The sequence below is a fragment of the Hathewaya massiliensis genome (assembly GCF_902143515.1).
GTDB classification, from domain to species: Bacteria; Bacillota; Clostridia; order Clostridiales; family Clostridiaceae; genus Hathewaya; species Hathewaya massiliensis.
The window spans coordinates 173,015-215,988 of sequence record NZ_CABFVD010000006.1; the positions used below are offsets into that span (position 1 = coordinate 173,015).

At 29.4% G+C, this 42,974-nt stretch carries 34 protein-coding genes; 2 read left to right on the forward strand and 32 right to left on the reverse strand.

The genetic code is table 11. The features are described 5' to 3' along the window. Positions 1-13: 13 nt before the first annotated feature. From FNZ64_RS11905 to FNZ64_RS12050, 30 genes are all read right to left on the reverse strand, one after another. Positions 14-1,417 carry a peptidoglycan D,D-transpeptidase FtsI family protein gene (locus FNZ64_RS11905; protein ID WP_142415158.1) on the reverse strand — a complete coding sequence of 468 codons (1,404 nt, stop codon included), beginning with the start codon at positions 1,415-1,417 and terminating at the stop codon, positions 14-16. A 2-nt stretch (positions 1,418-1,419) separates the two neighbouring features. Then, positions 1,420-2,691 (reverse strand): FtsW/RodA/SpoVE family cell cycle protein, encoded by a 1,272-nt coding sequence (locus FNZ64_RS11910; protein ID WP_142415159.1) that lies wholly within the window; start codon positions 2,689-2,691, stop codon positions 1,420-1,422. Positions 2,692-2,709: 18 nt separating this feature from the next. Next, on the reverse strand, positions 2,710-3,156 hold the full coding sequence (locus FNZ64_RS11915; RefSeq protein ID WP_142415161.1) for an FHA domain-containing protein: 447 nt from the start codon (positions 3,154-3,156) through the stop codon (positions 2,710-2,712). A gap of 187 nt (positions 3,157-3,343) precedes the next feature. Beyond that, positions 3,344-6,166, reverse strand: a complete 2,823-nt coding sequence (uvrA, locus tag FNZ64_RS11920) for an excinuclease ABC subunit UvrA (protein ID WP_142415162.1) — start codon at positions 6,164-6,166, stop codon at positions 3,344-3,346. Between the two features lie 22 nt (positions 6,167-6,188). After that, a complete protein-coding gene (gene uvrB / locus FNZ64_RS11925) occupies positions 6,189-8,165 on the reverse strand; it encodes an excinuclease ABC subunit UvrB (RefSeq protein ID WP_142415164.1) in 1,977 nt (658 codons plus the stop codon). 75 nt (positions 8,166-8,240) lie between these two features. Next, positions 8,241-9,539: a PDZ domain-containing protein gene (locus FNZ64_RS11930; protein ID WP_142415166.1), complete on the reverse strand. Its 1,299-nt coding sequence runs from the start codon at positions 9,537-9,539 to the stop codon at positions 8,241-8,243. A gap of 152 nt (positions 9,540-9,691) precedes the next feature. Then, complete coding sequence (locus tag FNZ64_RS11935; protein WP_142415167.1) at positions 9,692-10,945, reverse strand: S41 family peptidase; 1,254 nt, start codon at positions 10,943-10,945, stop codon at positions 9,692-9,694. Between the two features lie 148 nt (positions 10,946-11,093). Beyond that, positions 11,094-11,984, reverse strand: a complete 891-nt coding sequence (ftsX, locus tag FNZ64_RS11940) for a permease-like cell division protein FtsX (protein ID WP_142415169.1) — start codon at positions 11,982-11,984, stop codon at positions 11,094-11,096. Further along, the gene (gene ftsE / locus FNZ64_RS11945; protein ID WP_142415171.1) at positions 11,974-12,660 is read right to left on the reverse strand and encodes a cell division ATP-binding protein FtsE; all 687 of its coding nucleotides are present in this window, start codon (positions 12,658-12,660) and stop codon (positions 11,974-11,976) included. Before ftsE ends, ftsX begins: the two co-directional genes overlap by 11 nt. A gap of 260 nt (positions 12,661-12,920) precedes the next feature. Beyond that, positions 12,921-13,277: a hypothetical protein gene (locus FNZ64_RS11950; RefSeq protein WP_142415172.1), complete on the reverse strand. Its 357-nt coding sequence runs from the start codon at positions 13,275-13,277 to the stop codon at positions 12,921-12,923. Positions 13,278-13,453: 176 nt separating this feature from the next. After that, positions 13,454-14,851: a dihydrolipoyl dehydrogenase gene (lpdA, locus tag FNZ64_RS11955; protein ID WP_142415173.1), complete on the reverse strand. Its 1,398-nt coding sequence runs from the start codon at positions 14,849-14,851 to the stop codon at positions 13,454-13,456. A gap of 364 nt (positions 14,852-15,215) precedes the next feature. Further along, entirely contained in the window at positions 15,216-15,563 is a 348-nt protein-coding gene (locus FNZ64_RS11960) for a type II toxin-antitoxin system PemK/MazF family toxin (protein ID WP_142415175.1), read from the reverse strand. Then, the gene (locus FNZ64_RS11965; protein WP_142415177.1) at positions 15,523-15,840 is read right to left on the reverse strand and encodes a CopG family transcriptional regulator; all 318 of its coding nucleotides are present in this window, start codon (positions 15,838-15,840) and stop codon (positions 15,523-15,525) included. The genes FNZ64_RS11960 and FNZ64_RS11965 overlap by 41 nt, the downstream gene beginning before the upstream one ends. 148 nt (positions 15,841-15,988) lie before the next feature. Beyond that, positions 15,989-17,149 (reverse strand): alanine racemase, encoded by a 1,161-nt coding sequence (alr, locus tag FNZ64_RS11970; RefSeq protein WP_142415179.1) that lies wholly within the window; start codon positions 17,147-17,149, stop codon positions 15,989-15,991. A gap of 53 nt (positions 17,150-17,202) precedes the next feature. Next, positions 17,203-17,841, reverse strand: a complete 639-nt coding sequence (locus FNZ64_RS11975) for a germination lipoprotein GerS-related protein (protein WP_142415181.1) — start codon at positions 17,839-17,841, stop codon at positions 17,203-17,205. Between the two features lie 176 nt (positions 17,842-18,017). Further along, positions 18,018-19,520, reverse strand: coding sequence for an NAD(P)H-hydrate dehydratase (locus FNZ64_RS11980; protein WP_142415183.1), 1,503 nt, complete (start codon positions 19,518-19,520; stop codon positions 18,018-18,020). A gap of 4 nt (positions 19,521-19,524) precedes the next feature. Next, positions 19,525-19,896 (reverse strand): holo-ACP synthase, encoded by a 372-nt coding sequence (gene acpS / locus FNZ64_RS11985; protein ID WP_142415185.1) that lies wholly within the window; start codon positions 19,894-19,896, stop codon positions 19,525-19,527. Between the two features lie 279 nt (positions 19,897-20,175). Then, on the reverse strand, positions 20,176-20,529 hold the full coding sequence (locus tag FNZ64_RS11990; protein ID WP_185903767.1) for a DUF6514 family protein: 354 nt from the start codon (positions 20,527-20,529) through the stop codon (positions 20,176-20,178). Between the two features lie 356 nt (positions 20,530-20,885). Next, positions 20,886-22,169: a hypothetical protein gene (locus tag FNZ64_RS11995; RefSeq protein WP_142415187.1), complete on the reverse strand. Its 1,284-nt coding sequence runs from the start codon at positions 22,167-22,169 to the stop codon at positions 20,886-20,888. Beyond that, a complete protein-coding gene (locus FNZ64_RS12000) occupies positions 22,166-23,293 on the reverse strand; it encodes a DUF58 domain-containing protein (RefSeq protein ID WP_142415189.1) in 1,128 nt (375 codons plus the stop codon). The genes FNZ64_RS11995 and FNZ64_RS12000 overlap by 4 nt, the downstream gene beginning before the upstream one ends. Before the next feature lie 10 nt (positions 23,294-23,303). Beyond that, on the reverse strand, positions 23,304-24,254 hold the full coding sequence (locus tag FNZ64_RS12005; protein WP_142415191.1) for an AAA family ATPase: 951 nt from the start codon (positions 24,252-24,254) through the stop codon (positions 23,304-23,306). Between the two features lie 282 nt (positions 24,255-24,536). Further along, positions 24,537-24,995, reverse strand: coding sequence for a COG2426 family protein (locus FNZ64_RS12010; RefSeq protein WP_142415193.1), 459 nt, complete (start codon positions 24,993-24,995; stop codon positions 24,537-24,539). Between the two features lie 151 nt (positions 24,996-25,146). Continuing rightward, positions 25,147-25,476, reverse strand: a complete 330-nt coding sequence (locus FNZ64_RS12015; RefSeq protein WP_142415195.1) for a single-stranded DNA-binding protein — start codon at positions 25,474-25,476, stop codon at positions 25,147-25,149. Positions 25,477-25,558: 82 nt separating this feature from the next. Further along, entirely contained in the window at positions 25,559-26,389 is an 831-nt protein-coding gene (locus FNZ64_RS12020; protein ID WP_142415196.1) for a YihY/virulence factor BrkB family protein, read from the reverse strand. A gap of 113 nt (positions 26,390-26,502) precedes the next feature. Next, the gene (gene addA / locus FNZ64_RS12025) at positions 26,503-30,315 is read right to left on the reverse strand and encodes a helicase-exonuclease AddAB subunit AddA (protein ID WP_142415198.1); all 3,813 of its coding nucleotides are present in this window, start codon (positions 30,313-30,315) and stop codon (positions 26,503-26,505) included. Beyond that, entirely contained in the window at positions 30,302-34,030 is a 3,729-nt protein-coding gene (locus FNZ64_RS12030; RefSeq protein ID WP_142415199.1) for a PD-(D/E)XK nuclease family protein, read from the reverse strand. The genes addA and FNZ64_RS12030 overlap by 14 nt, the downstream gene beginning before the upstream one ends. Before the next feature lie 206 nt (positions 34,031-34,236). Beyond that, positions 34,237-35,283 (reverse strand): sporulation integral membrane protein YtvI, encoded by a 1,047-nt coding sequence (gene ytvI, locus FNZ64_RS12035; RefSeq protein WP_142415201.1) that lies wholly within the window; start codon positions 35,281-35,283, stop codon positions 34,237-34,239. A gap of 74 nt (positions 35,284-35,357) precedes the next feature. After that, complete coding sequence (locus FNZ64_RS12040; RefSeq protein WP_142415208.1) at positions 35,358-36,197, reverse strand: DegV family protein; 840 nt, start codon at positions 36,195-36,197, stop codon at positions 35,358-35,360. Between the two features lie 23 nt (positions 36,198-36,220). After that, positions 36,221-36,787 (reverse strand): TetR/AcrR family transcriptional regulator, encoded by a 567-nt coding sequence (locus FNZ64_RS12045; RefSeq protein WP_142415209.1) that lies wholly within the window; start codon positions 36,785-36,787, stop codon positions 36,221-36,223. Positions 36,788-36,973: 186 nt separating this feature from the next. Then, entirely contained in the window at positions 36,974-37,171 is a 198-nt protein-coding gene (locus tag FNZ64_RS12050; protein WP_142415210.1) for a hypothetical protein, read from the reverse strand. Positions 37,172-37,274: 103 nt separating this feature from the next. Between FNZ64_RS12050 and FNZ64_RS12055 the strand changes: the two genes are divergently transcribed. Both FNZ64_RS12055 and FNZ64_RS12060 read left to right on the forward strand, forming a co-directional pair. Continuing rightward, positions 37,275-38,336, forward strand: coding sequence for an alpha/beta hydrolase (locus FNZ64_RS12055; RefSeq protein ID WP_185903768.1), 1,062 nt, complete (start codon positions 37,275-37,277; stop codon positions 38,334-38,336). Between the two features lie 72 nt (positions 38,337-38,408). Beyond that, positions 38,409-40,334 carry an ABC-F family ATP-binding cassette domain-containing protein gene (locus tag FNZ64_RS12060; RefSeq protein WP_142415211.1) on the forward strand — a complete coding sequence of 642 codons (1,926 nt, stop codon included), beginning with the start codon at positions 38,409-38,411 and terminating at the stop codon, positions 40,332-40,334. Positions 40,335-40,500: 166 nt separating this feature from the next. On the opposite strand, the gene FNZ64_RS12065 is transcribed toward FNZ64_RS12060, so the two are convergent. Beyond that, positions 40,501-41,487 carry a biotin--[acetyl-CoA-carboxylase] ligase gene (locus FNZ64_RS12065; RefSeq protein ID WP_142415212.1) on the reverse strand — a complete coding sequence of 329 codons (987 nt, stop codon included), beginning with the start codon at positions 41,485-41,487 and terminating at the stop codon, positions 40,501-40,503. 236 nt (positions 41,488-41,723) lie between these two features. Beyond that, entirely contained in the window at positions 41,724-42,677 is a 954-nt protein-coding gene (locus FNZ64_RS12070) for a dipeptidase (protein ID WP_142415213.1), read from the reverse strand. Between the last annotated feature and the right edge of the window lie 297 nt (positions 42,678-42,974).

Below are 42,974 nucleotides of genomic sequence, written 5' to 3' on the forward strand. Positions count from 1 at the left end.
AAATTCCTGTTTTTTATCTTTGTAAATAGCTCTTTACTAAATCTCTTGAAATAGTTGCTGCGGTACTTCCACCAGTACCTCCTTCTTCAACTAATACGGCAAAAGCTATTTTAGGTTTATCATAGGGTGCAAATCCTATAAACCATGAATGTGATTCAGAACTTTCCATATGTTCTGCCGTACCTGTTTTACCGCAAACTTGAATGCCATCTATAGCAGCTTTTTTACCTGTTCCTCTGTTTACTACATCTTTCATATAACCTTTCAGCAAATTAGCCTGCTCAGGTGAAAGAGGCTCTCCTAAAACTTCTCCCTTATATGATTTAATATTTTTATTATTATCAGTTATAACATTAGTTACCATAATAGGTTTCATTAACTTGCCATTATTAGCTACAGAACTAGCAACTAAGGCCATTTGGATTGGTGTTGTAAGAACACTTCCTTGTCCTATAGCACTTTGTGCAATGTTACCTTGTTCATAGTTTTTAAGCTCTGGAAATCTACTATTTTCTATTACTAAACCTTCTGCAGGTATGTTTTTATTAAAAAAGAAGTTCTCTGTACTTTGTTTTAGTTTTGCATTTCCTAAATCTAATCCTAATTGTCCAAAAACTACATTACTAGAATTAACAAATGCATCCCTAAAGTCTATGTTTCCTAAAGCATGCCCTCCATAATTTTTTAGAGAGTATTTATCGTTAAACTTTAATACTCCATTATCTTTAAAGGTTCTGCTCGTAACCCCTGGCATATTCTGTAGTGCACTTGTGGCAGTTACAACTTTAAATATAGACCCAGGAGGATATAGGCCTGAGGTAGCTCTATTTAGCAGGGGGCTATTTTTATCTGCATTTAGGTTTTTCCATGAATCTTTTAAATTATTAGGATTATAAGTAGGTTTTGAAACTATAGCTAAAACTTCTCCTGTAGATGGATCTAATGCAACGATTGAACCTTTTCTATCGCCTAAAAGCTCACTGGCTTTTTTTTGAAGTCCTGTGTCTAAGGTTGTAACCACATTATATCCTTTTTTAACACCTTTTTTGTTTATAGGGTTAAAAACGCCTTCTATTTTACCCATAAGCTCCTTATCATAGATTCTTTGTAATCCTGTAAGTCCATATACATCATCCATGTATCCTAGAACATGTGCAAAGTCTCCTCCACCAATATAATTAAGACTCTGCTTTCCATTTTTTACTCCATTGCTCTTTACTAAAACTTTTTTATCTCTATCTAAAATACTTCCTCTTTCTGTATTGTTTCTCTCATACCACAATCTATTATTAAAAGTACTACTTTCTATCTTTTCTCCATGTGCAACGTAAGTATACATAATGTAGGAAATTAACATTATAAAAAGCAATAAGAATATGACTAAAACTTTTTTTATGTTTTGTGATATATCTCTCATATTTACCTACCCTCTTCTGAAATTTTCTGAAGAATACCTAAGGAAAAAAATGTTACTATCATAGAACTTCCTCCTTGACTTACAAAGGGCAAAGTTATGCCTGTAAGTGGTACTGCTCCAGTAACTCCACCAATAATAACAAGTACCTGTGCAGCTATCATAGTGCTATATCCTACAGCAAGTAACTTTGAAAAATCATCTTCTGTATATATAGCAGCTCTCATGCATCTATAAAAAAGTAAGAAGTATAAAAGCATAATTGCTATGCCCATTACTATTCCCATTTCTTCACATATAGCAGCAAAGATAAAGTCTGAAGTAACAACAGGTATTGCCTTAGGTTGCCCTAATCCTAAACCTGAGCCAAAAAAACCTCCAGATACAATAGCAATTAAAGACTGAACCAATTGATGCCCTTCATTATAACCATACTTAAAAGGATCTAACCATATCTGTACTCTCACTCTTACGTGTCCAAAAAGTTTATAACTTATGATACCACCTAATATAAACAGTATAAAACATACAATTACATACTTAAATTTAGATGTTCCAATATACAACATAGTTACAGATATACCAAAAAATATTAGAGCTGATCCTAAATCTTTTTGAAGAACCATAAACCCTAAGGTTATCATAACAATTAAAGCTGGTTCTATTAAAAGTATTATACTTTTTTTTGATTTTTCAAAACTCCTTTTATTACCTAAGTTATTCTTTTGGATAAAATCATCCATCTTGCTTTGATAGTCCTTTAAAGCTGATGCTAAGTACGCAACTAAAGCTATTTTCCCGAACTCTGAAGGTTGAAAAGTAAATCCTGCAACAGTTATCCAGTTTTTTGAACCAAACTTTGCTTCAGCAAATAGTGTTCCCATAGACATAAACATTACAGTTACTATTAAATAAAAATACTTGTACTTAGAAAATCTTTTTAAATCTGGTATTACAACCACTATAAATATAAATAAGCATATTCCTATAGTAAACCACATTACTTGTTTTATAGATGCTAATTTATCTAATCTATATAGCATTACAATCCCTATTACAGATAGTATGTTTGCAAATATAAGTATGTATTTATCTCCATCTGGAAAGAATTTTCTTATAATAAAATGAGAATATGCTAGTAAAACACATAAAATCCCAGCCATAGCAAGGGAACCTTTATCGAAGGTGCTTTGAATTATGGCTAGATTAAAAAAACAAACTAATGTCAATAAATAAGTAAGCCTTAATAACTTTTTTTCTTTCTTATAATAATTCATTTTATTTCCTCCTAATAATTAGGATATAACCTTAAAAACTGCACTTCCAATCTTTATGCTATCACCTGGATTCAATAAGGAATCATTGCTTAATAAATTATTATTTAAATAAGTACCATTGGTACTATTTAAATCAGATATTAAATAAGCATTATTTTTCATGTATATTTTTGCATGATATGAAGAAACATATGAATCATTAAGGATTAGCAAATTATCTGGTTTTCTTCCTATGGTTAAATCTCCATTAATTGGAATTACTGATCCAGGCCTTAAGTTTATATTTCCTCCTGAGCTTACAACTTCTAGGCCAACAGATCTTCTCTTATTGTTTCTTGAATTACTCTTTTTACCTTTAGGATTTTTAATGTCTCTATACATTATGATTAGGGCTAAAAATATTATTATATATATTATTCCTATGATTACAAATTTAAATATTGAACTTAAACTCTCCAACCCCATAAACTCACTCCTCTTTTAAATATTTTAGCTCTTAACTCTTTTTTTGTATCATGGGTAAACTACTATCTACTTCGATTTATAGTAGCTAATTCCAGATTTCTCAAACACTAATTAAAGCTATTCATATAAGTATCTTTTAATAATTAAGACTAGCTAAATAGAAGCTAGTCTTAATTTCATAGCTTTATTATAGCATTTTTTTAAGATATTGTCCTGTATATGAATGCCTATTTTTAGCTATTTCTTCGGGAGTTCCAGTACAAAGTATAGTACCACCTTTTTCTCCACCTTCAGGTCCAAGGTCTACTAAGTAGTCTGCTGACTTTATTACATCTAAGTTGTGCTCTATTACTACTATGGTATTACCACCTTGAACTAATCTTTGTAAAATTTTTATTAATCTACTTACATCATCAATATGAAGTCCTGTTGTAGGTTCATCTAAAATATAAAAAGTTTTTCCTGTGCTCCTTTTTGAAAGTTCTGATGCAAGTTTTATTCTTTGTGCCTCTCCTCCTGACAACTGGGTTGAAGGTTGACCTAATCTCACATATCCTAAACCAACATCCATTAAGGTTTGTAACTTATTCTTTATTCTAGGAATGTTCTCAAAAAACTCTAGAGCTTCTTCTACGGTCATGTTTAATACATCATCTATACTTTTACCCTTGTATTTTACCTCTAAGGTTTCCCTATTGTATCTTTTTCCCTTACAAACTTCACAAGGAACATATACATCAGATAAAAACTGCATTTCAATTTTTATAATTCCATCTCCATGACAAGATTCACATCTTCCACCTTTTACATTAAAACTAAATCTTCCTGGCTTATATCCTCTCATTTTAGCTTCTGCTGTGGTAGAGAATAGCTCTCTTATAACATCAAAAACTCCAGTATATGTTGCTGGATTAGACCTTGGTGTCCTACCTATAGGGCTTTGGTCTATATTTATTATTTTATCTATATTTTTATAACCTAAAATTTCCTTATGTGCACCTGGCATATTTCTAGAACGGTTTATGTTTCTAGACAATCCTTTATAAAGTATTTCATTTACTAGAGTACTCTTCCCAGAACCAGATACCCCTGTTACGCAGGTAAATAAGCCAAGAGGAAACTCTACATCTATATTTTTTAAATTATTCTCTTTTGCTCCTATAATCTTAATAGCTTTTTCACCTGGTGTTCTTCTTTCTGTAGGAACCTCAATGATTTTCTCTTCTCTTAAGTATTGACCAGTAATGGATTCTTTACACTGTTTAATCTCTTCTAAAGTTCCAGCTGCTACAATTTTGCCACCATTTTCTCCTGCTTTTGGTCCTATATCTACTACAAAATCAGCTTCTTTTATGGTATCTTCATCATGTTCAACAACTATTAAGGTATTTCCTAAATCCCTTAAATGTTTTAGGGTAGAGATTAACCTATCGTTATCTCTTTGATGAAGCCCTATACTAGGCTCATCTAATATATATAGAACCCCTACTAAACTAGAACCTATTTGAGTTGCAAGCCTTATTCTTTGTGCTTCTCCTCCTGACAAAGTTCCTGATGCCCTAGAAAGATCTAAATATTCTAGTCCTACATCTACTAAGAACCTTAATCTACTATTTATCTCTTTTAATATTTGATTTCCTATTATTTGATTCTTCTCACTTAGTTCCAAAGTATTCAAAAAATCTAATTCTTCTTTTATTGCCATATTACAAAATTCATATATATTTCTCTCTCCTACAGTAACAGATAAAGCTTCTGGATTAAGCCTAGCTCCCTTACACTTAGGACAAGGCGTATCCTTCATAAATTGCTCTATCTCTCTTTTTATGTAATCTGAATTAGTTTCCAAATACCTTCTTTTTAAACTAGGTATAATTCCTTCATATTTATGATTGTACACTCCATACCTAAAATCTTTAACATATTCAACCTTTAGACGTTCATCCTTTGTTCCATATAAAAGCATATCCAAAATTTCACTGTCTAAATCTTTTATTGGAGTCTCTAAAGAAAACTTATACTTTTCACATAGAGCCTTTAAAACAGCATATCTCCATGAATCTTCTTTAAGACTTCCTTCACCATAGCAAGCTATAGCCCCACTCATTATACTCTTTTCTTTATCTGGTATTATTAAATCCTCATCTATTTCCATTAAAGTTCCAAGTCCATCACAATGGTCGCATTTTCCATAAGGAGAGTTAAAAGAAAATAATCTAGGAGCTATTTCCCCTATACTTATACCACACTCTGCACAAGAAAAATTTTCACTAAATAAAATATCCTCTCCATCTATTATATTTATAATAACTAATCCCTCTGCAAGTTTTAAAGCTGCTTCTAAGGAATCTGATAATCTACTTTCTATACCTTCCTTAACTACTATTCTATCTATAACTATTTCAATAGTATGCTTTTTATTCTTTTCAAGTTTAATTTCACTTTCAGTTATGTCATAGATCTCACCATCTATTCTGGTTCTTACATATCCATTTTTCTTTATATTCTCTAAAACTTTTTGATGCTCTCCCTTTCTCCCTCTTATTATGGGAGCAAGAACTTGAAGTTTAGTTCTCTCTTCTAACTGCATAATTTTATCTACCATAGTATCTATACTTTGCTGGCTTATCTCCTTACCGCATTTAGGACAATGTGGTTTTCCTATTCTTGCATATAAAAGTCTTAGATAATCATAAATTTCTGTTACTGTTCCCACTGTAGAACGAGGGTTTCTACTAGTAGTCTTTTGATCTATTGATATAGCAGGTGAAAGTCCCTCTATATATTCTACATCTGGCTTATCCATTTGACCTAAAAATTGTCTTGCATAAGCAGATAAAGATTCTACATACCTTCTCTGCCCTTCTGCATATATAGTGTCAAAGGCTAAGGATGATTTTCCTGAGCCAGAAAGTCCTGTAAAAACTATAAACTTGTCTCTTGGTAACTCTAAATCTACGTTTTTTAAATTATGAACTTTTGCACCTTTTATTATTATTTTATCTTTCATAGTTTTCCCTCCCTTAAAAGGACTACTCTTTAACTTGGTTTTTTAAAGATGTTATAATATCTCTTAATTCAGCTGCTTTTTCAAACTCTAGGTTTTTAGCTGCTTCCTTCATATCTTTTTCATATTCATCTATTAAAGATAATATCTCTTCTTTATTTCCTTCTACAATAGGTTCTGATATATTATATTGTTCCTCCTCTTCTGCTGAAGTTGTTGCCTCTATTATTTCTCTTATATCTTTATAAATAGTTTTTGGTGTTATCCCGTGTTCTTCATTATATTTCATTTGTATTTCTCTTCTTCTATTAGTTTCACTTATAGCCTTATCCATTGCCTTTGTAATTTTATCTGCATACATTATAACTTTACTTTCAGAGTTTCTAGCTGCTCTTCCTATGGTTTGAATAAGAGAGGTTTCCGACCTTAAAAACCCTTCCTTATCCGCATCTAATATAGTAACTAGTGCTACTTCTGGAATGTCTAAGCCCTCTCTTAAAAGGTTGATACCAACCAAAACATCATATTTTCCTAGTCTTAAATCTCTAATAGTTTTCATTCTATCCATAGTTTTAACTTCTGAGTGAAGGTAAGCTGTCTTAATTCCCATTTCTTTTAGATATTTTGTAAGATCTTCAGCCATCTTCTTAGTTAAAGTAGTAACTAATGTTCTATATCCACGGTTTATAGTCTCTTGTATACTAGCATATAGATCATCTATTTGCCCCTCAGTACTTTTTACTATGATTTCTGGATCAAGAAGTCCTGTAGGTCTTATGATCTGCTCTGCCGTATTTTGTGAATGTTCCTTCTCATAATCACTAGGAGTTGCACTTACAAACACAGTCTGGTTTAGTCTTTCTTCAAATTCATGAAACTTTAAAGGTCTATTGTCATATGCACATGGAAGTCTGAAACCATAGTCTACAAGATTTCTCTTTCTTGAATAATCTCCACCATACATAGCTCTAGTTTGTGGGAGTGTAACGTGGCTTTCATCTATAAAAAGCAGATAATCCTTTGGAAAATAATCTAAAAGTGTATTTGGCGGTGTCCCTTTTAACCTACCATCTAGAACTCTAGAGTAGTTTTCTATACCACTGCAATATCCCATTTCTCGTATCATCTCTATATCAAAATTAGTTCTTTGTTTTAACCTTTGAGCTTCTAGTGCTTTTCCTTCTTCTAATAATTCTTTTAATCTCTCTTCTAACTCAACTTCTATTACCTTTATTGCTTTCTCTAGCCTATCCTCTGAAGTAGCAAAGTGAGATGCAGGGAATATCATAGCATGTTTTCTCTTTCCTGTTATATGACCTGTTAGTACATCAAATTCACATATTCTATCTATTTCATCTCCAAAAAACTCTATTCTTATACCTGTATTAGTTGAGGATGCTGGAAAAATATCTATAACATCCCCTCTAACTCTAAAGGTTCCTCTAACAAAGTTTATGTCGTTTCTCTCATATTGAATGCTCACAAGATTTTTCATTACTTCATTTCTTTGAACTTCCATACCTTCTCTTAAAGATACTGTAAGTTTTTTATATTCTTCCGGATTACCTAATCCATAAATACAAGACACAGAAGCTACAACTATAACATCTTTTCTCTCTAAAAGAGCAGCTGTAGCAGAGTGTCTTAATTTATCTATTTCATCATTTATAGCAGCATCCTTCTCTATAAATGTATCCGTTTGGGGCACATAAGCCTCTGGCTGATAATAGTCATAGTAAGATACAAAGTATTCTACGGAGTTCTCTGGGAAAAACTCTCTAAATTCAGAACATAACTGAGCTGCAAGAGTTTTATTATGAGCTAAAACTAGGGTTGGCTTTTGAACCTTTTCAATAATATTAGCCATGGTAAAAGTCTTACCTGACCCCGTAACTCCAAGAAGAGTTTGAAATGACTTTCCCTTCTTTATCCCATCTGCTATGGATTCTATAGCCTGTGGTTGATCACCAGTTGGTTTAAACTTAGAATGAACTTTAAACATATCTTTGCCTCCATTGAACAAACGTTCGTTTATACTACTATTTTATGTTTTTAAACTGCTTATGTCAAGGTAAGCTTATTTTTCTTTTCCTTTCATACTATCTAATATGTCCTTAAAATTCTTTTTACTACTTCCCTTATACTTTATGAATTTATCGTCCCCAGCTATGCTTTTTGGTACAAATACAACCCCTAACCTTTTATCCTTAGTCATACTGTTATAATAAATTTCTTTTATTTCTCCAGTACCTTTTTTTACTTTTAGCCATAAAAAGTTTTGAAGTTCTCTTAAATTTTCAAATATGTCCTTTTCGCTATCTATACTTTTATTATTTACTTCTATCAATAGATCTCCACTTTCTATCCCCATCTCTTGTGCAGGGGAATTAGGTGCAACTTCTAAAACCATTATTCCCTCTTCACTACTTGTGTATTTAGCCTCTCCTTTTATCTCAAAATAAGTATCTAAAAATAACATTCCCTCATGAGCAATTGGAGCAAATATCAATACTACTAATTGTGCTAGGTACCCAAAAGATGCAAGTTGAGCTACTAGGGATAAAATTATGCCATAGGACAAAATTAATAATCCTGAAATTAAACTCTTCCTTTTTTTACTCTTAGTAAAAGTTATACTATTATAACCAACTACAGCATAGAAAGGAGTAATTGCTAATATAGATGACTTTAGTAGAGTTTCTGTAATACCACCATGAATTAAAGGCCACCAACTTGGCGTTATTAATTGTTCCTTAGTCACATCCATGACTAATTCCTTAGAAAACATAAGCATAATAGCTATAGGAACTGCCCAGTACCTATTAAGGGCAAATCCTCCCATTATTTTTTCATCTTTGTTAGCAAAAACAGGAATAGCCCCTTTACTACCGTCAATCATAACTAAAAATCCTTCAACTACATGCATTACCCCAACCAAAGTCATTAAAGATACTATATTTAATTGTATATATTCAGATGTTTTTATTCCTAAAAAATCACCAACTAATTTCATAGTTAAAGTTATAAGTCCTAATAGTGCTCCTGAATAGGAAAAACATATATACTTGTGATTAACAAACATAAGTATAATAGATAATAAAAAAAGCATATATATAACAGAATTATTTGGAAATGACACCCCAAGATAACTTAAAATTAAGCTTCCTATAGCCCCACCTAAAATTCCTAAAACTATTTGTGAAATTGTAAGCTCTAAAGAAGAATTAAGCCCCTCTCCTATAATCATCTTCTGCATCATAACTGTTCTTCTATTTTTTTTATAAAAACTTATGCCTAAAATAATAAGCAACATAACAAACATAGGATCTGTTATAGCATAAGCAACTCCTTGTATGGCATAAAATCCTATTTTCATAAAATCCCTCCCCTTATTAGATTCTCTAAATGTAAATTAGGGGATGTGGCATTAAGAATAAATACTACAATATATTGTGCTAATTTAAAATTTGCAAATCAATATATTGTGAGTAAATTCCTTAGTGCTACAGCCCCAATTCAAAATAATCCTTACTTAATTTTACCCTTTATTACTTCTATAGCCTTATTAAGTTGAGGATCCACTTTTCTATCGTAAGGTTTTTCCCTTAACTCATTTGGATATGCTACTTTTATATCTGGTTCTATACCCTTTTTATCTATATTATGTCCTTTTGGAGTATAATAATGTGATATAGTTACCTTTAAAGCTGTGCCATCACCAAAACCATAAAGTATATTATCTAAAACAGTCTGAACCTTACCTTTTCCAAAGGTTGTAGTTCCTATTATAGTTCCTTTGTCATAATCCTTAACTGCAGCAGACAATATTTCTGAAGCGCTAGCCGTTCCTTCATCTACAAGTATTGTAAGTGGAAGTCCTTGTGCTAAACCTCCCATGGATTTATATTCTTTTTTATTGTTATATTTATCCATGGTATAAACTATAGTATTACCTTCTGGTATAAAGTTTGATGTTATCTTAATACATTGATCCACAAGTCCACCTGGGTTACCTCTAAGATCTAATATAAGTCCTTTAATATCTTTACTTCTTAATTCCTTAAGCTTTGCCATAAAACTTTCTGCAGTATTTTCATCAAACATACTCATTCTTATATATCCTATGCTATCTTGTAGAACTTCTCCTTTTACAGTTATCATTTTAATTTCTGAAGCTACTAGTTCTACTGGAAAATTTCCTTTGCCTTCACGGTTTAAAATAAGTTTTACCTTTCTTCCTTCTTTTCCTTTCATCATTAAAATAGCACTATCTAAATTGTTAGGATTTACTTCTAAATCATTTACTTTTACAATAATATCTCCTGGAAGTATTCCAGCCTTAGCTGCTGGTGATTCTTCAAAAGGTGCAATAATAACAACTTTATTATCCTTTGTGACACCTACTTGGATACCTAATCCAACATATTTTCCTTCTGTCTCAGTATTCCACTTTTCAAACTCTTTTTTATCCATATATGAGGTATACGGGTCTTTTAAAGATTCAGTCATGCCTTTTATAGCACCATCTATTAGTTTCTCTTTCTCATACTTTCCATCATAAAACTTATCAATATTGGCTTTAACTGCAAAAAGTTTTCTAAAATCCTGTATCTCATTCATAGAAACTTTGGTAGTTACTTTTGTATAAATTTTAGGAGATACAATTGCTGTAATACCATTAGTAACTAATAATAAGGCTATTATTAAGGCAACCTTTCTAAACTTTTTATTACCGTCTTTTTTGGGTTCATATCCATTTACATCCTTAAAGTGTTCATTCATAGTTTTACCTCATTTCTCCATTTTTAAATATGCCTTTAAAAAACAGATGGAGATAAAAACTCCATCTGATTTACTTTTTCCATTACTATTTATTATTTCTAATTATAAATATTTTAGTCATTATATAGTTTATTAAAAATTATTTATTTTATACCTTTAAGTATTTTCTTACAGATAATATACTTCCGAGAGCTCCTATAATAGCACCAGCTATTAAGAACTTCCAACTCATAACAACTAATATATATGAAGGATTTACTAAGCTAACAAATAAATTATTCATAAGTTTTCCATATACAAATATTTTATATATATAATATAACAAAGCTGTTGATAATAAACTTCCTATAAATCCTATTAATACTCCTTCTATAATAAATGGCCATCTTATAAACCAATCTGTAGCACCAACAAATTTCATTATTCCTATTTCTCTTCTTCTAGAGAATACAGCAAGCTTTATAGTGTTTCCAATTAGGAACATGGATACAAACATAAGTATTACGAACATACCTCCACCTAAAAGTTTAAGTGTTTGGCTTATTCTTTCAATTTTATCTGCTACGGCCCTAACATCTCTAATTCTTTGAACACCCGGAAGTCCTGTTACATTTTGAACAACCGTTGATATTTGTTGAGGCTTGGCCACTGTAACTATGTATGCCATTGGGAAAGGATTTTTTTCTTCTAATCCTTTAACTAATTCTTCTCCATCTTCTCCAAATCTCTTTTTTGCATTTTCAAGGGCTTGTTTTTTATCTTCAAACTCTATATTAGTAACACCCTCAGTTGCTTGTATCTTATCTTTAACAAATTTTAATTGATCTTTTGTTATATTATCTTCAAGATATATATCTGCTTGCAAATTAGATCCTATTTGCTCTACTACTCCATTAATAGTAACCATGGACATCATGAAGACACCAAATATAAACAAAGTAGCCATTACTGTAGCTATAGATGCAAAACTTAAAGTTCTATTTCTTCTTAAGCTTTTTATTGATTCAACAACAAAGTATTTAATATTACTAACCTTCATTCCTATACATTCCCCTCTGTTCGTCTCTTGCTATAACACCTTTTTCTATAGCAATAACTCTTTTTTTCATCATATCAACTATATCCTTAGCATGTGTTGCCATTACTATAGTTGTGCCCGCTCTATTGATGTCACTTAATATCTCCATAATTTCTAATGAAGTTTCTGGATCTAGATTTCCTGTAGGTTCGTCTGCAATCAACATATTAGGGTTGTTTACTAAAGCTCTTGCAATAGACACTCTCTGTTGTTCTCCTCCCGATAATTCATTAGGAAAAGCCATGTATTTTTTAGAAAGTCCTACCATAGAAAGAACTAAAGGTACTCTCTTTTTTATTTGCTTTGAGCCACTCTCCGTTACCCTCATGGCAAAAGCTATATTTTCATATACATTTAAGGTTGGTATAAGTCTAAAATCCTGGAATACTATACCTAACTTTCTTCTATAATAAGGAATTTTAGCTTGTGAAAGTGCTGTTACATCAGTATCATCCACTATTATCTTACCTGAAGTAGGATTTACTTCTTTTAATAGCATCTTTATAAATGTAGATTTACCCGAACCACTTGGACCAACCAAAAATATAAACTCTCCTTTTTCAATTTTTAAGTTTATATTAGACAAAGCTATGACATTATTATCATAGGTTTTCGTTACATTTTTGAACTCTATCATACAAATTCTCCTTATTTTATGTATTATGTAAAATAGCCTACATTATTAGACTAAATATGTGATAAAACTACTCTTATTATAACATAAGATTTTAATATAAAAAAATCAATTTTATTAATTTTTTTTTAATTGATACAATGTAAAATAAGGAATGACCCTTATGATCATTCCTTAGAAATTCTTATTTAGGTAAGTAGCCATTCTTTTCTTCCACTTTAAATAAGATGAAAATATTAGAACTGATAGTCATTGGATATAAATTATCTCATTAAATACAGTATGTAGTCTAATATTACTGCATAGATTAAAACCATTGCACTAACATATCCTATTACTTTAATTAAGCCAAACTTATAAAAATGCTTATCCCACTCTTTTTGATGATTAAGTTGCCCCATATATTTAGGTTTCATAAAAGCTATAGCACAAACAAAAAGTCCTAAACAAGAGGCGTAAATAGCCATGGCATAGATCCATCTAAATACTAAAACATAATTTAATCCACCTTTTACTAATCCATAGATAATACCTATTAAGCTCCCAATAACTATTGGAATAAGGGATACCTTCAGTGAAATCTTAAAACAGGTAAAAAAGTCATGTACTCTCTCTTGCATATTGTGTCCCCTTCCTCCTCCTAATAACTTTAAAAAATATAATCCTAAGCTTCAGATTAAACTTTTATTAACACTGAAGCTTAGGTATTTTTTATATTTTTTTATCTTATATATATTTTTTATTTATAGTATTATATCATAATTCTTTTTTTTAATCACTTTTAAATTTCAGAAAATTACTTTCTTTTGGGAATAGAATGTATCGCCTCATCATTTAAACTTAAAACAGCTTCATAGAAAACTTCTCCTAGAGTTGGATGGGCATGTACTGATTTTTTAACATCTTTTATAGTTAATTTATTGCTTACTACGACTTCTGCTTCATGGATTAGATCTGATGCATGAGGCCCCATTATATGAACTCCAAGTATTATTTGTGATTCTTTATCACATATAACCTTTATAAATCCATCAGTTTCGCCTAGAGCCAATGCTTTTCCGTTAGCACCAAACATAAACTTGCTAGCTTTATAATCTATTCCTTGTTCTTTTGCCTCTTCCTCAGTCATTCCTACTCCTGCAACTTCTGGGAATGTAAACACGCATTCTGGAATTACTGCATTAAACTCTTCTTCAGAATTATCAAATAATTTCTCAACCACAAAGACCCCTTGTGCAGTTGCAGCATGAGCTAACATAGATTTTCCGTTAACATCACCTATTGCATATATATTATCTATATTGGTTTTAAAGTTATTATCAACTTCTATACCTTTTTTTGTATATTCTATAGATATATTATCTAAACCTAATCCTTCTATGTTTGGTCCCCTACCAGTGGAAACAAGAACTTTGTCTGATTTAAACACTTGTTCACCCTTTTTTCCTTCAATTTTTACTGCCAATCCATCTTCACATTTTTCAACGCCAGTTACTTTTACTCCTCCATGAATTTGCATGCCTCTCTTCTTCAATAAAACCATAAGTCTTTTGCCTATATCCCCATCCATTTTTGTTAATATATTTGGACGTCGTTTTATTACTACAACTTCACTTCCCATAGCATTAAATATTGAGGCAAATTCTAGTCCTACTACTCCTCCACCTATTATAGTTAACCTCTTTGGAACCTCTGTTAACTCTAGCAGCTCATCACTATCTATAACTCCTGTATTTTCAAGACCTGGAATTGGAGGAAAAACACCCTTTGACCCTGTGGCTATCATGATATATTTTGCAGTTAACTCTTCTTCTCCATTTTCTGTTTTAACTATAATAGTATTGTTATCCTTAAATCTTCCTTCACCTTTAATAACTTCTACTCCATTGGCTTTCAAAAGTTGCTCTATACCAGTTACCAAATTATTCACAACTTCTCTCTTTCTCTCTTGTACTTTTGAAAAATCTAACTCATAAGAGCCTACATTTATGCCAAATTCATTCATCCTTTTCATATTGTCAAATAATTCTGCATTTCTATACAACGATTTAGTAGGTATGCACCCCTTATTTAAGCATACTCCTCCAAAATGCTCTTTTTCTACTAAAGATACTTTAGCACCTAATTGAGCTGCTCTTATTGCTGCTGCATACCCTCCAGGGCCTGCCCCAATAACAATTAAATCCTTTTCCATAATTACTACCTCCCCATATAGTATACAAAATATAACAACTTAATTTTATACATTAATTACTAATTTATACTTGAGATAAGCTAATATAACTTATTAATATTATACCATATTTATTAAGAAGTTTTAATTGATAATTAAAATTTCTTAATAAATATTATCTATAAAAAAAGAGTTAAACTTTTAAAGTTTAACTCTTTTTTATTCTCTCTCTAAAAATCTAACTCTTATTCTAAATCTAAAAAGTAGATCTTAGAGATACCTAATTTTCTATGATAATTTGTAAGTTTTAAATGAAGCGAAAACTCCATGTAAAACTTAGATTTCTATTTTAATTTATTTATATACAGATAAATAAATTTAATTACTATAACCCTATGCTTATTGCTAAGGCGTCATCAACTTTTTTCATATCTTCATCTGACATATGACCGATTTTTTCTTTTAATCTTTTTTTATCCAAAGTTCTAATTTGCTCTAACAAGACTACAGAATCCTTATTTAATCCGTAATCTTCTGAAGATATTTCAACATGAGTTGGTAATTTTGCTTTGTTTATTTGAGAAGTTATTGCTGAGACTATTACTGTAGGACTATATTTATTACCAATATCATTTTGTATTATTATAACCGGTCTTACACCACCTTGTTCAGAGCCGATAACAGGACTTAGATCAGCATAGTAAATATCTCCTCGTTTCACTGTCATTGTCATCTGGAAAATCACTCTCCAAAAGCCCGGTTTCGTATTTATTTAATTCTTCATTATAACTTTCAAAACCTAACTCGCAATATTGTAAATTTAATTCTGCCATTTCTTCATATCCATTTTTCATCTGTTCCTGGAAATCTAATTTTTTTGTTTCCTCTATATATAATATTACTGCTTCTCGAATAAATTCACTCTTTTTTTTATTATTTTTTTTTAAAATTTTATCTAATTCATTATTTAGTGTTTCAGAGAGGTTAATAACTAATCTTTTTCTCGACATACAAAAATTAATACCTCCTAATTAAGCTACAGCTATATAATATGTATACTCATAAAATATTATATTTCAACAAATATACGTATGTCAAAAATTTTTTCTACTTTTTCCCCTAATTTACTACAAATAATTTTTGTATTCGAGTATAAGACTAGATATAATTACGAATTTGCACTACTTTTCCTTCTTTTATGTAAACCCTTGGTACTCTTTTTCCTAACACACACAGGATTTCATAACTTATAGTACCAATTAAATCCCCAATTTCTTCTGCTGTTATTTTATTATTGCCATCTTCACCAATTAATATAACTTCTTCACCAACTTTTATATCTTTTATATGTGTTATATCTATCATGCATTGATCCATGCATATCTTTCCTACTACAGGGGCATATTCCCCTCTCACTAACACCTTTGCTTTACCTGTTAGTAACCTACTATATCCATCAGCGTATCCTACTGGAAGGGTTGCAATTACAGTTTCTTTCTCTGTTTTAAATGCTCTTCCATAACCTATGTATTCCCCTGCTTTCACTTTTTTAATATTAACCACATTTGTCTTAAGAGACATTACTGGCTTTAAAGAAATTCTATCTTTTTTAACCTCATTAGAAGGATAGTACCCGTATAATATAATTCCAGGTCTTACCGCATCTAAATCACAATCGCTTAACTCTATAATAGCTGCACTATTACTTATGTGTCTTTTCCCTATACTCACCTCCTTCTTAATTAATTCCCTACAAAACCAATTAAATCTATCTATCTGAACTTTAGTGTAGGTCTTGTCCTCTTCATCGGCAGAAGAAAAGTGTGAAAATATACCTTCAACTTTTATGTTAGGAAGTTTACTTATTTTCAATATTTCTTCTAGACTTTCCTCTTCCTTTAAGTACCCTATTCTTCCCATACCTGTATCCAAAGCTATGTGAATCTTAGCTATTTCATTTTTCTCCCTAGCTACCTTGGATAATTCTTGTGCAAATTCATAGGAATAAACAGTTTGTTCTATATTATATCTTAATATTTCATCAATAAAACTAGGAGGTGTAAATCCTAGAATTAAAATAGGACACTTAATACCACTTTTTCTAAGTTCTATTGCTTCACTTAAAACAGCCACAGCTAAACTTTTAGCACCGTTTCTAAGTAAAACTGGTACTATATCAATTGCTCCATGACCATATGCATCTGCTTTTACTACAGCCATTATCTCTTTACTCTTTGTTATCTTTTTAATATTTTGCATATTATGTGCAAGGTTATCTAAATTAACTTCTGCCCACACTGGTCTTAAATGTTTAAACAAAATTGTCACCTCAATCTCTACTCTTTAGATTATCTACAAGATACTATTATATACTAAAATTTTAACTCTGCTTCATTTACTTTTTCATTCTTTAAAAAATTTTCATATTTTATTTTTACAGTGACTTCATTTTTTTTGTTTAAAATTATTAACTCCTTAGGTAATCCCTCTATATTACTTATAATAAGCTTAGCACTTCTTAAATTTTCATTGTTTCCTAATAGTTGAAAACAAAGTGTCTCCTCATCTTTACCCTCAGATTTTGTTTTAATATTTTTTAGATTTTGTTCTGTATAGAGATAGTTTAAATATTCCTCTATAAAACTAAGTCTAAATACATCCTCTTTTTCAGCTTTTTCTTCTATAACTTTTCCAGTGTCATTATTTTTAACATACCTCTTTCCATCTTTGTATAAATAAGTATTTTTTCCTAGTTCAATTAAGCTTCCTTTGTTTTTTAAATACTTTTGTTTTCCTGTATACACTAATTCTTGCTTATTATTTTTACAAGTTATACTTATATTAGTACTATAACTTTCTATACTTTTTAGTGCTTCTAAGGTTTTAGATGTGTTGTCTTCTGTTTTATAAAAAAGCTTAAATAAGGTAAAAATCCATACTGACAAAAGAACTATTACTATAAATTTAAAGTAATGTTTGCCAATTATATTTTTTTTAAGATTATCATTCATAGTCTGCCCCCTAAAGTCTATATGTCTTTTAATATAGATTTTATTATAAAAGACTATTATATATGACTAATTTAAAAGGTATTTTATGAATTATTTAAGGGCTACTTTATAAACTATTTAAAATTTCTTTTATAGAATACTTGAAAATTCTTTTATAAGTTCTCTTATAAATTATCTTATAAATTATTTAAAAGTTCTTTTATAAATTTAGGCAAGTTATTTATAATGTCTTCTGCTGTTACAACAAACTGTTCTATGCTAAGCCTCTCTCCTATATATCCATGTATAAAAGCCGCCATAGCAGTTGCTTTTAATGGTTCATACCCTTGTCCTATAAGAGATGCTATAATTCCTGTTAAACAATCTCCCATGCCTCCATTAGCCATGGCACTATTTCCTGTAGAGTTTATATATAATTCTTCTCCATTAGTTATAATTGTGTTAAACCCTTTCAAAAGCAAAACAACTCCATATTTCTTACTAAATTCTTTTGCCATATCTAATCTATATTCTTTTATTTCCCCTATTTCTTTTCCAAGTATTCTACTAAATTCTCCTAAATGAGGTGTAAGAATTATAGGATACTTATTCTCCATGGTTAATAGTTCTAAATTATCTTTTAAAACGTTTATGCCATCTGCATCTATAATTACAGGGCAATTTCTATGCCTTAAAACTTTTTTAACTACATTTAAAGTTTCACTCTTATTTCCCATACCCGGCCCTATGGCTATAGCATCTGCTTTTTTTATATATTCTTCTATGGACTTCGAATTATTAGCAATACTCATAGCCTCTAATAATCTTGAACTAACACTTTCTAAAACATCTTCTTCTGTGCACACTGTTACAAGTCCAGCGCCACTTTTAACTGCTGATTTTGTGGCAATAACTGAAGCTCCAGTAAACCCCCTTGATCCAGCAAAAATAAGTACTCTACCAAAATCCCCCTTATGAGCTAAAGGATCTCTCTTCTTTAAATTTTTATATATAAATTCTTTTTCTACATATGTTTCTTTTTCATTTATAGTTTCTAAGGCAATTTGAGGCATACCAATAGACTCTACTACTACTTGTCCAATATAATTTCTAGCATCATAAGAAAAAAATCCTCTTTTATACATAACAAAGGAAACTGTTTTATTGGCCTTTACTGCAACTCCTAATATTTTACCTGAATCACTATGAAGTCCTGAAGGTATATCAATAGCTAAGGTATAGTTGCTCTCTTCATTTATTATACTTATAACCTCTTTAAATAAACCATCGACCTCTCTTTTTAAGCCTGTACCAAATATACCATCTAAAACAAAGGAGTGTTCTTTTATAGAATTTCTTAAAAGGTTTAGTTCCTCTTCTCCTTTTATTTCAATAATACTAGCTTTTATATTTTTTAAGATCTTGTAATTAACTAAAAAATCTTCTGATGGATTGTTGTTTCCTACGATAAATACTTTAACTTCCATGCCTTGAGACATTAAATGTCTTGCAACAACTAATCCATCTCCTCCATTGTTTCCTTTTCCACATACTATAATATAATTTTTAAATTTATTATACTCTATATGTTTTAGTATTTTTAGTGCTGCATTTTCCATAAGCACTATACCAGGAATGCCCAATTCTTTTATACAATAAGAATCTAAATCTCTTATATTTTGTGCCCTTCCAATATCCAAGTAATTACACCTCCAAAACAGCGTAAGCTATAGCATTAGTTTCGCTATGAGAGATACTTATATGAATATTATAATCTCCGTTTTTTTCTGCAATTAACTTTGCTTTTCCTCTTAGTGTGGCTAAAGGTTTTCCAAGGGCATTATGTTCTATTTCTATATCTTTAAAGTCAAATTCCCTAAACCCAGTTCCCAAAGCTTTTGCAACTGCTTCCTTTGCAGCAAATTTGCCAGCTACAAACTCTGGTCTAAACTTTTTACTTTCAAAATACTCAATTTCATTTTTAGTAAAAAGTTTGGTTAAAAAAGTCTCCCTTCTCTCTAAGGACTTTTTTATCCTATAAATTTCAATAATGTCTACCCCAACACCAACTATCAATATACTTCGCTCCTTTTTAATTAATTGATAACCTTTATGTTTTAAAAACTACGTTAATTTATTATATGTAATATTATAATATAAATTTAAAGCTTAATTACATAAGTTTTAAATACAAATAAATTTTGTTTATTAATTGTATTTATATTTTAAAATAGGCATACTCTATATGAGATGCCTATTTTAAATAAAATTATATTAGGAGGTTAATTTTTAATATGAAAATTTATCTGTAATAAGTATATTAAAAGTCATAATTCTATTAAGTACATAATATAATTAATATGAAGATGTATCCTTTAAATACTTATCGAAGTCAGAGATATATTCATCTATGTACTCCCCTAAGACTTCTACTAAGTGAATTGGTGATACATTATTTGTGTATAATATTTTTAATAATTCATGAACCTTATATCTTTGTGGGCTTATACTCTTAATACAATCCCTCTCAATATTAATTAATCTTCCCTCAACTACATCCTGTCTTTCAACTTCTATTCCATAGGTTTGAATTTGAGCTAATTCACTTTTAATATATAGTGACATATCACTCCTAACTAACCTATAAATATAATTATACTTTAAATCATCCTTCTCCACATGCTTAGATATACTTTCAACTATTATCATTTTTTCTCCCCTACCCTTTCACTCCAAAATAATACCATGTTTATATATTATCATTAGGTATAGAAAAATTATGTCAGTTTATGATTACATGTTGATAATTTTATATATTAAAAATTGACAGGTTTTAATGATTTCTATCAATAAAATAAGTATTTCATATACTTTTCCCCAGTAATCTGCTAATTCATTGCTAAAGTTCCTGTCGAATTTGTTATATATTTATCTAATTATAAATATAACTTTTTTTTAAATTATACACATATTAACATAAAAATATCCACAGATATCAACTTATGCCTTAAATAGCTTAAAGTTATTAACATCTATGGATAAAGTACTACGTAATTATCTAAATTTTAAAATTTTTTTAGCTGTTTATTTACAATTTTATAGCTTTCTTTAACTTTTTCTAAATCTTCCTCTGAAACTTCATGGAGAGAAAACTTAGCTTTATTATAAATTGTGGATAAGTCTTCTAATTCCTTATTATTATCAATGTGAATTTTAAGCACGTTAGCTAGTACTGTAGATGTCATATATTTCTTAAAAAAATTCTTTTTATAACATACTTTTAAGAACCGTTGATATGTTTCTAAAACAATTCCTCTTTCATCTTTATTAGAAGTTAGAAGTGTCTTAAATATCTTAAATTCTTTTTTCTTTTTAGTATAAATTTTTTCAGAAAATTCATCCTCACTTTCTTTAGGAGAAGAATAATAAACATTTTCAATGAAAAATTTGTAGATTTTATATATGATATATAAAATCACACATACTAACAATATCTTTAATATACTATTAACTAAAGGTATATCTAAAAAACTAACTTTAAACTCCTCAGTTTTTATATTTTTATTTATAATTGGTTTAACCTCTTCCCCCAATTTAGGATTCTGAATATTTTCTTTTGATAATAGATACGCTTTTAGATCTTCGAAAATAAAACTTAAGGGTGCAAACACTACATACATTAAAAAATCTAAAATCTTATCTAAAATCTTATCTAAAAATCCCTTTATTGTTCTAACTATAAAGTAAAATCCTTTATATATAGGATCTATAGAAAAAATCATTACAGAAATTCCTATCAATACATTTAAATATTTACTATTTTTATTTTTAATCTTATAATCGTAATTTCTACTCTCTCTTAAAAGTAATATACTAATTGCTATGGAAAAGAAGTATAACACTGTAATTTCCCTAAATAATTCTCTATAAAAAACACTCATTAATATACCTATTATTATAATTAGAATAAACCCCTTACTTATCCTGTATTTATATTCATCGTGATTAATAATATTATCACTATCTTTATTTAAAATAATTAATATGAAAAGTATATAAATTAAATTTACTATAAAGAGTTTTAAATTACTAATATATATTACTAATGGACTAACTACTAAGCATATTAATGTACTTAGTATAATTAACTTTTTATGATTTTCCATAGAATGAAAAGTTCTATATGCTAAATATTTCGACGTTAATATAATGACTAAATCTAATAAATAAAAATATTTACTTAAGGGTTCTCTTATTACTAAATTACATAGAAAATTTAAAGCTATAAAAAATATAGTGTTTATAAAGACAACATATAAAAACTTAACTTCTTTGTACCAAGTAATCATATTATCTCCCCTCCTTTAAAGTCTACTTTTTCTATACCTCTTATCTTAGATAACTTCAAATTGGAGGATACATCTATTAAAATTATATCTATGCCTTTTAAGCTTAAATCATAAATAAATTTCTGGACTTCTTCGCTTAAAAAAGATGCTATTATTACATAAGTACAATTGTTGTTAAATTTTTTTATATTCCTTTTCAATAATCCTATAAAACTTTCATTTTGCATATTATACATTCTAGCACAAAGTTCTAAAATGCTTTTTAAAGAATTAACAGAAGGTCTAATTTCTGTACTAACCTCTCCTGAAGAAGGGCTTACTATTCTAGCATTTGTCCACATTCCTGTATCTATACCGGATTTTATGCTTTGAGCAGCTAATGAAGCTGCTATGCTTATAGCATTTTCCACTTCTACTTCATGTGTACTGCTCCAAATTTCTTTTCCATACTCCACATTAATCATAATAATTAATTCTCTCTCTGAAGTATAGTCATACTCCTTTACCATAAGCTTGTTCATCTTTGCACTAGATGACCAATGAACATCTTTTAATCTATCTCCTATAGCATATTCTCTTATACCACGGATAAATAAGGGGTCTTTATATATCCACCTTTTTATAATATTATCACCATACAAACTTGTGGAACTAAACTTATATTCATTAATATTTTTAACTTCTGGATATACTATTATTTCAATATAATTTCTTATTTCTTTTTCCTCTACGGCATATCCAAATATATCTCCAATAGTTACATTAACGTCACTAATTGTATATACCCCTCTTTTACTAGCTTTTAATCTTATGGTTTTAACTCTTCTTTCATAACCTCTTAAACTATACTTACTCACATTAAATTTAAAACCTTCATTTTCATCTTCTACGTTGTTTTGTGCAAATTGAAAGGTAGAGTAAAACTTCTCTTTTACATATACAAAAGATATAGGAAGCCTTTTTTTGTTTTCCAAAATTGTGGTTATTTTAAATTCTTCATCTTTAAAAACTCTATTTTTATCTACTGTTCTATAAATATTTAAATCCTTAAATCCCTTATGTTTTATAATGTCTGCAACTTTGTATAAAATATATAATGTAAAGCAAATAAATATTATATACATCTTTTATCACCTAAACTTCTTCCAAAGGTGTATCTACATTGCTTAATATTTCTTCAATTACCCTTTGAGCAAGTCCTCTATCCATATCTACTTCTGTATGTAATACTAATCTATGACTTAAAACAGAAGTTGCCATATTTTTAACATCTTCTGGTATGACAAAATCTCTTCCATGTATAGCTGCATGGGCTTGAGATGCTTTCATAAGAGCTAGTGTTGCTCTGGGGCTGCATCCCACTCTACACTCATCATGTTTTCTAGTTTCCTTTATAATATCTAATATGTATTCTTTTATAGGTATACTTACGTGAATCTTCTTATAATTTTCTTGAACAAAAGCTACTTCCTCTAGAGTAACTACTGACTGTAGTGATTCTAAAGGATCCTCTTCCATAAACCTATCCATCATATCAAGTTCTTCTGTTTTGTTTGGATAACCCATGGAAAGTCTTATAAAAAATCTATCTAGTTGTGCTTCTGGAAGTGGAAATGTTCCAAATTGTTCTACTGGGTTTTGTGTTCCCATAACAAAAAAGGGTTTATCTAAATATATGGTATCTCCTCCTATGGTTATTTGTCCTTCTTCCATACACTCTAATAGTGCAGATTGTGTTCTTGGAGTTGCTCTATTTATTTCATCTGCTAGAACAAAATTTGTAAGTAATGGTCCTTTTCTAAACTCAAATTCTCCTAACTTCTGATTATAGAAATATATTCCCGTAAGATCAGAAGGAAGCAAGTCTGGTGTAAACTGAATTCTTTTAAAATCACAATTTAAAGATTTTGCAAGACTTTTTGCTAGTTTAGTTTTGCCAAGTCCAGGTACATCTTCTAAAAGTACGTGTCCCGAGCATATAAATGCAACAATAATTTTATCTATTTTATCACTTTTTCCCACAATAACCTTACTAACATTATCATTTAATTTCTTCCTAAATTCCTGAAACTTTAAAATATCCATTAAAATACCCCCATGTAATAAATATGTATTCGGAAACATAATAGATCTTTTTTCTATTATATAATTTACTATAACTTTATTATACCAGTTTGTTTTGGAATTTTCTAAATATTTATATAAAAAAAGAGCTTTCTTATATAAGCAGCTCTTTAAAAACATGTTACCCATTAAATTTTATATTTAACCTTTAATTTAAGCCCTGTTATACACTCTATACTAATATACTAAGCTTGGAGAACTGCCATTGTAGTTTTTCCAGTTATAGCTGTTAGACATTCTACACTAATATCCTAAGGCAGCTGGAAGTGCTATAGTCAAGGCTGTTATTATTACTGCAGATAAAAATGCACCAACTGCTGCACAAAACATAGACTTTTTAAAATTAAATTTTAAAAAGGCAGCTATAACAGTACCAGTCCAAACCCCTGTAGTAGGAAGTGGTATAGCAATAAAAGTAATTAATGCAGGTTCTTTATATTTTTCAAATTTATCTCTATTCTTTTCTATCTTTCTTTCCACTATTTTGTATGCCCATGAAAAGATTTTATAGCGTCCTAATATGTCAAAAAGTTTATCAAATAAGAGCATAATAAAGGGTACTGGAAGTAAACTTCCTATATATGCAGTTAAAAATACTACTAAAGGATTCATTTTTTGAAGTATAATCCCATTTGGTATTGCCCATCTTTGCTCAAATAGTGGAACAGCTGCCCACAAAGCTATTTTAATAATGTTTATCATGGTTAAACTCCCTTTGCAATTATATTATAAAAACATAATAAAATTTACTTAAGTGTACTAACCAATTATACGATATAAAGAACCTTAATTACAATGAAAATAACAAAGATTTTACACTTCACTTTTAATATTTTGATTTATTAACTAAATACTATTCAGCTTTTTTATATTCTAGAAATTTTATTTCTTCACATATAATTTCTGTATAATATTTTTTTTCTCCTTCCTTATTTTCATAATTGTTATTTCTAAGTTTTCCTATTACACTAATTAGTCTTCCTTTATTAAGGTACTGAACTAAATTTTCTGCCGCCTTTCCCCATAAAGTTACTTGGAAAAAATCTGCTGACTTACTTCCTTCTTTTTGAGTATAGTCTCTATCTACTGCTATGGGAAACTTTGTATAACTCTTATTATTTTCTGTGGTAGATTTTAATGTAGCATCCTTAGTTATTCTTCCTATTAAGAAAACCTTATTCATTTTACTACTCCTCCTAAATAAGTTATGTTTTCTTTAATTTTATCCTTATTTTCTATATTTAAACATATGTTCAAAAATAATTTTAAGCCTTACTTTCCTTATCCTCTGTCCCCATAGCATTTATTTCTCCACCAACTAATATAATCATGGAGCTTATAAAAAGCCACAACATAAGTACTATTACTGCTCCTAAACCTCCATAGATTCTAGAGTATGTGTTAAAATTATTTACATAAAAAGCAAATACTTCTGATGCAATTATCCACCCTATACTAGAAAATATAGCTCCAGGAACCACATCTCTCCAACGCATCTTCCTGCAAGGAGTTACATAGTATAGTATTGAAAATACCAAAACCATAAAGAATATAGCTACAAAATATCTTATAATATTCCAATTAACTCTAAAAGATAAGGATAGCTGTAGATAATCTATTAATGTATTTCCTACCATCTCTCCAAAAACCACTAGAGAAAATGCAAATAATAATATTACTACTAAACCTATCATAGAAACTATAGATAAAATTACTGTCTTTATATAAGGTCTCCTTTCTTCTTCCTCATAGGCTTTATTTAAAGCTTTCATTACAGCTCTAAATCCACTAGATCCTGCCCAAAGTGTACCTATAATACTAAAAGACAATAGATCTACTCTTCCTCCTCTTAAAACCTCAACTACAGTAACAGAAATCAATTCATAGGCACTTTTGGGTAACATTGTATCTAAGGCCTTTAATACTTCACTAACATCCAAGGAACTATATCCCACTATAGTAAGTAAAAAAATTAAAAATGGGAAAATCGATAAAATTAGACTATATGCAAGTTGAGATGCTAAAGCATATAAATCATGTTCCTTAAATCTTATTAAAAGCCTTTTTATGTTTCTACCCACATTATCACCTTGCATAATGAATCATAGTAAAAATTCATTATACTTTTCCTTTCTTTAGAATTTTTTAATATAATCGTCACAAACCTTTTTGTAGTAGCATTACAATCTTGTATACCTTTTATTAAATGCTATTTAACCATAACATATTTATCAAGAGTAAATAAATATAAATATTTTTCTTTAACTTTTTTGCCTGTTATTCTTTCTACGGCTCTGCCATAATAATCTAATTGACTTTTATATTTATTAATTATTCCTTCTTCCTCTCCCTCTAAAAGAAAATCTGTTTTATAATCTAACAATATAATTTCTCCATCTTCATCGAAATAACAATCAATTATACCCTGTAGTAGAGTGCCTTCATCTCCATAAACTTCTCCTGATGCTGCTAAAAGTTCTGTGCTCTTTAGTGGAATATGAAATTCTTGCTCCCTATAAACTTTAGGATAAGCTTTTAACATTCTAAGCCCTAAATCTGTATTAAAAAAACTAAATATCTTATTGCAATCTACAACTTTAGATTGTTCTTCTGTAATAAATTCCTTTGCATACATTTCAAAAACTTGATTTTTTATTTCCTCTACAGACCCTACTTTATTTAAATCTAAATACTCCATTATAGCATGAAAAGCAGTACCTCTATCTGCTCCTGTAAGCCTAGTTTTTCCTTCCATAAATTTAGGTTTCTTTTTAAGTGAAGTACTAATCAAGGAGTGAGTGTTTTCCTCTTCCATAAGATTAAATCTTCTCTTTAATTCAGAAACAGTTACCACTGTAGGAAGTGTAGAAGCATTCATATATGGATATTCATAGCTCAATCTTTTATCTACAAACTCATAATATCCATCACTTTCTTTAGAACTCTCTATATAAGAACTTAATAATTCTCTTAAGCACTTTGACCTATCCTGTTCCTCTTCCTCTTCTTCAACCTCTTCAACTTCTGACTTATTCCATATCTTAATGCTCCACTTAGAGTTGTCTTCTATAAGGTTGTTTATAGTTAAATCTTCTCCAGTATATCTATAAAATTCTTCTTTTAAATTATTTATAGCTTCTCCATGTTTAACAAGTGCAAGTATAACCCAATCTAGATAGCTCTTTCCCTTTGCCACATAGAATTCTGGAACAGTTATACCCTTATTACCACAGTTTTCACAAGCTTTTTTTATAAAATCTGAAACCTTTTTTGTTGCTCCTATTAAAATCAACTTTTCTTTTGCTCTTGTAAGTGCTACATATAAAATTCTCATTTCTTCTGATAAAGTTTCTATTCTTATTTTTTCCCTTATAGCTTTTTTTACTGGTAAAGGATAAGATATTCTTCTTTCAAAATCTATAAGATCTGGTCCAAAACCTAAGCCATGGTGTAATAATAAGTTGTCATTTAAATCTTGTAGATTAAATTGTTTTCCCATACCACATAAAAATACCACTGGAAATTCTAGTCCCTTACTTTTATGAATACTCATTATTCTAACTACATTTTCATTTTCACCTAAGGTCTTTGCACTGCCCATATCTCCACTATTTTTCTTTAATCTATTTATAAAGTTTATAAAATTAAATAGTCCATTATAGCTAGTTTTACCATACTCTCTTGCTCTTTGAAATAATATCTTAAGGTTAGCCTGTCTTTGAGCACCATTTTTTAAAGCTCCTACAAAACCATAATATCCAGTTTCCATGTATAAATACCAAATAAATTCATCTATAGGAGTATATAAAGATTTTTCCCTCCAAAGCTCTAATTTATTTAAAAACTCTTCTAATCTTTCTTTTAGCTCCCCTTCTTCCTTATCTATATATCTAAGTGAAGCTTCATAAAAACTTAGGCTCTCATTTGCAATTCTAATATCTATAAAATCTTCTGAGTTAAATCCACCTATAGGAGATCTCATTACAGATAAAAGTGGTATATCTTGTATTGGGTTATCTATAACTTGAAGAAGACTAAGCATGGTCTTAACCTCAGTAGTTTCAAAATATCCTGTATTTGTATCCGCATATACTGGAATATTATATTTTTTAAATTCTTCCATAAATTGTTCTGCCCAATTTACAGTACTTCTTAAAAGAATAACTATATCTTTATACATAACCCTTCTATACTCTTTTGTTTGCTTATCTAGGACCATAAAAGGTTTTTCTTCTGACTCTAAAAGTTCTTTTATTCTTTTAGCTGTTATCTTAGCTTCATAAGATATATCTGTTGGAATATCCTTATCTTCTTCAATATCCCCTATTTCCTCTTCACCCTCATCATGGGCTTCTTTATCTAATATATGCAGTTCTATATTTCCACCTAAGGTTGCCCCTTCAATTTCCTCTTCATAATTTGCTCCTAAGTTTAGAGCTTCCCTATGGTCATATTGAAGTTCTCCAACCCTCTCTGACATTATACTCTCAAAAATAAAATTTACTCCATCTAATATTTCTTTTCTACTTCTAAAATTTTTAAAGAGCAATATCTTTTTAAATAAAGTATCTTTTTCCTCTTCCTCATCCTTAATTTCACTATAAGAATTGTACTTTGTAAGGAATAATTCTGGCTTTGCTTGCCTAAACCTATATATACTTTGCTTTATATCTCCCACCATGAAGATATTAGGATTTCCCTCTTTTATTTTTGAAACTAAATTTAGTATAAGTTCTTGAACCAAGTTTGAATCCTGATACTCATCTATTAAAATTTCCTCATATTTTTCTCTTAATTCTAAAGCTGATGAGGAAGGTATATAATTCCCTTCTTTATCTTTGAGCCATTGCCCTTTTTCATCTTTTTCTATTAATATTTCTAGGCAAAAATGTTCAAAATCATTGAAATCAATTATACCCTTTTCCTTTTTTCTCATTCTGTATTGTTGATCAAATTGCATAACTAAATAAGTTAAATTTTTTATAATAGGATAGACCTTACCATAGGATTCCTTAATCTCATCTGCTGTTATACCGGCATAGTTTTTCCTTATATCCTCTAGGGACTTTTTAACATTATTTCGTATGTTCTGAACACTTTCCTTCCCCTCTTTATCCTCAATATTCCTTATGGAAGGGAGTCTTTGAAATTTTACTACTTTAAGTTCTTCTGCAAAGGAAGTAAAAGAATTTTTTAGATTTAAACTTAAATCACTTATCATAGCTAATTCTTCACTTATAACCTTTTCGTAAGGGCTTAATTCTTCTGCAGAAGTTACAATATCATAACACTCTTCATATTGCTTATAATATTCTTCTAATTCTATTGATATAACATTTTTTAATACCTTAATCCAAGACATATGTTCTATATCTACAAAGTTTTCTAAATTAAACTCTTCACTTTTATCCATTAACCATTGTTTTGGATTTGGAGTGGTATTAGAAAAACTATGCAATCTTAAAACTAAATTCATTAAGGCAGTATCCTCTTTATTATTGCAATAAGTCTCTACTAAACTTAAAAATTCTTCCCCTATACAATGTTCTTCTAAATCTTTATTATTTATATTTTCATATTTATGATTAAATAAATCCTCCATAACCTCACTTTTAAGTAAAATTACCTCTGTCTCATCGGCTACCCTAAATCCTGGATCTACATCAACCTTATGAAAATTATTCTTTATTACATTTAGGCAAAAGGAGTGTATGGTAGTTATGCTTGCTTTATTTAAAAGAGTTAATTGTCTTTGAAGCCTTAAAGAATTTTTACCCTTTCCTATTTCTTTTGAAAGAGCATCCCCTATTCTCTCTCTCATTTCTGAAGCTGCTGCATTGGTAAAAGTAACAACCAATAATTTATCTATGTCTATAGGATTTTTCTCATCCATAATCATATTAATAATTCTCTGAACTAATACTGCTGTTTTTCCTGATCCCGCTGCTGCAGCCACTAACAAGTTACAATTTCTGGTGTTTATAACCCTTTCTTGCTCCTTAGTCCACTTAATTTCCGCCATTTTCCCTCTCCTCCTTTTCCTTCTCTAGTAACCTCCAAACCTCTTCATCCTTCTTTTCTTTTAGAATATCATATTGATTATCCTTAATAGATAAATCAAAGGCACATAAAGCCCCATATTCACAGTAATCACAAGCAGTTCCAGCTCCAGTTTTACAAGGTTTTATACCTATGTCACCTTCAATCATTTTTTCACAAGCCTTAAGTAATTTGTTTTTAACATGTTCTCTTAATAATTCAAACTGTTCTCTTGTTGCCACCTTAGAACTCTTTGTAAAATCCCCATCCTTTTTAAAACCAACTGGAAGAATTAAGGAAGCACCTTCTATTTCCCTATCCATCTCTTTAACTATCTTTGTATCCGCAATAATTAAGCCTTTCATTTTTAAAGCTTTCATTATTTCTTCTTCAATTTCCTCATCGCTTAAATTACTGCTATGTTTAACTATAGGGTTATCAATTTTAAAGTATAAGATCCCTGCAGGAAACACTGGAAATTTCTCTATCTCCTCTTCCTTTTCTAAAATAGCATCTAAATAAGTAAGAAGCTGAATTTGAAGACCATAATAGACTTCCCAAAGCTTAAAGTCTTTATTTCCAGACTTATAATCTATAACTCTAAAATACTCCTCATCTTCATAGAGCAATTTATCTACACGGTCAATTTTCCCAACTAATTTAACCTTCTCTCCTGTACTAAGTTCCAATTCTATAGGTGAATAGCCCTCTTTATCCATACCAAAACCTATTTCATAACCTAAAGGTTCAAAGCCACCTCTTTGCATATGCTCTACTATAAGCCCTGCTGATTTTATTAGAACTCTTTTTATCCTCTCACCAAAGTATTCATATTTTGAAGACCTTTTAAAAACATTACCTGTATAACTATCCATTTCTCTTTTACTTACATTTTCAATTATTTCTTTTGTAAGATTACGATCTATGATATCCCAAGTATACTTTTCCTCTACATTTCTTGAAAAACTATCTAATACCTTATGCATAAAAGTTCCTAAATCTGGAGGAGTTAAACTAAAGATTTTTCTCTCCTTTGCCTTTAATCCATACTTAACAAAATAAGCAAATGGACATCTTATATAGCTTTCAACCCTTGAAACACTAAAAACTTTATTCTCTCCATAAAGCTTAGAAACCTTATTTTTTTCTAAGGTCTCTTCCTGATTTGAATATGAAAAAGCCTCTATAATATTATTAAGGTTTTCCCTCCAATAAGGCTCCTTATAAAACCATTTAAAAACACCTCTCCAAACTTCAGATAGCTCCTGTTCTGTACAAGCTATATTTAGTTTTTCTATAAAATTATTAAAAGTAGGTACAGTACTTACAATTAAATCCTCTTCTTTTTCCTCTATTATATTGCTCTCTTCCTCTATCTTAGGAAAAATAGCCTTTAACCTAGAAATTATAATAGAAGGTCTTAAGGCCTTTCCTTCATGGTCAGCTATAGGATAACTAACCCTTAAATATTCAGAACCTAAGGTTAAGGTTGTATATATTAAATATTGCTCTTCAAAAGCTGCAGTCCTAGTGTCCTTTGCAAGCTCAACACCCTTTTCCTTTAAAAATATTCTATCGTTATCGGTAAATATACCTTCTTTATTATTTATTTGAGGGAATACCCCATCATTTACTCCAATTAAAAATAAATACTTTATATTATGCCCTCTTAAACGTTCCACACTACTTACAATAACTTCCTGAAGTGCTTGAGGAATAAAGCCCATTTTATGATCCTTAAATCCTAAAGTTAATATTTTTGAAAACTGTGAAAGTGAAATATAATCTTCTCCTAAAACTTCAACCACTTGATCCAAAAGTTCTATAACTAAATTCCAAATTCTACTGTATTCATTAACTTGTTCAATATTATTATGTTCCTGAAATTCCCCAACCCATAATTCTATTCTCTCTCTTACTTTTATAGATTCTAGGAAATTAAATAATTCTATACAAAGCTTGCTACCCGTATTTTTTCCCTTTAACTTACCACTAAATTCAATTAAAGGTTTGGTAAACTCATCTCTTGTTTTAGTTATAATTCTTATTTCATTTAAAAGTGCTTCTATAGGTGAAAATTCTTCTTCCGCTACAGCTTCATCAAATAAATATATTATTTCATATAGTTCCCCATTTTTTAATAAGTTTAATATTTCATCTTCACTTATTAGCTCAAGCTTTTCTTCTAAATCAATTTTTAGTTTATCCTCTAGTGTACTAGGTTTTAAAATCTCCTCAGCCCTAGTTTTTATGTCCTTAATACTTTCTTCTAAACTATTTAAATAATCTCCTCTTTTTCCACTTTCCATAGAAGATAATACTCTTTTAAGAAACTTATTTATACTATATTTTAATCCATAATTTAAGCTCATGGTCTTAAACCAAGTATCATTATCTGTCCAAGATTTCTTTCCTTTTATTCCAGAGCTTAAAGCATAATTCTCTAATAAATCTATATTCTTTTTTTCTATACCTGTTAAATTAGTTTTTAAATATCTAAATACACTTTCATAATTCCAGTTGTTACCTAAAATCTCCATAAGTGAGGTTATAAATACTATTAAATTATTTGAAGTTATATCCTTTTTCTCATCTATAAAATAAGGAATTTTATATTCATTAAATATGGACTTAATTAAATTCTCATAAATATCTAATTCCCTTGTTATAACTGCAATTTCACTAAACTTTACCCCTTTTTCCCTACACAAATGCAAAATAGAAGTAGCAAGATGCTCTACCTCTGAATATATATTCATTGCCTTAAATACTCCTATATCATATACAGGATTTTCATATGGTTTAAAAGGATATGCAAAATAATTATTTTCTAAATATGAAAGTTCCGTAGAATTCTTAAATTTTATAGAAGGTTTGTTACTTAAACTTACAGGTTCCTCTATGGCTTTACCTAGTTTTTCCGCTAATTTTATAAGCTTTTCTTCTGTATAGATTATAGGAGAAAATATCTCTCTATAAGTAGGACTCTTGCTATCATCATAATCCATATTTAAGGTAATATTTAAATTGCAATTATTTTTTATAAGCTCTTCTAAAATTAAATATTGTTGAGGGGTAAAGCCGCTAAATTCATCTATCCAAATATCCGTATCTTTTAATATACTACTTTCCCAAATCTTACTTTTTAATATGGTTAAATCTTCATCTGGATCTATATACCCTTTATGTAACACCTCTTCAAACTTACTATATATTAAAGAAATATCGCTTATTTTATTGTATATAAAAGTATTTTCTTCTAGGTTATCCTTTAATTCATTTAAATCCTCTGGAGCAATATTATATCTTTTAAATTCACATATTATCTCCCCTAAAGTACTAACAAAGCCTTTCTGCTTAGCTGCCAAAGAATAAACCTTAAGATCCTCTTTTAGCTCTTCTATAATTTTATAAAGTAACATGGTCTTACCAGAAGTCTCCATATGTCTTCTAGTAACCCCTCCAACTTCCTTAAACACTCTATAAGCCATTCTTTTAAAGCTTAATACATCAATACCTTTTCCTAAAAAACCAATTTCATCTACTAGCTTTTTTTCCGTTTGAAAGGTAAGTTGTTCTGGTACAATTAATATTAAAGATTTATTCTCATCTTTACTTTTATATTTCTTTTTTATCTCATCTATAACAAAAGAAGTCTTACCACTACCACTTCTCCCATAGATAATTCTAATACCCATAGCTTTTTACTCCTCTCATAGTAAAATTTAATCTCACCCTAGTCGCTCTAATACTCACACCTTTTTCAAAGTGACAGAAAAGAGCGGCTACGTCCCTGGATAAGGATTTCTCCTAAAAGATAACGACTTCTAAGGAGTAAAACTCCTAAGAATTCTGTTAATAAGCTTCAGAGGAGTAAGATTTCCTCTGAAGCTAAGAACTCTCTTTATAGCACTCCTACTTGTTCTAATAGATTATAAAATACCACTAAAAACATAAAATACATCATGCCCATAATTCCATTAACTTTTAATCCAATAAATATAGCTGCAAGCACAGCTACAGGATGTATTCCTAAAGAACTTGATACAAGTTTAGGTTCTACAATTTGCCTTATGGCTGATATTATAGCATAGGATATTATTAGAGCTATGGCAGTAAACTTATTTCCTGTAAGCCAATATATAATCACAAGAGGTGTATAAATGGCACCAATACCTAAAACTGGCAATATATCCGCTATACCGGATATAATACTTAAAATTAAGGCATACTTAATATCTAAGACCGTAAATACAATGAGAGTCTCAATAAAAGTTAAAAAGATAATAACTAAATAGGAAAGTCCATAGTTTAGTAACTTTTTCTTTGCCTCATTATATATATTAGAAGCTCTTCCCCCTTTAAACCTTGTAAAATTCATTACTCCTGTTTCTACAGATAAATCTTTTGTGAAAAAATAAGTTGTAATTATAGTGAAAAAGACAACCATAATTATATAAGGAAAATTTGATACAAATCCTAAAGTAAAAGATACTAAGGACGTAGATAAATCCATAATATTTCCTGAGTATTTTGATATTACTCCTGATGCATGATTTTTTATGCTATTTAAAAGTTCTGGATTTATATTATTATATCTGTTCTGAATATTTTCCATAAGCTCATATATTTTATCTGAATTATTTACAATATAACTTTGAATATTCTTAGCAAATTGTGCAATTTCTCTACTTATAATAGATATTCCCCAAAATAATAAAAGAAATATAATAGAAAAAAATATTATATTTGTAATTAAGCAAGAAAAGGTATTATTTATCTTTAACTTTTTAATTAGATATTCTGTTGGTCTTTTTAATATTAAAGCAAAAATTAACGCTATAACAAAGGGGAATGTATACTTCAATGTACCAAAAAAAATCAAAAAAATCATAGTGTATACTAGGAAAAATATAATAATCCTGTCAAGCTTTTTAAATGACTCTTCCAATGAAATTACCTCCTAATCTATTTTGAGCTTCAGAAGTAAAACCCCTGAAGCTCAAAATTATTTAACTCTTTTTATTATACCTCAAAATAGCCTACGCCTACTAGTCCTGGACCACTATGTACTCCAGCAACGGGACTAATATTTTCTCCTAAATATACAGAAATAACATTAGGCAACTCCTTTAAGCTCTCATAAACAGTTTTCATTTCTTCTTCCGCATTTCCATGCATTAAATAAACCTTTCCTTTATTAGTGTAGGTCGAAATTATATCTACTAATCTTCTTAAAGATTGTTTTCTTCCTCTCACCTTATCATAAGTTGTATAACTTCCATCATCATGCATAGTTATAATTGGCTTTAAATTTAAAATATCCCCTATGGTTCCTGCAACCTTACCAATTCTACCGCCTTTTTTTAGATATTTTAAAGTTCCAACCACAAAGAAGATATGGAGTTTACTTTTCATTATAGGTAATGCTTTTTTTATTTCATCAAAGGTTTTTCCTTCCACTATCATTTTACCACATTCTTGTACTAAAACTCCTTCACCTATGGATATACTCTTTGAATCAAAAATAAAACTTTCAATCTCTGAATGATCCTCACTAACTAATTTTAATGCATTATATATACCAGATAATCCTGAAGAAAGTGTTATCCCTATTGCATGGGTATATCCTTCGTCTTTTAACTTTTTAAATAAATTCTCCATATCAGAAAGTGATGGAAGAGAAGAAGTTGGTATTTCTCTGTCAAAATTATTGTATATCTCCTCTGGGCTTATATCTACCCTATCTAAGTATTCTTTTTTTTCATATATTATTCTAAAGGGAAGAACATGAATATTATACTTTTCTATAATTTCCTTGCTTACATCACTAGCACTATCAGTTATTAAGGCTATTTTTTCCAATTTAACTCCTCCTAAATTTAATATTATTTTTCTTTAAGGACATATTTTACTACCGAATCTATATCCACATAGTCTATGCTCATAATATTTTGAATCATAAACCCTTGAAGAGCAGCTACTATTATGTTAGAGATAACTTCATAATCTAAATCTTTATTTTTAAATATCAATCTTAATCCTTCTTTTATAATGGTTTTCCACTTTATATACTCTTCATTAATTTTTTTTCTTAAATCCTCATTATTAGTCATTGACTCTTGTACCAGGCAAAGATGCAATCTTCCCTTTTCTTCTGACTTTAAAATTTCTTTGAACATCTTTTTAATCACTTCTACAGGTTCAGCTTTTCTATCTAACTTTTCAACAGTATTATTAATATTTTCCTCAATTTCATAAAAATATTGCCTAGCAATTTCATTTATAAGATCATTTTTAGAAGAAAAATAATAATAAAGAGTTCCCTTGCTTATACCAACTTCCCTAGCTATGTCCGAAAGACTCGTACTTTCAATACCCTTTTTTACTATGAGTCTCTTAGTTGCTTCTAAAATTTTATATTGATTACCTATATTATTATCCTTATTATCCAATTAAATACTCCCCTTTTTTCAATTCATCCGACCGACCGACTTAACAATTTTAGTATAACAATGAAAAATATTGGTGTCAATACAACTATGAACATAAAAACAAGGTGCAGTAAAGATTATTTTTGTCTATCTTTACTGCACCTTTATTATAACTATTATCTAATAACTACATGTAAAATCTAGCCTTTATAATAAAAATTCTACTGAAAAAATTTGTTCAGAGGAAACATCCTTTCCTAATATATTTATACTACCTTTAATCTCTTTATTGCTCATTAGGAATTGAATTAATTTTAAATAATTAAGACTTTTAATAATTTTATCTGTTTCCTGCTGAGTAAAAACTCTTTTCTTACCATCCTTAAAATTTAAAGCTAATTTCATTTTGTGCTCCTTAATATTATTCTAATATATTATATGTATTCTTTCACATTTTGCTAGTATTTTAATATTATTAAAGTGTATCAATATATAAGGAATGTTAAATTTGAAAATAGACTTTTTTTATGAAAGAGAAAAATTACCCTATACTAGTGGATTTATTCAAAAGGGGAAAAACTATCGTTGTAATTATATAAGGTTTAAAAGTTTATATAAAAACGCTAAAAAAGGTACTGAAACTGTAGAACTATATAATTTTCAGCCAAAATCTTCTGCTAGTGCTTCTGTTATGGTTATTCCGGGTCTTGGAACTAGAAATATTAAATTTTTACTATGGCTTGGTGCACATCTAGCCTCTTCTAATGTAAGCTGTAATGTTCTTATTCTTCCTGGAAATTATACACGTGTAGAGGAGGGTTCTGTAAGCGGAAAAACCTATGTTTACCCCGATGTGAATATTATGTACAATTCTTGGCAACATGCTGTTGTAGATATTAGAACCTCCATAGACTTTCTAGAAGATAAAAACCTTTGGGAAGAAAAAAATTGTATGCTAGGATATTGTCTCGGTGGTATGCTATCTTCAATGGTAACCTCTTTAGACCCTAGAATAAATGAAACTATGTTTTTAAATACCGGCGGCTACTTTCCTAAAATAATTCATGAATCCACTGTTGGAAACTTTGCTAGAAAAATGTTTAAAAAAGGTTATGAAACAGATTATTTCTTACATGATAAAAATAAATTATATGAAATCTATGATAGGGATTTATCCATAGTTAAAAATATGGATTTAGAAGAACTTATAAACTCTAATGAAATTCATCCTCTATTTAAAATTGATCCCCTATCCTATGCACATTTTTTAGATAAAAAAAAGGTTACTTTTATAGATGCAATTTATGATGAAACTCTACCTATAACCAGTAGAAGTCTACTCTTTAAAGAGTTAAAGGGTTCCACAAGATATCTACTACCTGCAACCCATGGATTGCTCCTGCCCTTTGAATTTTTTATAGCTCAGTATATAATGTTAAAGTTAAATATAAAAGAAGTTAAGGACTTAAAAATGTTTATTCCTAATAAATTAATTCCTGATAAGCTAATTCCAAAGGATTTTAAAATTCCTTTAGTCTCTGATGTGCTTCAATATTTTACAAATGAATAAAATATATTATTTTTCCTTAAAATACAGTACAATATACATGGTAAACAAATTTATTAGAAGAGGATGATTTAAATGAATCTGATTTCAATGGAAAACCTAAGTAAAAGCTATAGTGAGAAAATTCTCTTCCATAATATCTCTTTAGGCATTAATGAAGGCGATAAAATAGGGGTTATAGGTATAAATGGAACAGGAAAGTCTACCTTACTTAAGGTTATTTCTGGTGTAGAGTCCTATGATGAAGGAAATATAATAAAAAACAATAAAGTTCATATAGAATATCTAGAACAAAACCCTGAATTCGATGAAAACTCCACTGTACTAGAGGAAGTTTTTAATGGAAATTCTCCTATAATGGTTACTCTTAGAGAATATGAAAGTGCCTTAGATATGGCTAAGGAAAATCCAGAAAATATAGATATTCAAAATAGAATAATTTCTCTTTCATCAAAAATAGATGCTTTAAATGCTTGGAATATAGAAAGCACAGCTAAAACTATATTAAATAAACTTGGCATTACAAAATTAAATAGCAAAATTAACACCCTATCAGGAGGACAGAAAAAGAGAGTGGCCCTTGCAAGAACTCTAATTACCCCTTCTGAACTATTGATTTTAGACGAGCCTACAAACCATATGGATAATGAAACCATAGCTTGGCTTGAAGAATTTTTAAATCATAGAAAAGGTGCCCTTCTTATGATTACCCACGATAGATACTTTTTAGATAGAGTATCAAATAAAATCATAGAACTAGACCATGGGAATTTATATTGTTATGAAGGAAATTTTAGTGTATTTTTAGAAAAGAAAATAGAAAGAGAAGCTCTAGAAGCATCTATGGAAGATAAACGTCAAAACCTTTTAAGATATGAACTTGCTTGGATAAAAAGAGGCGCCAAAGCTAGAACTACAAAACAAAAGGCAAGAATTCAAAGATTTGAAGACTTATCATCACAAGATGCTCCAGTAAAATCAAGTGATGTAAATATATCCACAGCTCATAGTAGGCTTGGGAAAAAGATAATAGAACTTGAAAACATAACTAAAAACTTTAAAGATAAAAAAATTATAGAAGACTTCTCTTATATCATGGTTAAAGAAGATAGGATAGGCATCATTGGAGAAAATGGCATAGGTAAGTCCACTCTAATGAACTTAATTAGTGGAAATTCAACTTTAGATAATGGTTCTATAGAAATAGGTGAAACAGTTAAAATAGGATACTTTTCTCAAAGTAATTATGATTTAAAAGAAAACCTAAGAGTAATAGAATATATTAAGGAAACCGCGGAATTTGTAGAAACTTCTGATGGAGAAAAAATAAGTGCATCACAAATGCTTGAAAGATTTTTATTTACACCAGAAGCACAATGGACACCTATTAATAAACTATCCGGTGGGGAAAAAAGAAGATTATACTTATTAAAAGTTCTAATGGAAGCTCCTAATGTACTCTTACTAGATGAACCTACTAATGATTTAGATATATCAACCTTGCAAATATTAGAAGAGTATATAGAAAACTTCAATGGACCTATAATGGTAGTATCCCACGATAGATACTTCTTAGATAAAATAGCAAATAAAATTTTTTCCTTTGAAGGAAATGGTGAAATTTTAGAGCATACTGGAAATTATTCTGACTTTATTAACTTTAAGAAGAACTTATCCACAGAAAATACTGAAAACTTAGAAACTAAAAAGAAAACTGTGGATAAACCTATGGATAAAAACCTTGAAAAGACAAATAAAACCTTAAAATTCTCCTATAAAGAACAAAGAGAATATGAAGAAATTGAAAGTGTTATAGCATCTATAGAACAAAATTTAGAATCTATACAATCTGACATAGCAAATAATAGTACTAACTATTCAAAACTTCAAGAACTTCTTCAACTAGAATCTGAAACAGAAGAACTATTGAATGAAAAAATGGAGCGTTGGGAATACTTAAGCGAAATTGCAGAAAAAATAGAGCTGTCTAAGAAAAATTAAAAAAACTTAGGTAAAGAACTAGATGAAAAAAACTGTGTAGCTATGGAAATAATTTTTATAGCTACACAGTTTTTATTACTAATAAATTTATAAGTTTCAGAAGGATCTTCTCCTATCACTAAAACCTAGAAATATTAACATTAAAATATCTTCTTGCAATAAAACTCTAGATATATCCATATACTCCTCTCACGGAAACTTCCCCTGAGATTATTTTTTCTGTTTCTCCATTGTTGTTTTCTACTATTAAAGCTCCATCTTCACCTATATCTAAGGCTTTTACCCTTCGTTTTTTGCCTTTTTCTATTATATCTACTTCATTTCCTAGAAGTACTGAGTTTTCTCTGCAAACTTTTATACAGTTAGTTATAGATTGTTTTTCTATAAATTCTTCATAATACTTTTCAAAATTATTTACTATGCGGGCCACTAATTCTTTTCTATTAAACTCCATATTAAATTCTGCTTTTAAGGATGTCCCTATATTTATTAATTCTTCTGGAAACTCTTTTTGATCTATGTTTACGTTTATTCCTATGCCCATTACTATATAATTTATTAAGTTAAGTTCTGCACTCATTTCTGTTAGGATTCCACAAAGCTTTTTATTGTTTAAAATTATATCATTGGGCCACTTTATCTTTGTATCTATTCCTATTTCTTTTAAGGCTGAGTTTACAGCTGCTGCTCCAAGTAGGGTTATTTTAGATACGGAAAAGGGGTCTATTTCTGGTCTTAATATTATAGACATCCATATGCCTTTTCCCTTTGGCGAAACCCATGTCCTTCCCAGTCTTCCTTTTCCCTTATTTTGAAATTCGCTTATTATTACAGTACCATCTTTAGCCCCTTCACTTGCAAGTTCTTTTCCCTTAGTGTTAGTTGAATCTGTCTCTTCAAAATGAATTATTTCTCTTCCAATATATTTAGTGTTTAAATAAGGTCTTATTTCAGCATAAGTTAATGTATCTGGTGAAGTTAAAATTCTATATCCCTTTCTAGATGCAGATTCTATTTCATAGCCTTCTTCTTTTAGGATATTTATATACTTCCATATAGCTGCCCTACTAACACCGAAATGTCTACTTATATCTTCTCCTGATATAAATTCATTCTTACTTTCTTTTAAAAGCTTAAGAATCTCTTCCTTCATATGTGCATTCCTTTCTTTTATATCAAGTGGTATATGCCACTCAATACTGAATTTATAATATTTTATACTATGGATTATACTGTTTTAATAGTTATTAATAGTGTTACTCTTAATGTAATAATAAACTACCCTCACTTAATTCCTTTAATTAAGTGTTTTCATTGTCAATACTACTCTTATAGCAAGTTTACTACTTTCAAAGGATTAGTAAGTTTTTGTAAATCTTTTCTTTTACTTTATTTTAGCACTTCTTTAATAACTCTCTCAGCATTTTTATACCATATCTTTTCTATTTCAGTTTCCTTAAATCCATTTTTCTCTAAGGCATATAGAAGTTTATCCATTTCACCTATATTAGTTATTTCTACTTCTCCACCTATACCATCAAAATCCGTTCCCATTGCCATTACATCAATTCCACCTACATTTTTAATGTATTTTAGATGTTCTACCATATACTCTATTTTACCTACCCAACTTTTATTAAGAAAACCTGGGCAAAAATTTAGTCCCATAATTCCACCTTTATTTGCTAAGGCTTTTATCATTTCATCTGTTAAATTACGTGGATGATTTGTAACTCTCCTACTATTGGAATGTGATGCCACAAAAGGTTTCTTAGAATATTTAATTACATCCCAAAATCCTCCATCTGAAAGGTGAGATGTATCTACTAGTATACCCAATTCATTCATTGCTTCTACAGTTTCTATGCCTTTTTCTTTTAAGCCTTTATTCATAAATTCCGCTTTACAGTTAGGAAATCCTAAGGAGTTTTCAAAATTCCAAGTTAAGGTTATAAGTCTTACCCCCTCTTCATAGAAAAATTTTAAATTATCTAAGTTTCCTTCTAGAGCTTCCCCCTCTTCTATGGTTAAGAAAGCTGAAATTTTTCCACTATTAAAATTCTCTTCAAGCTCTTTATAATTTCTCACTAGTGCTATGGAATTTTTATTATGCTCCATTTCTTCTTTAAAAACTCTAAGAAGCTCATTACAATAGTTAAACGGACTTATTTCTTTTTTATATATTTCACTTAACTCTATAAAAAGGGCAAAAAATTGTGCTTTTGAATGAGCTTTTTTTAATTTTTCTAGGTCTACATGGAAATCATTCTTTATTAATTTGGCACTTCCATTGCTTTCATATAATTTTAATACAGTGTCACAATGCATATCTATTAAATTCATAAGATCACATCCTCAATATATTATATACAAGATTTTAAACCTCTTGTTATAGCTATTCTATTTGTATTTTATTTATATTATATTACAAATCACTAGTGTTTAATTTTTAGAAAATATTTTCATTGACATTTGTATTATAATCATTCTTTATAGTAAAATTCTTAAATTAAGCTAATATAGAATAATATTCCTATAACAAAGGGCAGACTTGCCCGCATAGTGATAGCTTGTATGGAAGTATATGGTTTTATAGTTGCAGTTAGCCACCTAACCACTTCTCCCAAGAAAACAAGATAT

Excerpts from the sequence above, each read along its gene's own strand:
- FNZ64_RS12060 (WP_142415211.1), top strand. The coding sequence starts at position 38,409 with ATGAATCTGATTTCAATGGAAAACCTAAGTAAAAGCTATAGTGAGAAA.
- ftsX (WP_142415169.1), bottom strand. The coding sequence starts at position 11,984 with ATGAAGGTTAGTAATATTAAATACTTTGTTGTTGAATCAATAAAAAGC.
- FNZ64_RS11960 (WP_142415175.1), bottom strand. The coding sequence starts at position 15,563 with ATGACAATGACAGTGAAACGAGGAGATATTTACTATGCTGATCTAAGT.
- FNZ64_RS11915 (WP_142415161.1), bottom strand. The coding sequence starts at position 3,156 with ATGGGGTTGGAGAGTTTAAGTTCAATATTTAAATTTGTAATCATAGGA.
- FNZ64_RS11995 (WP_142415187.1), bottom strand. The coding sequence starts at position 22,169 with ATGATTACTTGGTACAAAGAAGTTAAGTTTTTATATGTTGTCTTTATA.
- FNZ64_RS12050 (WP_142415210.1), bottom strand. The coding sequence starts at position 37,171 with ATGAAATTAGCTTTAAATTTTAAGGATGGTAAGAAAAGAGTTTTTACT.
- ftsE (WP_142415171.1), bottom strand. The coding sequence starts at position 12,660 with ATGATAGAGTTCAAAAATGTAACGAAAACCTATGATAATAATGTCATA.
- FNZ64_RS11950 (WP_142415172.1), bottom strand. The coding sequence starts at position 13,277 with ATGCAAGAGAGAGTACATGACTTTTTTACCTGTTTTAAGATTTCACTG.
- addA (WP_142415198.1), bottom strand. The coding sequence starts at position 30,315 with ATGGCGGAAATTAAGTGGACTAAGGAGCAAGAAAGGGTTATAAACACC.
- FNZ64_RS11965 (WP_142415177.1), bottom strand. The coding sequence starts at position 15,840 with ATGTCGAGAAAAAGATTAGTTATTAACCTCTCTGAAACACTAAATAAT.
- FNZ64_RS12020 (WP_142415196.1), bottom strand. The coding sequence starts at position 26,389 with ATGCAAGGTGATAATGTGGGTAGAAACATAAAAAGGCTTTTAATAAGA.
- FNZ64_RS11910 (WP_142415159.1), bottom strand. The coding sequence starts at position 2,691 with ATGAATTATTATAAGAAAGAAAAAAAGTTATTAAGGCTTACTTATTTA.
- FNZ64_RS12015 (WP_142415195.1), bottom strand. The coding sequence starts at position 25,476 with ATGAATAAGGTTTTCTTAATAGGAAGAATAACTAAGGATGCTACATTA.
- FNZ64_RS11975 (WP_142415181.1), bottom strand. The coding sequence starts at position 17,841 with ATGAATGATAATCTTAAAAAAAATATAATTGGCAAACATTACTTTAAA.
- FNZ64_RS12005 (WP_142415191.1), bottom strand. The coding sequence starts at position 24,254 with ATGGATATTTTAAAGTTTCAGGAATTTAGGAAGAAATTAAATGATAAT.
- FNZ64_RS11930 (WP_142415166.1), bottom strand. The coding sequence starts at position 9,539 with ATGAAAATAGGATTTTATGCCATACAAGGAGTTGCTTATGCTATAACA.
- FNZ64_RS11990 (WP_185903767.1), bottom strand. The coding sequence starts at position 20,529 with ATGATAATAGTTGAAAGTATATCTAAGCATGTGGAGAAGGATGATTTA.
- uvrB (WP_142415164.1), bottom strand. The coding sequence starts at position 8,165 with ATGTTTAAAGTTCATTCTAAGTTTAAACCAACTGGTGATCAACCACAG.
- FNZ64_RS12030 (WP_142415199.1), bottom strand. The coding sequence starts at position 34,030 with ATGGGTATTAGAATTATCTATGGGAGAAGTGGTAGTGGTAAGACTTCT.
- uvrA (WP_142415162.1), bottom strand. The coding sequence starts at position 6,166 with ATGAAAGATAAAATAATAATAAAAGGTGCAAAAGTTCATAATTTAAAA.
- FNZ64_RS12000 (WP_142415189.1), bottom strand. The coding sequence starts at position 23,293 with ATGTATATAATATTTATTTGCTTTACATTATATATTTTATACAAAGTT.
- FNZ64_RS12070 (WP_142415213.1), bottom strand. The coding sequence starts at position 42,677 with ATGAATTTAATAGATATGCATTGTGACACTGTATTAAAATTATATGAA.
- FNZ64_RS12065 (WP_142415212.1), bottom strand. The coding sequence starts at position 41,487 with ATGAAGGAAGAGATTCTTAAGCTTTTAAAAGAAAGTAAGAATGAATTT.
- FNZ64_RS12010 (WP_142415193.1), bottom strand. The coding sequence starts at position 24,995 with ATGATAAACATTATTAAAATAGCTTTGTGGGCAGCTGTTCCACTATTT.
- FNZ64_RS11935 (WP_142415167.1), bottom strand. The coding sequence starts at position 10,945 with ATGAATGAACACTTTAAGGATGTAAATGGATATGAACCCAAAAAAGAC.
- lpdA (WP_142415173.1), bottom strand. The coding sequence starts at position 14,851 with ATGGAAAAGGATTTAATTGTTATTGGGGCAGGCCCTGGAGGGTATGCA.
- FNZ64_RS11905 (WP_142415158.1), bottom strand. The coding sequence starts at position 1,417 with ATGAGAGATATATCACAAAACATAAAAAAAGTTTTAGTCATATTCTTA.